53 protein-coding genes and 1 riboswitch (2 of these 54 running past the window's edge) are annotated in these 56,496 nt (G+C 72.9%); of the genes, 25 read left to right on the forward strand and 28 right to left on the reverse strand.

The features are described from left to right. From fxsT to IF129_RS19325, 7 genes are all read right to left on the reverse strand, one after another. Window positions 1–1,576: the 5' portion of an FxSxx-COOH system tetratricopeptide repeat protein gene (fxsT, locus tag IF129_RS19295; protein WP_191210987.1), read on the reverse strand. 1,448 nt of this gene lie to the left of the window's left edge; only the first 1,576 of its 3,024 coding nucleotides appear in the window; its start codon is at window positions 1,574–1,576; its stop codon lies off the left edge, out of view. A 90-nt stretch (window positions 1,577–1,666) separates the two neighbouring features. After that, window positions 1,667–3,043 (reverse strand): aKG-HExxH-type peptide beta-hydroxylase, encoded by a 1,377-nt coding sequence (locus IF129_RS26990; protein WP_191210988.1) that lies wholly within the window; start codon window positions 3,041–3,043, stop codon window positions 1,667–1,669. Window positions 3,044–3,104: 61 nt separating this feature from the next. Continuing rightward, a complete protein-coding gene (locus IF129_RS19305; protein ID WP_191210989.1) occupies window positions 3,105–3,344 on the reverse strand; it encodes a hypothetical protein in 240 nt (79 codons plus the stop codon). A 102-nt stretch (window positions 3,345–3,446) separates the two neighbouring features. Beyond that, complete coding sequence (locus tag IF129_RS19310; RefSeq protein WP_191210990.1) at window positions 3,447–6,590, reverse strand: SAV_2336 N-terminal domain-related protein; 3,144 nt, start codon at window positions 6,588–6,590, stop codon at window positions 3,447–3,449. Between the two features lie 6 nt (window positions 6,591–6,596). Further along, window positions 6,597–7,703 (reverse strand): AAA family ATPase, encoded by a 1,107-nt coding sequence (locus IF129_RS19315; RefSeq protein ID WP_191210991.1) that lies wholly within the window; start codon window positions 7,701–7,703, stop codon window positions 6,597–6,599. A gap of 108 nt (window positions 7,704–7,811) precedes the next feature. Continuing rightward, window positions 7,812–9,848 (reverse strand): VMAP-C domain-containing protein, encoded by a 2,037-nt coding sequence (locus tag IF129_RS19320; protein WP_191210992.1) that lies wholly within the window; start codon window positions 9,846–9,848, stop codon window positions 7,812–7,814. Then, window positions 9,845–10,252 (reverse strand): CU044_2847 family protein, encoded by a 408-nt coding sequence (locus IF129_RS19325; protein ID WP_191210993.1) that lies wholly within the window; start codon window positions 10,250–10,252, stop codon window positions 9,845–9,847. Before IF129_RS19325 ends, IF129_RS19320 begins: the two co-directional genes overlap by 4 nt. A gap of 193 nt (window positions 10,253–10,445) precedes the next feature. Between IF129_RS19325 and IF129_RS19330 the strand changes: the two genes are divergently transcribed. From IF129_RS19330 to IF129_RS19340, 3 genes are all read left to right on the forward strand, one after another. Then, window positions 10,446–10,625: a DUF6104 family protein gene (locus IF129_RS19330; RefSeq protein ID WP_191210994.1), complete on the forward strand. Its 180-nt coding sequence runs from the start codon at window positions 10,446–10,448 to the stop codon at window positions 10,623–10,625. A 167-nt stretch (window positions 10,626–10,792) separates the two neighbouring features. Next, on the forward strand, window positions 10,793–11,713 hold the full coding sequence (locus IF129_RS19335) for a DUF4097 family beta strand repeat-containing protein (RefSeq protein WP_191210995.1): 921 nt from the start codon (window positions 10,793–10,795) through the stop codon (window positions 11,711–11,713). Between the two features lies 1 nt (window position 11,714). Beyond that, window positions 11,715–12,695 carry a PadR family transcriptional regulator gene (locus IF129_RS19340; RefSeq protein WP_191210996.1) on the forward strand — a complete coding sequence of 327 codons (981 nt, stop codon included), beginning with the start codon at window positions 11,715–11,717 and terminating at the stop codon, window positions 12,693–12,695. Between the two features lie 33 nt (window positions 12,696–12,728). Here the strand turns inward: IF129_RS19340 and IF129_RS19345 are convergent, their stop codons facing one another. The 5 genes from IF129_RS19345 to IF129_RS19365 form a co-directional block, all read right to left on the reverse strand. Next, window positions 12,729–13,220: a GNAT family N-acetyltransferase gene (locus IF129_RS19345; RefSeq protein WP_224755244.1), complete on the reverse strand. Its 492-nt coding sequence runs from the start codon at window positions 13,218–13,220 to the stop codon at window positions 12,729–12,731. Beyond that, window positions 13,217–14,179: a zinc-binding dehydrogenase gene (locus tag IF129_RS19350; RefSeq protein WP_191210997.1), complete on the reverse strand. Its 963-nt coding sequence runs from the start codon at window positions 14,177–14,179 to the stop codon at window positions 13,217–13,219. The genes IF129_RS19345 and IF129_RS19350 overlap by 4 nt, the downstream gene beginning before the upstream one ends. Window positions 14,180–14,301: 122 nt before the next feature. Continuing rightward, a complete protein-coding gene (locus IF129_RS19355; RefSeq protein ID WP_191211088.1) occupies window positions 14,302–15,054 on the reverse strand; it encodes an amino acid ABC transporter ATP-binding protein in 753 nt (250 codons plus the stop codon). A gap of 77 nt (window positions 15,055–15,131) precedes the next feature. Then, window positions 15,132–16,079 (reverse strand): amino acid ABC transporter permease, encoded by a 948-nt coding sequence (locus IF129_RS19360; RefSeq protein ID WP_191211089.1) that lies wholly within the window; start codon window positions 16,077–16,079, stop codon window positions 15,132–15,134. A 148-nt stretch (window positions 16,080–16,227) separates the two neighbouring features. Then, complete coding sequence (locus IF129_RS19365; protein ID WP_191210998.1) at window positions 16,228–17,178, reverse strand: ABC transporter substrate-binding protein; 951 nt, start codon at window positions 17,176–17,178, stop codon at window positions 16,228–16,230. Between the two features lie 556 nt (window positions 17,179–17,734). Between IF129_RS19365 and IF129_RS19370 the strand changes: the two genes are divergently transcribed. Then, a complete protein-coding gene (locus IF129_RS19370) occupies window positions 17,735–18,931 on the forward strand; it encodes an NAD(P)-dependent malic enzyme (protein WP_318153835.1) in 1,197 nt (398 codons plus the stop codon). Window positions 18,932–19,033: 102 nt separating this feature from the next. Here the strand turns inward: IF129_RS19370 and IF129_RS19375 are convergent, their stop codons facing one another. Then, window positions 19,034–19,807 (reverse strand): class I SAM-dependent methyltransferase, encoded by a 774-nt coding sequence (locus IF129_RS19375; RefSeq protein ID WP_191210999.1) that lies wholly within the window; start codon window positions 19,805–19,807, stop codon window positions 19,034–19,036. Between the two features lie 89 nt (window positions 19,808–19,896). Here IF129_RS19375 and IF129_RS19380 point away from each other — a divergent pair, with 89 nt between their 5' ends. Next, window positions 19,897–20,508, forward strand: coding sequence for a CGNR zinc finger domain-containing protein (locus tag IF129_RS19380; protein ID WP_191211000.1), 612 nt, complete (start codon window positions 19,897–19,899; stop codon window positions 20,506–20,508). Here IF129_RS19380 and sodX read toward each other — a convergent pair. Then, window positions 20,430–20,768, reverse strand: a complete 339-nt coding sequence (gene sodX, locus IF129_RS19385; RefSeq protein WP_191211091.1) for a nickel-type superoxide dismutase maturation protease — start codon at window positions 20,766–20,768, stop codon at window positions 20,430–20,432. The genes IF129_RS19380 and sodX overlap by 79 nt on opposite strands. Before the next feature lie 189 nt (window positions 20,769–20,957). On the opposite strand from sodX, the gene sodN reads away from it, so the two are divergent. Then, entirely contained in the window at window positions 20,958–21,353 is a 396-nt protein-coding gene (gene sodN, locus IF129_RS19390; protein ID WP_191211001.1) for a superoxide dismutase, Ni, read from the forward strand. Between the two features lie 521 nt (window positions 21,354–21,874). Here sodN and IF129_RS19395 read toward each other — a convergent pair. After that, a complete protein-coding gene (locus IF129_RS19395; protein ID WP_191211002.1) occupies window positions 21,875–22,045 on the reverse strand; it encodes a hypothetical protein in 171 nt (56 codons plus the stop codon). Window positions 22,046–22,161: 116 nt separating this feature from the next. On the opposite strand from IF129_RS19395, the gene IF129_RS19400 reads away from it, so the two are divergent. Further along, entirely contained in the window at window positions 22,162–23,715 is a 1,554-nt protein-coding gene (locus IF129_RS19400; protein ID WP_191211003.1) for an MFS transporter, read from the forward strand. A 5-nt stretch (window positions 23,716–23,720) separates the two neighbouring features. Then, window positions 23,721–24,290: a TetR/AcrR family transcriptional regulator gene (locus tag IF129_RS19405; RefSeq protein ID WP_191211004.1), complete on the forward strand. Its 570-nt coding sequence runs from the start codon at window positions 23,721–23,723 to the stop codon at window positions 24,288–24,290. A 33-nt stretch (window positions 24,291–24,323) separates the two neighbouring features. On the opposite strand, the gene IF129_RS19410 is transcribed toward IF129_RS19405, so the two are convergent. Beyond that, on the reverse strand, window positions 24,324–25,283 hold the full coding sequence (locus IF129_RS19410) for a bile acid:sodium symporter (RefSeq protein ID WP_191211092.1): 960 nt from the start codon (window positions 25,281–25,283) through the stop codon (window positions 24,324–24,326). Window positions 25,284–25,562: 279 nt separating this feature from the next. On the opposite strand from IF129_RS19410, the gene IF129_RS19415 reads away from it, so the two are divergent. Then, window positions 25,563–26,903 carry a TrkH family potassium uptake protein gene (locus tag IF129_RS19415; RefSeq protein WP_318153837.1) on the forward strand — a complete coding sequence of 447 codons (1,341 nt, stop codon included), beginning with the start codon at window positions 25,563–25,565 and terminating at the stop codon, window positions 26,901–26,903. After that, the gene (locus IF129_RS19420) at window positions 26,896–27,585 is read left to right on the forward strand and encodes a potassium channel family protein (protein WP_224755245.1); all 690 of its coding nucleotides are present in this window, start codon (window positions 26,896–26,898) and stop codon (window positions 27,583–27,585) included. The genes IF129_RS19415 and IF129_RS19420 overlap by 8 nt, the downstream gene beginning before the upstream one ends. A 173-nt stretch (window positions 27,586–27,758) precedes the next feature. Here the strand turns inward: IF129_RS19420 and IF129_RS19425 are convergent, their stop codons facing one another. Next, window positions 27,759–28,958, reverse strand: a complete 1,200-nt coding sequence (locus tag IF129_RS19425) for a S8 family peptidase (protein WP_191211005.1) — start codon at window positions 28,956–28,958, stop codon at window positions 27,759–27,761. Between the two features lie 134 nt (window positions 28,959–29,092). Further along, a complete protein-coding gene (locus IF129_RS19430) occupies window positions 29,093–30,100 on the reverse strand; it encodes a LysR family transcriptional regulator (protein ID WP_191211006.1) in 1,008 nt (335 codons plus the stop codon). 226 nt (window positions 30,101–30,326) lie between these two features. Here IF129_RS19430 and snpA point away from each other — a divergent pair, with 226 nt between their 5' ends. Together snpA and IF129_RS19440 are read left to right on the forward strand one after the other, a co-directional pair. Further along, window positions 30,327–31,022: a snapalysin gene (snpA, locus tag IF129_RS19435; protein WP_191211007.1), complete on the forward strand. Its 696-nt coding sequence runs from the start codon at window positions 30,327–30,329 to the stop codon at window positions 31,020–31,022. Window positions 31,023–31,207: 185 nt separating this feature from the next. Next, window positions 31,208–31,669, forward strand: coding sequence for an NUDIX domain-containing protein (locus IF129_RS19440; RefSeq protein ID WP_191211095.1), 462 nt, complete (start codon window positions 31,208–31,210; stop codon window positions 31,667–31,669). Here the strand turns inward: IF129_RS19440 and IF129_RS19445 are convergent. Then, window positions 31,635–32,783: a N5-glutamine methyltransferase family protein gene (locus IF129_RS19445; RefSeq protein WP_191211008.1), complete on the reverse strand. Its 1,149-nt coding sequence runs from the start codon at window positions 32,781–32,783 to the stop codon at window positions 31,635–31,637. The genes IF129_RS19440 and IF129_RS19445 overlap by 35 nt on opposite strands. Before the next feature lie 109 nt (window positions 32,784–32,892). Here IF129_RS19445 and IF129_RS19450 point away from each other — a divergent pair, with 109 nt between their 5' ends. The 5 genes from IF129_RS19450 (at window position 32,893) to IF129_RS19470 (ending at window position 36,740) form a co-directional block, all read left to right on the forward strand. Then, the gene (locus tag IF129_RS19450) at window positions 32,893–33,483 is read left to right on the forward strand and encodes a peptidoglycan recognition protein family protein (protein ID WP_191211009.1); all 591 of its coding nucleotides are present in this window, start codon (window positions 32,893–32,895) and stop codon (window positions 33,481–33,483) included. A 55-nt stretch (window positions 33,484–33,538) separates the two neighbouring features. Further along, window positions 33,539–34,447 carry a 1-aminocyclopropane-1-carboxylate deaminase/D-cysteine desulfhydrase gene (locus IF129_RS19455; RefSeq protein ID WP_191211096.1) on the forward strand — a complete coding sequence of 303 codons (909 nt, stop codon included), beginning with the start codon at window positions 33,539–33,541 and terminating at the stop codon, window positions 34,445–34,447. A 10-nt stretch (window positions 34,448–34,457) separates the two neighbouring features. After that, window positions 34,458–35,060, forward strand: a complete 603-nt coding sequence (locus tag IF129_RS19460; RefSeq protein WP_191211010.1) for a GNAT family N-acetyltransferase — start codon at window positions 34,458–34,460, stop codon at window positions 35,058–35,060. Window positions 35,061–35,295: 235 nt separating this feature from the next. Further along, window positions 35,296–35,703, forward strand: coding sequence for an ATP-binding protein (locus tag IF129_RS19465; RefSeq protein WP_191211011.1), 408 nt, complete (start codon window positions 35,296–35,298; stop codon window positions 35,701–35,703). A gap of 38 nt (window positions 35,704–35,741) precedes the next feature. Next, window positions 35,742–36,740 carry an RNA polymerase sigma factor SigF gene (locus IF129_RS19470; RefSeq protein WP_224755247.1) on the forward strand — a complete coding sequence of 333 codons (999 nt, stop codon included), beginning with the start codon at window positions 35,742–35,744 and terminating at the stop codon, window positions 36,738–36,740. A 34-nt stretch (window positions 36,741–36,774) separates the two neighbouring features. Here IF129_RS19470 and IF129_RS19475 read toward each other — a convergent pair whose 3' ends face one another. Continuing rightward, complete coding sequence (locus tag IF129_RS19475) at window positions 36,775–37,251, reverse strand: hypothetical protein (protein WP_191211012.1); 477 nt, start codon at window positions 37,249–37,251, stop codon at window positions 36,775–36,777. Between the two features lie 102 nt (window positions 37,252–37,353). Between IF129_RS19475 and IF129_RS19480 the strand changes: the two genes are divergently transcribed. Together IF129_RS19480 and IF129_RS19485 are read left to right on the forward strand one after the other, a co-directional pair. Then, window positions 37,354–38,325 (forward strand): diacylglycerol/lipid kinase family protein, encoded by a 972-nt coding sequence (locus IF129_RS19480; RefSeq protein WP_191211013.1) that lies wholly within the window; start codon window positions 37,354–37,356, stop codon window positions 38,323–38,325. A 315-nt stretch (window positions 38,326–38,640) separates the two neighbouring features. Further along, window positions 38,641–38,898 carry a WhiB family transcriptional regulator gene (locus IF129_RS19485; RefSeq protein WP_191211014.1) on the forward strand — a complete coding sequence of 86 codons (258 nt, stop codon included), beginning with the start codon at window positions 38,641–38,643 and terminating at the stop codon, window positions 38,896–38,898. A 170-nt stretch (window positions 38,899–39,068) separates the two neighbouring features. On the opposite strand, the gene IF129_RS19490 is transcribed toward IF129_RS19485, so the two are convergent. From IF129_RS19490 to IF129_RS19515, 6 genes are all read right to left on the reverse strand, one after another. Continuing rightward, window positions 39,069–40,556, reverse strand: coding sequence for a PAS domain-containing sensor histidine kinase (locus IF129_RS19490; RefSeq protein ID WP_191211098.1), 1,488 nt, complete (start codon window positions 40,554–40,556; stop codon window positions 39,069–39,071). A 276-nt stretch (window positions 40,557–40,832) separates the two neighbouring features. Beyond that, window positions 40,833–41,882 (reverse strand): SIS domain-containing protein, encoded by a 1,050-nt coding sequence (locus IF129_RS19495; protein WP_191211015.1) that lies wholly within the window; start codon window positions 41,880–41,882, stop codon window positions 40,833–40,835. Between the two features lie 40 nt (window positions 41,883–41,922). After that, entirely contained in the window at window positions 41,923–43,470 is a 1,548-nt protein-coding gene (locus IF129_RS19500; RefSeq protein WP_191211016.1) for a glycoside hydrolase family 3 protein, read from the reverse strand. 4 nt (window positions 43,471–43,474) lie between these two features. Continuing rightward, window positions 43,475–44,287 (reverse strand): carbohydrate ABC transporter permease, encoded by an 813-nt coding sequence (locus IF129_RS19505; protein ID WP_224755275.1) that lies wholly within the window; start codon window positions 44,285–44,287, stop codon window positions 43,475–43,477. Between the two features lie 107 nt (window positions 44,288–44,394). Then, a complete protein-coding gene (locus tag IF129_RS19510; protein ID WP_191211017.1) occupies window positions 44,395–45,384 on the reverse strand; it encodes a carbohydrate ABC transporter permease in 990 nt (329 codons plus the stop codon). Between the two features lie 89 nt (window positions 45,385–45,473). Then, window positions 45,474–46,757, reverse strand: coding sequence for an extracellular solute-binding protein (locus tag IF129_RS19515; protein WP_191211018.1), 1,284 nt, complete (start codon window positions 46,755–46,757; stop codon window positions 45,474–45,476). Window positions 46,758–47,075: 318 nt separating this feature from the next. Here IF129_RS19515 and IF129_RS19520 point away from each other — a divergent pair, with 318 nt between their 5' ends. The 6 genes from IF129_RS19520 to IF129_RS19545 all read left to right on the forward strand — a co-directional run bounded on the left by IF129_RS19520 (window position 47,076) and on the right by IF129_RS19545 (window position 54,840). Beyond that, on the forward strand, window positions 47,076–47,843 hold the full coding sequence (locus IF129_RS19520) for a GntR family transcriptional regulator (RefSeq protein ID WP_191211100.1): 768 nt from the start codon (window positions 47,076–47,078) through the stop codon (window positions 47,841–47,843). A gap of 180 nt (window positions 47,844–48,023) precedes the next feature. Then, window positions 48,024–50,240 carry a carbon starvation CstA family protein gene (locus IF129_RS19525; protein ID WP_191211019.1) on the forward strand — a complete coding sequence of 739 codons (2,217 nt, stop codon included), beginning with the start codon at window positions 48,024–48,026 and terminating at the stop codon, window positions 50,238–50,240. 2 nt (window positions 50,241–50,242) lie between these two features. Next, window positions 50,243–50,443: a CstA-like transporter-associated (seleno)protein gene (locus IF129_RS19530; protein WP_191211101.1), complete on the forward strand. Its 201-nt coding sequence runs from the start codon at window positions 50,243–50,245 to the stop codon at window positions 50,441–50,443. 156 nt (window positions 50,444–50,599) lie between these two features. Beyond that, the gene (locus IF129_RS19535; protein ID WP_191211020.1) at window positions 50,600–51,121 is read left to right on the forward strand and encodes a GNAT family N-acetyltransferase; all 522 of its coding nucleotides are present in this window, start codon (window positions 50,600–50,602) and stop codon (window positions 51,119–51,121) included. 49 nt (window positions 51,122–51,170) lie between these two features. Next, window positions 51,171–51,332: riboswitch (cobalamin riboswitch) on the forward strand. 122 nt (window positions 51,333–51,454) lie between these two features. Continuing rightward, on the forward strand, window positions 51,455–53,836 hold the full coding sequence (locus tag IF129_RS19540; protein WP_191211021.1) for a ribonucleoside-diphosphate reductase subunit alpha: 2,382 nt from the start codon (window positions 51,455–51,457) through the stop codon (window positions 53,834–53,836). Window positions 53,837–53,883: 47 nt separating this feature from the next. After that, window positions 53,884–54,840 (forward strand): ribonucleotide-diphosphate reductase subunit beta, encoded by a 957-nt coding sequence (locus tag IF129_RS19545; RefSeq protein ID WP_224755278.1) that lies wholly within the window; start codon window positions 53,884–53,886, stop codon window positions 54,838–54,840. Window positions 54,841–54,947: 107 nt separating this feature from the next. On the opposite strand, the gene IF129_RS19550 is transcribed toward IF129_RS19545, so the two are convergent. Beyond that, entirely contained in the window at window positions 54,948–55,685 is a 738-nt protein-coding gene (locus tag IF129_RS19550; protein WP_191211022.1) for a D-Ala-D-Ala carboxypeptidase family metallohydrolase, read from the reverse strand. Between the two features lie 179 nt (window positions 55,686–55,864). Beyond that, window positions 55,865–56,496, reverse strand: partial view of a peptide deformylase gene (gene def / locus IF129_RS19555; protein ID WP_191211023.1) — the 3' portion only. It continues 13 nt past the right edge of the window; 632 of the gene's 645 nt are visible here — the last part of the coding sequence; its start codon lies off the right edge, out of view; it ends in the stop codon at window positions 55,865–55,867.

The raw sequence follows: 56,496 nt of genomic DNA on the forward strand, positions 1-56,496 counted from the left end.
CACGGCGGTAGGTCTCGCGGTCCTCGGCGGTGGTGAGCCGGCCGGCGACGTCGTGGACGAGCCGGTGCATGTGGATCGTCTCGTGGCGCGGGCTCGGCTCGCCCGAGCTGGAGGCGTCGGCCGCGGTGCGGGTGTCGCGGGTGATGACGGAGTAGTTGACCAGCGCGTCCAGGGCCCGGGTCCAGCCGGCCGGGTCCCGGCCGATCCACGCCAGGTTCTCGGGCAGCTCCCCCGCCGGGATGCCGTGCACGAGGCCGATGGGGATGCGGCCGGGGGCGAAGCACGTGGCGAGGGTCAGCAGTTCGACGGACTGCGGCTGTGTGGCACGCAACCGGTTGATCATGATCGACCAGGAGGTGAGCGACGCGTCGGAGTAGCCCTCGAACTCCGCCCGGCCAGAGATCGGGTTGACGCTGTCCCGCACCAACCTCATGTACTCGGTGACCGGCATGTGCGACTCGCCGAGCAGAGCCGCCGCCTGCGCCAGCGGCAGCGGCACGTCGCGGTGCTCCACGGAGACGCGTTCGGCCTCGGCCGCGGTGATGTGCGGGGCCCGCCGCATCAGGTAGGAGATCGACTCGTACCGCCGGAAGCCGGGCACGTCGACCACGTCGACCACGCGGCCCCAGTCGCGGTTGCGCGAGGTGACCAGCACATGCCCCGTCTGGCCGGGCGGCAGCAGCACGTCGGCTCCGTCGAGGTCGTCCCATCCGTCGAAGACCAGGAGCCAGCGCCCGTACGGTTCGCCGCGACGCAGCGCCTCCCGCACCACGCGGATGCGCTCACCGGTCTCGGAGCCGGTGCGCAGGCCGAGCTCGGGGGCGAGCTCGCCGTACCGCTCGCGCAGCGTGCCGCGTTGGTCGGAGGGCACCCACCACACGACGTCGTAGTCCGGGGTGAAGCGGTGCGCGTACTCGGCGGCCAGCTGCGTCTTGCCGATGCCGGGCATGCCGACCAGCGCACAGGCCGACACGCCCTGGTCGACGTCCGTGAGCCGCTGCTGCAGCTCCATCAGCAGGTCGTCCCGGCCCGTGAAGCGCGGGTTGCGGAGCGGCACCTCGCCCCAGACGACGGGCGGATCGTTGGGATAGCGGGACTCCACGCCGCCGAGCGTGCGCTCCGGCGCGCTCGTGGACAGCCCGAGCCGGGTCAGCAGGCGCCACTCGGCCTCCTCGGCGCCGACGGCCCACAGGTCCACGGGCTGCAGGACGGTCGTGGCCGGCAGCAGCGTGCGGTTGGTGAGGTTGACGGCGGCGAACCGGTCGGCGTGCTCCCGCAGATAGCCCCGGAGGACGTCGTTCCACTCACCCTCCCGGCGAGGGCCCAGTTGAAAGAACCAGTCGCTCAGCACCAGGATCACCCGGCTGCCGGAGAGCAGCAGGTCGGCGAAGGCCGTCTCCAGCGGCTCCTCACGCGGCGGGTTCCAGCGGTACAGGGTGGTGGTGTGGCGGTACGCCTCCAGGCGCCGCGCGATCCACGTGGCCCAGGGCCGGTTGTAGCCGGGGAAGGCGATGACGAAGTGCTCGCTGCGGTACTCGTCCACACCGCTCCCTGCCGACTGCCGCTGTGCGGCCATGCGCACGTCTCCCTCGTTGCGTAGGACCGCGCCATCCACGTCGACTGACGCGAGAGGGCATCACTCTACGTCACGATCGCTGGCTCTCGGTCAACCGTGGGGGATGCCGGGCCGATTCCCCAGACTCCGGTGGTACTCGCTCATCCCTATCGCGAACTCACGTCCAGCGTATGTGAGTTCGGACGAATTGAGGAGGACGGGAAGGGCCTGGCCGACCTGTTCCCAGCAGCGTTCGTATCGCTCCCGCGCGGCCTCCCGGACGTGCGCGGGGGCGGTGGTACCACGGGCGAGCCGGGCCCACAGGTCGGCCAGCGCCAGGTGCGCGTACGTGCCGTGCAGGACGCCCCGCACGGGACGGGGGTCGGCGCGCCAGCCGACGGTGTGAAGGGCTCCTCCCGCACCCGTCGGGAGCCGGAGGGCCTCCGACGGGCCGGTCGCGTCGTGCAGCAGGGGGACGAGGTCGTCCACGAGGTCGAGTTCGGTGTGGTGCGTCTCGTGGACGATGACGGCCGCCAGCTCCGCCGGTGAGCCGGGCCGGGTGGTGAGCAGGGCGCCCGGTGCCGCCCGGGTCGTCGCGCTGAGCCGGCCTCCGGCGGCGGCCGGGCCGTCGTGCGGAGTCGCGCCGAGCGGTACGACGGCGCGCAGCAGCGACCTCGCCTCCAGCGCCCGGAGGGGATCGGCGGTCAGCAGGACGGCCAACGCCGCGCGCCAGCGGTCCGCCCACGGGTACGCCCCCACCTCGACCCGGTCCGCAGCGGTGTGGGGTGTGCCGGTGGGCAGTCCCACCCCGCCTGCCGGCACGCGGTAGGGGTCGACGTCCTCCAGCCACACGCCAGCGCCGGGAAGCCGCCGCGGCTGCCGCCACCCCGGCCCTCCCCCGGCCAGAATCGGCCCCGGGGCCCCACCGGACCGTGCGGGCAGGCGCAGCAGCACCGCGCCGCCCGGTCGGCGCGGCGGCGCCAACCAGGCGGCGCCACGCCGCGCGGTGAGCCGGACCCACGGAGCGGTCGTGTGGAACACGCCCACGCCGGGTAGCGCGAGCACTCCGCCTTCCGTGGCCAACTCGGCCGAGAAGGAGGTGCCCGTGCGCAGGGCGACCGCAGAGGCGGTGGCCCCGAAGGCCGTCAGCGCTCGTTCCAGCCCGATGCCGTCCGGCGCGCGCAGTGCGGCGACCAGCCGGGCGCCCACCGTCGGATAGCCGAGCGCCGCGCGGGCCGCCCGCGGGTGGCGGGACTCGGCACGGGCGAGCAGGGCCCAGTGGAACGCGAACGCGCGGCGCGCCTCGGGCCGGACGGCGTCCGGGTACCGGCGCAGCCGGGTGTGCAGGGCCTTGAGGAGCACGAGCCGACGGTCCTCGACCGCGCGGTGCAGCAGGGCCAGATCGCCCGGCACGGGGCGGGTGGTCGCCAGGCGGGCGAGAGCCGGGCCCGGCAGCCGGGTCGGCTCCGTCACGCCGGTCGCCGCCACGGACGCCTCCTCGGGGAGCGCCTCCGGCGGCCGTGCCGCCCCGGAGGAATCTGGCTGGAAATCACCTCTCCCTCGACGCCCGGCGCAGGCCGGCCGAGGGAGGGGACGCCTCCGAGTCCGTGCCTCCTCCGCACCACACCTCGGCCAGCACCTCCGGGTCGCGCAGAAGGGCGTCGACCCGGGCCGAGAGGTACGGATCGGTCAGATCGGCCAAGGCCGCGAGGGTGACGTCGGCGAGGTCGGGTAGGGGGCGGGCACCGGGCGCACGGCCGGGCCACGCCGTCTGCACGTCCTTGGTCACCCTGCGCTCTCCTCCCCGCTGCCACCCACCGAACGCGCCCCGAACGGCTGCACGGTTCTTCCCGCCGTGCCGGATACGGAAACCCGTTCGGTCGCGCTTCGGTCACCGGCCGTCGAGTCCGGCCAGGCGCTGCCGGGTGGCCTCCACCTCCTCCCACGGCACCGGGTCGAGGTGGGCGACGAGCCGCCGCCACTCGACCGACGCCTCGCGGTAGGACTCCAGCGCGGCTCCGGGCCGTCCCTCGGCCTCCCGCAGCTCCCCCCGGGCGTGCAGGGCGCGGGCGACGCCCACCGACGGGCGGTCCTTTGCCGCCGCGCGGGCCTCGGCGAGCGAAGCGTCGAGGGAGGCCGCCGCGTCCGCCCGGCCCCGCGTCGGGGCCGAACCGTCGTCCGCCCCCTGGACGCGGCCGAGCTCCAGCCAGGCGGCCGAGCGCAGTTCGGCGTCGGCACCACGGCGCGCGGCCTCGGTGAGCAGGTGCAGCGCCTCGTAGCGGTCCGGCGGGAAGCGGTCCCTGCGGTAGCGCACGAGCAGGGCGCGGGCGAGGAGCAGCTGGAGGCGGGAGAAGAGCGGGGAGCGGCCCGGCACGGTGGCGAACGCCTCGCGCAGGACGCCCTCGGCGCGCGCCACGGTCTCCGGGGACGCCGTGGGGGCGTCGGCGCGGGCGAGCAGGTCCGCGCCCCATTCGGCGAGCACCTCGCACCGGCGCACGCTGTCGCGCGGTGCGCGGTCCGCGATCAGGTCGTAGGCGGCGTCGGTCTCCTCGGGGCGCCCGGCGTCCGCCAGGGAGCGGGCCCGGATGAGCAGCAGTCGATCTCTGAGGGCCGGGTTCTCGTCGTGCCGGCCGGTCAGCTCGTCAGCGCGGCTCACGGTCTCCAGTGCCTCCTCGGTGCGGCCGTGCAGCCGCAGGGCCGCGGCGAAGTCCAGCAGGGCTCCGGCCCGCAGTTCGTCGGGCACCTCCGCGGCCTGTGACTGCTCGCAGGCCGCGCGCAGTTCGGCCACCGAGCCGGCGACCAGCCGCGCCCTGGCCCGGGGTACCGGTTCGGCCTCGGCGCGGGCCGACAGCGCCCGTCCCAGACGTAGGTGCCGCGTGCGGCGCTCTTCAGGAGGCAGCGTTTCCGGTTCCAGGCCACTCAACACCTCAACCGCCGAGTCGAGTTGCGGAAGGCTCCCGGTGGTCAGCCACGTGTCGTGGTGGACGGCTGCCAGCTCCAGGACGGCCCGCGCCCGCCAGGGGTGGCCCGGCCCCGACCGCAGCACGGCCTCACCCAGCCACGACGCCGCCTCCTCCAGCAGCGCCCGGCGCGCGCCGGTGTCCCGCCGGACGGCGGGCGTGCCCGCCAGTGCGAGCAGGGTCCGGCCGAGGGCGAGCCGCGCGCGCACCCCGTCGGCGTCCGCCGCGGCGTCGGCCTCGGCACCGTCCAGGGCCTGGGTGGCGTAGTGCCGGGCCTGGGCCAGCAGTGCCGGGTCACGCTGCCGCCGCCACTCGCGCAGCAGCGACTCCGCCTTGCCCAGGGAGCCCGCGCCGTCCTCCGTGGCGGGCGCGGGCTGGAACCAGCGCACCACGCGTGCGGGCACCTCGGCGAAGAGCGACGTCTGCGAGGTGACGCCGCCGTCGTCGTCCTCCTCCCCGGCCAACGCCCTCGCCTGACCGGCGGCGCCGCCCGCCGCACCCCCCGCCGGGCCGGAGGTGAGCCGGGCGACCGCCCAGGCGGGGAAGTTCCGGGCGCCCCTGCCGAAGTGCCGGGCGACGAGCTGCGAGCAGTGGTGCAGCACGTTGGCCGCCGCGTCCTGCCCCAAGGACTCCAACAGCATCTCGCGCACGCCCCGCGCGAAGCGGTAGTGCGGCCCGGCGCCGATGCCGTGCGCCGGGCCCTCGACGGGTCCCGGCACCTGCCACAGCAGCCCGCCGAGCAGCACCTCGGCCAGCTCCATCGGCCCGGTGCCCGGAAGCAGCGCCCGCTGCACCAGCTGCATGACCGGCAGCGTCGTGGGGGCGGCGGCCAGGTGCGCGGCGAGCCTGCGGGCGCCCGGTGAGGCGGTCGCCGTGAACGCCCGCAGCACCTCCTCCGGGCTCCGCGCCGCCTGTCGGTGGGGGCCGGGAGCCGCGGTGGGCGGGTGGTCGGGCCGCAGCCAGGCGGCGGCGCCGCGCACCGCGACGTCTCCCGTGCCGGACAGGAGCCGCGCCCAGGCCCCGAGGGCGACCGCCGTGGGCGAGAGCACCGGCACCGGCCGCGCGCCGGGCGCGGGGTGTGCGCCGGGCCCGTAGCCGTCGGGGCGGAAGCCGGGCGGGCCGCCGGCGGGCTCGCGCAGCAGCCGGCCGGGGACGGCGGAGAGGGTCGTGCGCGGCCACAGCCGCGGCGGCAGCGGTTGCACGACGGCGACCGGTGCCGTCCCCGCCCAGCCGTGCAGCATCCGCTGCGCCGCGCCGCTGCGCCACAGCGGTCCCACGCCGTCGCTGACGACGAGGGTCAGGCGGCGGCCCGTCGGATCGCGGAACTGGCCGGGGGCGCGCAGCCGGGGCGCGCCCCCGCCGGCCGAGGTGCCGATGGCGGCGCCGCCGTCGGGGGCGGTGTGCAGGTAGTGGGCCTGCACGTCCCGGAAGACGCCGATCTGTTCGCAGACCTGCCGCAACTCCTCGAACATGCGCTCCCACACGACCATGGAGGGCGACGTGTCGAGGAGGAGCTGCATGTCGGTTCCCCAGCGTTCGACCGGGCGGAAGACGGGCCGCAGGACGCCGGCCCGGGCGCTGAGGTCGGCCGTGGCGTCCTCGTCGAGACGATAGCGGCCGGAGCCGGTCGGCGGCCGGTAGCCGCGCAGGGGGTGCAGCGCGCGCTGCAGGTCCAGCAGGCCGGGCAGGGCGGCGGCGGCCGGGGCGCGGACGGGGAAGGCCGTCGGCGCGGACCCGCCGTCACCCGGGCTCGGGTCGGGCGTGTCCGCTCCGGGGCCGCCGTGGACGTCCGGTCCGGGGGTGAACAGGGGCACGGGCGGCGTCGCCGGGGAGTCGCCCGGCCCGTCGGGGTCGTCGGGCGGTTCCGGTCGGCCGGAGGGGGACGCGGGTGCGTCGGCGTCCGTCGGCGCGGGCCGGTCCGGTGCCGCGCCCCGGGCGTCGCCGGGTCGTCCGGCGCCCCCTCCGGAAGCCGCCCGGGCCAGCCAGAGGGCGTCGGCGAGGTCCTCGGCCGTCGGGTCGAGACCGGCCGCCCGCAGCCGGGCCAGCAGGTCGCGCAGCGGCCCCTGCGACGCCACCACCGCTCACCTCGGCCGGTCGAGCGGCTGCATGAGGATCTCGGCGAGGCGGTCGCGGGTGACCCGCTCGGCCTGCGGGGTGTGCTGGGTGAGGTAGAGGGCGTTGAGCAGCTGGTCCGCGGCGATGACCGAGCCGGGGTCGCGGCTGAGGAACCGCTCGATGAGGTCCTCCCCCGCCGTGACCGCGTCGGCGCCGAGGTGGGCGGTGACCATGGCGACGAGCTGCTCCTCGCCGGGCGGCGCGAGTTCGAGCCGGATGCAGCGGCGCAGCAGGGCGGGCGGGAAGTCCCGCTCCCCGTTGGAGGTCAGGACGATGAACGGGAACGTCGTGCAGCGCACCCGGCCGCCCGCGACCGGCACCCGTGCGCCGTCGTCGGTCAGGACCTCCGCCGTGGGCTCCCGGTCGGCGACGCGTTCCAGCTCGGGGATGGTGAACTCGCCCTCTTCCAGGGCGTTGAGCAGGTCGTTGGGGAGGTCGAGATCGCTCTTGTCCAGCTCGTCGACGAGCAGCACGCGGGGGCGGGCCGAGGGCAGCAGGGCCGTGCCGAGCGGGCCGAGGCGGATGTAGGTGCCGATGGACGGTGGTCCGTGACCGGCCGCACCACCCGCCGCGCGCTCCAACTGGACGTCCTGCAGCCGCCCGATGGCGTCGTAGCGGTACAGACCGTCCCGCAGGGTCGTGCGGCTGACGATCGGCCAGCGCAGCACCCGGCCCAGCCCCAGCTCGTGGGCGACGGCGTGCGCCAGCGTCGACTTCCCCGCGCCCGGGTTTCCGGTGACGATGAGGGGGCGGCGCAGGTAGAGCGCCGCGTTGACGGCCTCCACCTCCTCCGGCCGGGGGTGGTGGTTCTCCACCAGGCGACGCCGCACGCCGAGGCGGCGGGCCGCGCTCGGATCCGTCTCGGCGGGGGCGGGCCCGCCGGGCGGTGCCGCGTCCGGGCTGCCGGCGGCCGTCTCCTCCCCGGCGTCGTCCCCGGCCGGTTCCGCGGCGTCCTCCCCGGCGGGTTCATGCGGCCGTCCGGCGGCGAAGTCGCGCCACGGCGGCGGCGGGGGCAGTCGGCGGACCCCGTCGTGCGGAAGCCCCGCACCCCGGTAGATGCGCCAGTCATTCACGGACGGCCTCCTCACGGGCTCGGTGGTCGACGGTACTCCCCGCGGCCGGGGCTGCGGAGCCCTCCGGCCGTCCGGAGAGCGTCACTTGACGCGTGCTCGACCGGTGGTTCACCAGGGCACCTCCGGGGTCGGATACGGCTCGTGGACCGGGCCGGTGCCGCCCGTGTACGGGTCGGGCGGGTCGAAGAGCAGGGCGATCGACCGTCCCCACGCCGTCTCCGGTTCGAGCCGGTCGGGGTCGCCGGTGCGGATGCGCAGGCTGCGCAGCGGGCCGTGCAGCCGCTCGGCCGTACGGACCTCGGCCACGAACTCCTCCGCCTGCCGGTGGAAATCGGCGCAATCGCTGTGCCCGGTGGCCTGTGAGCGCCAGATGACGACGGGGTGGCCGGCCGCGAGCGCGGCGTCCAGCGCCTGTGCGCCGTCGCCGTGGCCGACCCCGCCGCAGAAGACCGGGACGCTCGCCGGGTCCGCGTTGGAGAGCCGGTCGTAGGCGGCGAGCCAGCTCTCGCCGCGCGGCCCGGCGTCGTGGCCGTCCCCCGGCACGCCCGCCCGGAGCGGTACCGCCGCCAACGGCCCGTCCTGGGCGGCCGTCCAGCGCCGCTGCCACTCCTGGGTGGGCGCGACGGTCGTGCGCAGCAGGTCCCGGACGGCGACGACCCGCCGCTGCCCGAGCGGCAGGCCGTGCGGGTTGGTCCCCTCCGGTGTGCGGCGCGGCGCGAGTTCCCAGGTGTCGAAGGGCGTGTCGAACAGGTCGCGCGGCACCACGAACTCCACGGCGGCGAGCTGCCCGCCGACGTCGCACTGGTTCAGCGCCGCTGCCAGCGGGGCGCGCAGAGCGGTGCGCAGCTCGCCCCGCCGGTGGCCGGTGTCGTCGCCGTCGAAGCCCCGCACACCCCCGGCGTCCTCCCCGCCCGGCGGGTCGAAGACGAGCTTGACCTCCCACGGGTAGCGGTCGCCGTAGCCGCACGGGTGGATGACCACCCGGACGGCGGCGCGCGGCCGGGGCCGCTTGACGGTGCCCGAGCCGTCGCCGTCGAGGATCTCCTGCACCTCCTGGCGGATGTCGATGAGCGGTTCGGCGGCCGTGCGCACCCAGGCGCCCAGCTCCCGCAGCGGGCCCGTGTCGTCCTCGTGGCCGCGCGCCCGGACGAGGCTCGCGACCTCCGCCGCGTACAGCACGACGCCCATCAGCTCCCGTGCCTCGTCCCGCCCGTAGAGCAGCCCGACGCCCTCCCGCCAGGTGCGCGGCGCCGGCTCGTCCACGCTCGGCCGGTAGCGGCCCTGGAGGGTGCGCCGGCGCACGCCGTCCACCAGCGAGGCCACCTCCCCGGACGTCGCCGGCGGCGTCAACGCGGCCAGTCTGCCCAGGAGGTGGGCGCGCAGCGCCGGGTCGAAGCGCCGCATCCGGTCGCCCAGCAGCTCCAACTGGGCGTCCGTCCACGAGGAGTCGGAGCCGAGGGTGCGCTGGCGGGCCAGGTGGTGGGCGTCGTGGGCGGCGAGGACCTGCGTCAGCAACGCGTCGCCGCCGGGCAGCTCGCGCAGCGCGTGCAACGCGGTGACGGGGACGGCGAGACCCGCCGTGGGGTCGCCCTCGTCCCGCGCCTTGCACACGCCGATGACCTCGCCCCTGACCCGGTCCACCAGCGGGCCACCGGAGGTGCCCGCGACGGGGCGTTCGCCGCGCAGCAGGAGCAGCGGCCCGTCCAGCCCGCTGACCTGGCCCACCGCCGGCCGGTAGGCGCGCGTGCCGGTCGTCAGGGACCAGCCGTGCAGGGAGATGCGGCTGCCCTCGAAGGACGACCGGTCGCTGAGCCACACGCACGTGACGTCGACCGCCTCCGGAACGTGGACGAGCGCGAGGTCGGGGGCGGGCCACCCCCGCAAGACCTCGCCGGGGCGCGGCACGGGGTGGGCGAGGCGTACGGTGCCGGTCGTCCGGCCGCCCGCCCAGGTGACGCCCACGGCGTCCGTCGTGCCCCACACCTCGCCACCTCCTTCGGCCAGGACATGTGCGCAGGTCAGAACCCAGGTGGGGGCGATGAAGAAGCCCGTTCCCCAGAACGCGTCGCCAGCGTCGTCATACCCCTCTCCGGGGGCGGCGATGCGCACGGCCGCCCTGCGTACCAGCGCGTCCAGGGGGCTCACGGAGCGGACGGCGCGGAGGCGGCGGCGTCCGCCGGCCCGGACGTCCCGCCGGAGCCGTCACCCTCGCCCCGGCGCGGGCCGCGCTCCGACCACCTGAGCGTCACGTTGATCGAGGCGGTGCCCTGGGCGTTGGCCAGCAGGCTGACCAGCCGCCCCTCCTGGGCCGCCAGTTCCAGGCCGAACTCGACGGTCACCTCGTCCGGCGCGGCGGCGGCCATCCCCATGCGCACGGACCGCACGACCCCCCGCACGGTGTCCGAGAGGCCCGAAGCGAGCTCCGCGACGCGGCCGGAGAGCGCGGAGTCCCGGTAGCCGCCCGGCGGACGCAGTTCCTGCGCCTCGCTGATCCGGGCCCACACGACGGTCCCGTCATCCAGCCGCAGCTGGCTGATGCCCTCACCCACGCGTCAACACCCCGTTCACACCTAGCCGTTGAACCCCCGGTCGGAGCAGCAGGCTAGCGGCGAGACGGGGCGGACGCGAGGGGCGGCGGTCGGCTGCGGCGGGGCGGGAACCGGCGGGCCGGACGGGCGCGCGGGACGCGTGCGGGCCCGGCATATCCTGCGGGGAGACACCCGACCGGCGACGGAGAGCACGTTGTACTTCACCGACCGAGGCATCGAGGAGCTGGAGAACCGGCGCGGCGAGGAGGAGGTGACCCTCGCGTGGCTGGCCGAGCAGCTGCGGACGTTCGTCGACCTCAACCCCGACTTCGAGGTCCCCGTGGAACGCCTCGCCACGTGGCTGGCCCGTCTCGACGACGAGGACGACGAGTGACGCCGGGCCGTCTCCGGACGCGATAGGTCGCGTTCCGTCCCCGGAGGCCGCGACCGGCGCGCGGCCTGCGCCATGCGCCCCTTGACGCGGGGTGAACGCGATGTATCGTGAAAAGCGCAAACGCGATATGTTGCGTGTCGTCCAGCCCGAATGGGGAGGGCCTTCCTGTGTCCAGCCGAAGCGAGCGGTGGGTCGAGAGCCCACAACGGCTCACCCTCACCGAGCCCGTCCACCGGGCGCAGATCCGTGTCGTCGGCGGCACCGTGAACGTCGTCGGTCTGGAGCCCGCCGCCCCGCCCCGGCTGGAGGTCTCGGCTCTGGACGGCCCACCGCTGCGCGTCGTCCAGGACGGCGGCAGCCTGACCGTCGCCTACGACGACGTGCCCTGGCAGGGTTTCCTCACACTGCTCGACAAGCTGCTCGACGGCACAGGTCGGCGGCGCAGCGCCGACGTCACGCTGGCCGTGCCCGCGTCCGCCGACGTACGGGTGGCCGTCGTCGGTGCCGACGCCGTGGTGTCCCGCATCGCCGGCCGGACCGAGATCCGCGGCGTCTCCGGGGGCACGACACTCGTCGGGCTGCGCGGCCCCGCCCACGCGCACACGGTCTCCGGGAGCGTCGAGGCCCAGGGGCTGGCGGGCGACCTCACGTTCCACTCGGCCTCCGGCACCCTCACGGTCGTCGACGGCGGAGCGGGGGCCCTCAGGGCGGACACGGTCACCGGTGACCTCATCGTGGACGTGAGCGACGCGCAGGGTGGGGCGTTCCCGGAGCCCGTCGGGGAGACCGGGGCCCGCGAGCCCGGGTCCGTTCCCGGCGCCCTGTGTCTCACCAGCGTCTCCGGGGAGGTCGCGATTCGCCTCCCCCGGCGTCCCGACGCCGTCGTCGAGGCCCACACGGGCGGCGGCTCCCTCTCCTGCGGGTTCGACGACCTCCGGGTCGGCGGCCACTGGGGCGCCAAACGCATCACCGGCACCCTGGGCTCGGGACGCCGCAGCGTGAAGGCCACGACCGTCTCCGGGAGCATCGCGCTCCTGCGCAGGAGCCCCTCCCCCACCGACACCCCCTCGTTCGTGAAGGACGCCTGACATGCCCCCCGTCTTCGCCCACGGCCGGCTCCGCCTGTACCTGCTGAAGCTCCTGGAGGAGGCCCCCCGGCACGGCTACGAGGTGATCAGGCTCCTGGAGGAGCGCTTCCGCGGTCTGTACGCCCCCTCCGCCGGCACCGTCTACCCCCGGCTGGCGAAGTTGGAGGCCGAGGGGCTGGTCAGCCACACCACCGAGGGCGGGCGCAAGGTGTACCGGCTCACCCAGGACGGCCGCGCCGAGCTGGCCGGCCGTCGCGGCGAGCTGACCGACCTGGAGCGGGAGCTCCACGACTCGCTGGCGGCCCTGGCCGGGGAGATCCGGGAGGACGTCCGCGGTTCGGCGGACGACCTGCGGCGCGAGATGAGGGAGGCCGCCGAGCGCACCCGAGCCACCGACGACGGCGAACCGGACGCCTGGTGGCAGACGGCCACCCGGGAGTGGAAGGAGGAGGCCCGGCGGGCCAAGGCTGAGAGCCGCAGGGCCCGCAAGGAGAGTCGTGCCGCCCAGGAGGAGGCCCGGCAGGCACGTCACGACGCCCAGCACGCGGCGCAGGAGGAAGTCCGCCGAATCGCTCGCGAGGTGCAGGACCGCGTCTCCTCGCACACCCAGACCGGGGACTGGCAGGGGGCGGTTCGGGAGGGCATGGCGCAGTTGGCCCGGGAGATGGGCCACCTCGGGCGCTTCACCGGAGACGCCTCGCCGTGGCCGTCGGCTTCCAGCGGGCCGAAGGAGGGCGAGGCGGACGAGCGCCCGGCGGACGGAGGCCCCGCAGCGTCCCCCGCACCGGAGTGGGCGACGGAGGGGGGCGAGCCGGGGGGCGATCCGGCACGCAGTCTGGAACGTCTGCTGGACCGCTTCCGGGACGACGTACGCGACGCCGCCCGCGACCACGGCGTCACCGAGGAGCAGCTCCGGGAGGCACGCCGTCATCTGTCCACCGCCGCCGCCCACATCGGGGTCATACTCCGGACCCCCCGCTGAGCCGAAGGACTCGGTGCGGGGCGGGCCGTCGGATCAGACCAGGGCCTTCTCGAAGAAGTGGTCCGCGTAGGGCCCGTCGTGGTAGGCCGGGATCTCCCGGTAGCCGCGCGCCGCGTACAGGGCCCGGGCCTCGACGAGGTCGGCGCGCGTGTCCAGGCGCAGGAGCACCGCGCCCAGTTCCCGCGCGGCCTCTTCCGCGGCGGCGAGCAGCAGGGCGCCGCCTCCGGTGCCCCGCCGCTCCGGCCGTACGAAGACGCGCGTCAGTTCCCCGGTACCGGGCTCCAGCAGCCGCACGCCCGCACAGCCGGCGACGTCCCCGGCGTACCGCCCGAGCAGGAAGCGTCCGTGGGGCGGCGCCAACCCGTCGCTGGGCTCCTCCTCCATCGCCGTGCGGATCTCGTCCGCCGTCGCGGGCCGGTCGTGGTACCGGCCCACGATGTCGGTGTAGTAGGCGAGCAGTGCTGCGCGGGCCTCGGCGCCGTCCACGGGCGCCGGGGCCACCGTCCAGAGCTCGGTGCCGCTCAAACCGTGAGCACGATCTTGCCGAAGAGATCGCCGGAGGCCATCTTCTCGAAGCCCTCACGCGCGCGGTCCAGCGGCAGCGTGGAGTCGATGACGGGACGCAGGCCCTTGGCGGCACAGAAGTCCAGCAGCCCCGCCAGCTCCTCCTTGGTGCCCATGGTCGAGCCCATGACCTTCAGCTCCAGGAAGAAGATGCGGTTCAGCTCGGCGGCCTTCGGGTGGTAGCCGCTGGTCGCCCCGGAGATGACCAGCGCGCCACCGGCCTTGAGGGACTTCACCGAGTGCGACCACGTCGCGGCACCGACGGTCTCCATCACGGCGTCCACCCGCTGCGGCAGGCGCGCCCCCGGCTCGAACACGGCCTCGGCGCCCAGCTCCAGCGCCTTCGCGCGCTTGGCCTCGTCCCGGCTGGTGGCGAAGACGCGCAGCCCCGCCGCCGCGCCCAGCGCGATGGCCGCGGTCGCCACACCGCCCCCGGCCCCCTGGACGAGGACGCTGTCCCCCGGCCGGACACCGGCCTTGGTGAACAGCATCCGGTAGGCCGTCAGCCACGCCGTCGGCAGGCACGCGGCCTCCTCGAAGGAGAGCTGTGCGGGCTTGGGCAGGACGTTCCACTGCGGCACGGCCACCCGCTCGGCGAACGTGCCCTGGTACTTCTCGGTGAGGATGGTGCGCGGTTCACGCGGGCCGACCCCGTGTCCCGTCAGCCCGATCACCGGGTAGACGACCACCTCGTTGCCGTCCGCGTCGATCCCGGCGGCGTCGCAGCCGAGAATCATCGGAAGCGCCTCCTCGCCCAGGCCGACGCCGCGCAGCGACCACAGGTCGTGGTGGTTGAGCGAGGCGGCCTTGACGTCGACGGTCGTCCAGCCGGGCGGCACGTCGGGCTCGGGGCGTTCCCCCAGCTCCAGGCCGGTCAGCGGCTGTTCCGGGTCCATGCGGGCGGCATACGCGGCAAACATGATCCTCAAGCTACGCGGCCAGGCGCCCGGGCGGAATGGGGTACCGCTGTGACACGCGCCGCGCACGGGTGACGGCGGTACGGACCCGGTCGGGTCCGTACCGCCCTCGGTGCGCCGTGGAGCTACAGGACCTTCGAGAGGAAGGCCTGCGTGCGCTCGTGCTGCGGGTTGGTGAGGACGTCCCGCGGGTTGCCGGACTCGACGACGACGCCGTCGTCCATGAACACGATGGAGTCCCCGACCTCTCGGGCGAAGCCCATCTCATGGGTCACGACGATCATCGTCATGCCGTCCTCGGCGAGGCCGCGCATGACGTCCAGCACCTCGCCGACCAGCTCAGGGTCGAGCGCCGAGGTGGGCTCGTCGAAGAGCATCAGCTTGGGCTCCATGGCCAGCGCCCGCGCGATGGCGACGCGCTGCTGCTGGCCGCCGGAGAGCTGGGCCGGGTAGTTCCGCATCCGGTCGGCGAGGCCCACCCGTTCCAGCAGCCGCTCCGCCCGTTCCCGGGCCACGGCCTTGGACTCGCCCTTGACCTGGACGGGCGCCTCCATGACGTTCTGCAGCGCCGTCATGTGCGGGAAGAGGTTGAAGCGCTGGAACACCATGCCGATGTCCTTGCGCTGCTCGGCGACCTCGCGTTCGCGCAGCTCGTAGAGCCGGTCGCCCTTCTGCCGGTAGCCGACGAGCCGTCCGTCGACGTACAGCCGGCCGGCGTTGATCTTCTCCAGGTGGTTGATGCACCGCAGGAAGGTCGACTTGCCCGAGCCGGACGGGCCGACGAGGCAGAACACCTCCTGGGCCGCCACCTCCAGGTCGATGCCTTTGAGCACCTCGGTGTGACCGAAGGACTTGTGGACCTGCTCGGCCTTCACCATGGGCAGGACCGGCTCCACGGTGTCCTCCTCGGTGCCGCTCGTCCCGGTCCCGGTGGTGCCGGTTGCTGCTGTCTCGCTCATACGGTGGTGCCTCCCACCTTGCTCGGCGTGCGGAAGGCGGTCAGCTGGCCCCGGATGCGCTGCAACGGGGTGGGCGGCAGGGAGCGGTTGGCGCCCTTGGAGTAGTGCCGCTCCAGGTAGTACTGGCCGACGTTGAAGATGGTCGTCAGGCCCAGGTACCAGACGGAGACGACGAGGTACATCTCCATGACGCTGTAGTCCGTGGTTCCCACGTTCTTGGCGACGTAGAACAGTTCCCCGTAGCCGATGGCGAACGCCAGCGACGAGGTCTTGAGCATGTTGATGTACTCGTTGCCCGTCGGCGGGATGATGACGCGCATCGCCTGGGGCAGCACGATGCGGCGCATCGTCTTGGAGCCGCTCATGCCGAGGGCGTGTGCGGCCTCCGTCTGACCGTGGTCGACGGACTGGATTCCCGCACGGCTGATCTCCGCCATGTAGGCGGCCTCGTTGAGCCCGAGGGCGAGCAGGGCGGCGACGAACGGCGTCATGACGTCGTTCATCTCGTTCCGGTAGATCGGTCCGAGGTCGACGTAGGTGAAGACCGCCGACAGGTTGAACCAGAGCAGCAGCTGGACGATCACCGGGGTGCCGCGGAAGAACCAGATGTAGGCGTAGGAGACCGCGGACAGCACCGGGTTGGAGGACAGCCGCATGACGGCCAGCAGCGTTCCCAGCACCACGCCGATGAGCATGGCGTAGACGCTGATCTTCAGGGTCTCCCACGCGGGCCAGAAGAACGTGCCGTCCGTCAGACGTTCGCCGACGACGGCCCAGGCGATGTCGCCGTTGACGAAGGCGAGGCCGATCGCGGCCAGGGCCGCGAGGACGAGGGCGGCGCCGATCCACCGGCCCCAGTGGCGCACGGGGATGGCCTTGATGGCGGCCGGGGGGAGGTCGGCGGTGGCCGTCTCCTCCGTCCGGAGCGTGTCGGTCTTGGTCAGCCGGGTCTCGCCGACCTGTGCGTCGCGCCCGGCGGCCGCGGAGGCCCGGTCGGCCTCCTGCGGCTCGCCCGGCGTGTCAGGTGCTTCGTTCACGGGAGTGTTGCCTCAATCAGGTGCAGGGGATGGCCCGGGGCGGTGCGGTCCGCCCTCACTTGCCCGCGTTGACGGTGGCCTTCTCCAGCGCGCCTTCCTCGGCGCCCCACTCCTTCAGCACCTCGGCGTACTCGCCGTTGTCCATGATCGCCTGGAGGGCCTTCTGTACGGCGTCGCGCAGTTCGGTGTTCTGCTTGTTGACGGCGATGCCGTAGGGGGCCGCGTCGATCTGCTCGCCGACGACCTCGAAGCGGTCGCCGCCACCGGCGGTCTTCTCGGTGTAGATGGCCACCGGGTAGTCGGTGATAACGGCCTGGACGCGGCCGTTCTGGAGCTGGGTGACGGAGTCGGTGTCCTTGTCGGCGATGAACGGCTCGATCTTGTCGTCACCGCACTTCTCGATCTGGGCCTCCAGCAGCGCTTCGTTGGCGGTGCCGCGCTGGGCGGCGACCCCGAGGCCGCAGAGGTCGTCGAGGGCCTCGATCTTCTCCGGGTTGCCCTTCTCGACGAGGAGCGCCGAGCCGGCCTGGAAGTAGTCGACGAAGTCGACCCCGCCCTCGGCGTCCTCGGCCGCGCCGTCCTGGCGCTCCTTGGTGTCGGTCATCGCCGACATGACGATGTCGTAGCGCTTGGAGTCGTTCAGACCGATGATCAGCTGGTCGAAGGCGGCGTCCTGGAACTTCAGCTCGACGCCGAGCTGCTTGCTCATCGCCTCGGCGAGATCGGGGTCGATGCCCTTGATCTCCTCGCCCTCGATGAACTCGATGGGCGGGTAGGCGATGTCGGAGCCGACGTTGATGACGCCGGCGTCCTGGATGTCCTTGGGCAGCTGGTCGAAGAGCGGGGCCTCGGAGGAGGTGGTCTCCTTCTTGCCCTCGTCGCCGCTGTCGGCGTCGTCCGTCTGGTCGCCGCAACCGGTCAGTATCAGGGCCCCCGTGACCGCGATGGCTCCGGCCGCGGCGAGACGACGGCGCGCGGACGGACGGCGGGTGATGCGTGCGGTCATGGTGAGGTCCTCCTGCGAGGGGTGAGGGGGCGTTCGGCAGGCAGCGGCTCACGCCTTCGTGGCACGCGACCCTGCGTAATGGGAGGAATCTTGCCATCCGGACACGCCCTGCAAGAGGGAAGCGATATCAAAATCGGATAACGGAGATCGGTGACCGAACACTGTTTGGTCGGTTTGAGCACTCCGGAGGACCCCTACCGACCGGATTGAGAGCTTCCTCACGCAACCGCGACCAGGTTGCGTGGAAAGTCCCCTTCACCTCCCGTGCTCCGCCCGATTGATCCGCATTCGCCGGATAAGTCCTCGATGATCGATCACCTTCCGTGGTCGCGACCCCCCGGGAACGAGAAACACGACTCGTGGCGCTCATCGTCATCCGGTACAAAGGGCTGCTACACCCCTCACCCGGGGACCAGGGCGCGTGTGCGGCGCGCCCGGCGTCCACAACCTCCCCCCTGAACGGTGGCGACCGCCCGACGGGAACGTGGACGCGGTTCCGCCCGCTCCTCAACCAGGCAGCGGTACCCTCGGCAATGAATTGGAATAAGGGGTCAAAGTGGCAGCGGAGATCGTGAATCCGCAGGAAGAGCTGGCCGAAGACGCGATCGACCCGGCCTTCGCACTGCACCGCGGCGGCAAGATGGCGGTGCAGGCGACGGTGCCCGTGCGGGACACGGCCGACCTGTCGCTGGCGTACACGCCCGGCGTCGCCAAGGTCTGCACGGCCATCGCGGAGCAGCCGGAGCTCGTGGACGACTACACCTGGAAGTCGCAGGTGGTCGCCGTCGTGACGGACGGCAGCGCCGTCCTCGGACTCGGCGACATCGGCCCTGAGGCGTCCCTGCCCGTCATGGAGGGCAAGGCCATCCTGTTCAAGCAGTTCGGCGGCGTGGACGCGGTGCCGATCGCGCTGGACACCAAGGACGCGGACGAGATCGTGGAGACGGTCGTCCGCCTGGCCCCCTCCTTCGGCGGCGTCAACCTGGAGGACATCTCCGCCCCGCGCTGCTTCGAGATCGAGGAGCGGCTCAAGGAGCGGCTGAACATCCCCGTCTTCCACGACGACCAGCACGGCACGGCCATCGTGACCCTGGCCGCCCTGCGCAACGCGGCCCGGCTCACCGGCCGCGCGCTGGGAGACCTGCGGGCCGTGATCTCGGGCGCGGGAGCGGCCGGCGTGGCCATCGCCAAGATCCTCGTCGAGGCGGGCATCGGCGACGTCACCGTCTGCGACCGCAAGGGCATCGTCTCGGCGACCCGCGACGACCTCAACGACGTCAAGCGGGAGCTGGCCGGCTTCACCAACAAGGCCGGGCGCTCCGGGTCGCTGGAGGACGCCATGGCGGGCGCGGACGTCTTCATCGGCGTCAGCGGCGGCACGGTCCCCGAGCCCGCCGTCGCGACCATGGCCGAGGGCGCGTTCGTCTTCGCCATGGCCAACCCCAACCCGGAGATCCACCCGGACGTCGCGCGCAAGTACGCGGCCGTCGTGGCCACCGGGCGCAGCGACTACCCGAACCAGATCAACAACGTGCTCGCCTTCCCCGGCGTCTTCGCCGGTGCGCTCCAGGTGCGGGCGACGAGCATCACCGAAGGCATGAAGCTGGCCGCGGCCGAGGCCCTGGCGGCCGTCGTGGCGGACGAGCTGAGTGCCGAGAAGGTCATCCCCTCGCCGTTCGACGAGCGGGTGGGCCCGGCGGTCACCGCCGCCGTGGCCGCCGCCGCCCGCGCCGAGGGCGTCGCCCGGCGGTAGGGCCGGGCCCGGGACGACGAGGGGCGGTGCGGGTTCCCACCCGCACCGCCCCTCATCCGTTCCCCGGCGCGGAGTGCGCCTCTCCGCCCGGGGAGGCTCGCCTCACCTCAGCCCGAGGACCATGGCGTCGCTCGGCGACGCCCACACCGTCCTGGCCTCGGCGAAGCCGCCGTCGAGGAGGGCACGTGCGTGCCACGCCGGGGACTGCAACTGCCCGTCCGCGTGGTCGTCCGCCGGGGCCCCGAAGATCCGGTCGCGCTCGGCGACGGCGGCGGCGAGCGCGGGGTCCGCGGCGGCGGCCCGCCACCACTCGGTCCAGTCCTGCGCTCCGGCCTCCTTCTCACGGGCCCGGCGAGCCTTGTCGTAGGCATGGGCGGCGGCGTTGATCCGGGGCGTGCGCTCGTCGGGCATGTGGTCGGCGTTGAGGAAGACGCCCCCGTCGCGGACGAGCCCGGCGATCCGGCCGTAGAGCGTGGCGAGTTCCTCCGTGCGCAGCCAGTGGAGCGCCGTGGCCGTCAGGACGGCGTCGAACCGCTGGTGGGGCAGGCGCGCCGGCCAGTCGGGGTCGCGCAGGTCCGCGCTGACGAAGCGCACCCGGCTCTCGTCGGCGAAGTGGCCCCGCGCGATGGTCAGCAGGGCGGGATCCAGGTCCACGCCGACGCTTCGGGCGTTCGGGAACCGCGTGAGCAGCCGATCGGAGATACTGCCCGTACCGCAGGCCAGGTCGAGCACGAGCGGCTCGGGCCCGACGAGCGCCTCCACGGTGTCGAGCATCGTCCGGAAGCGCTCCTCGCGGTCGGGGAGGTACCACTGCTGCTGCCGGTCCCAGGAGTGCTGCCAGGTCTGCCAGTCGGTGTGTGCGGCGGTGTCCGTCATCGCTTCCCCTCCACGGGTAATAGGCTGGATTGGGGGCCAGCCATTACTTCCCCGTCCGCAACGATAGACCTCGGCCGTAAGGACCACAAGTGGAACTGACCTATTACGCGGACTTCGCCGTGCGACTCGTCAACACCGAGCAGCCGCTCCGCGGCGAGGACACGCTCACCTCGGTCGAGGCGGTGCGGGAGCTGTTCGGGCCCAACCGGCAGACGGCCCGGCGCACCGCCGACGCCGACGTCACCCGCCTGCGCACCGTGCGGACGCGGCTGCGCGCCGTCTTCACCGCCGCCGCGGAGGACGACGAGGTCCGCGCGGTGAACCTGCTGAACGCGCTGCTCATGGAGTACCCCTGCAGCCCCCAGGTCGCCGGCCACGAGTACCGCGACGACGAGGGCAACCCCAAATGGCACATGCACCTCGCGGAGAACGCCGCCAGCGCGGGCGCCGGTTACACCGCCATGGCCGCCATCGGCCTCGCCTTCAGCCTCACCGACCTCGGCGTCGACCGCCTCGGCGTCTGCCAGGCCGACCCCTGCCGCAACGCCTACCTGGACACCTCCACCAACCGCTCCCGGCGCTACTGCTCCGACCGCTGCGCCACCCGGGCCAACGTCGCCGCCTACCGGGCCCGCAAGCGTCTGGAGAGCGGACGCACGGCCGACAGGGCCCAGCCGGTCACCGAGGCCACGGAGCGCTGAACCTCCCGCGGCGGCCGCAGCCGCACGAAGGCCCGGGCCACGACGAGTTCGTCGGGCACCGCCCCGAACTCGCGACTGTCGTTGCGCACGTAGGGATTGTCACCCCGTACCCACCAGCCGCCCTCCCGGCGGCCCACGATCCGCTTGACGACGAGCAGGTCGTGCTGGAACGGATGCCGCAGCACGACGACGTGCCCCGGCCGCACCGGGACGCCGTACCGCAGCACCAGCCGGTCCCCCGGCAGCAGGGTCGGCACCATCGACGGGTTGAACACCTCCGCCAGCCCGATCCGTCCCAGCACCAGCCGTCCTCCGTCCGGTCCATCCTCCGAAGGCCGCACGCCGCCCCTCGGACTTTCGCCCTAATCCAGCGGGCCCCCGCGCGAAAAGCCTTCCCTCAGGGAGTAATCTCGCACGTGAGAAGACGATCACGAGGAGGCCCAGCTCTTATGCTTTCCCGCCTGTTCGCGCCGAAGGTGGAGGTCAGCGCCCACTGCGACCTTCCTTGCGGTGTCTACGACCCGGCCCAGGCCCGCATCGAGGCCGAGTCGGTGAAGGCCGTCCAGGAGAAGTACCAGGCCAACGAGGACCCGCACTTCCGCGCCCGCGCCACCGACATCAAGGAACAGCGCGCGGAGCTCGCCAAGCACCACATCTCGGTGCTGTGGAGCGACTACTTCAAGCCGCCGCACTTCGAGAAGTACCCGGAGCTGCACCAGCTGGTGAACGACACCCTCAAGGCCCTCTCGGCCGCCAAGGGGTCGACCGACCCGGCCACCGGCCAGAAGGCCCTGGACTACATCGCCCAGATCGACAAGATCTTCTGGGAGACCAAGAAGGCCTGAGCCCGTCTCATGCCCTGTGGCCTGCGATGTCCCTGATCGCTTGGTCAACGTGTCCGCACCCGGTCCGTAGGCCGCCGAGAACGGCGTCCACGACGGACCGGGTGCGGTGTTTCTCCGGCCGGGCCCGGCAGATCCCGCACGCCCGAGCACGGACCCGCGAGCACCGACAGCGGCGTCGGACGCGAGACGGTCGGGTGAACAGCGGGGCCGGCTCCGCGAGGACGTCTCGACCCCGTTCTCTCGCATAGGCCAGGTCGCCGCTCCCGAAGCGGGCTTCGCCGTGGTCCGGTCCGAGGGCGGCGACCGCCGCGCCGACAGCTTCCTCGGAGTGGCTCTCGACTTCCAGGAAGGTCGGAAGGTCCGGCCGGGCGTCGAAGTCGTGGACGACGCCGTCGAGCCGCGCGGGACGACGCCGTCGAGCCGCGCACTCTCCGCGGTAGTTCTGCTGGTACGTGTGGCCGTGCCGCGCTGGTCGCGCAGCCGCGGCCGCTGCTCCCCCCGCACGGCGTCACTCTCGAAGATCAGACGCGCGAAGAGGCGTGCCCGAAGCCACGCTCGGCGTCGGCGGCCCGGAGCCGCGCGCGCGTCCCTTCCGCGTCGATCTCCAGGAACGTCGCCTCGTACGCGTTCTGCCCCTGGACGCCTCCGCTGCGGTCCGCACGTTCCCCGGTGCCGCCCGGCGGATGGCGCATTCGACGCGGTCCGGCCCGACCTCCACACATCCGGAAGCGACCCGGGGGCCGCCCTGTCCCTCATACTGAACGATGGTACAACTAGTACGTTCGTTCAACTGGATCGGAGGGGTGGAATGAGGGCGGAACCTTCGTCACGTGCCGGGTGGCGGGAGTGGGCCGGCCTGGCGGTGCTGGCGCTACCGACCGCGCTGTTGGGGCTCGATGTCACGGTGCTCTATCTCGTCATCCCGAGCCTGGCCGCGGACCTGCGTCCCACCGCGACGGAGACGTTGTGGATCATGGACACCTACGGATTCCTCATCGCGGGGTTCCTGATCACCATGGGAACGCTGGGCGACCGGATCGGGCGTCGGCGCCTGCTGATGATCGGCACCGCCGCGTTCGGCGCGGCCTCGGTCCTCGCGGCGTTCGCCCCCGGCGCCCACTGGCTGATCATGGCCCGGGCAATGCTGGGAGTGGCCGGGGCGACGCTGATGCCCTCCACGCTGTCCCTGATCAGCGACATGTTCACCGATGCCCGGCAACGGGCGTTGGCGATCGGCGCCTGGGCCACGATGTTCGCACTGGGCATGGCGGCCGGACCGGTCGTGGGCGGCGTCCTGGTCGCCGGCTTCTGGTGGGGTGCGGCCTTCCTGGTCGCGCTGCCCGTCAGCGTCTTCGTACTGGTCGCCGCACCGGCGCTGCTGCCGGAGTCCCGCACCGACGCCGGTCGGCCCGACCTGTGGAGCGTCGTCCTGTCCCTGACGGCGATGCTTCCGGCCGTCTACGCGATCAAGCATGTCGCCGCCCACGGCGTCGATGCCCGGGCGCTGACCGCCGTCCTGCTCGGCGGCGGCTCGGCCGTCGCGTTCGTCCGTCGCCAACTGCGCCTGAGGGAACCGCTGTTGGACATGAGGCTCTTCACCAACCGGGCCTTCCCCGCCGCCCTGACCGTCCTGCTGATCGGCCTGGTCGGTTTCGGCGGAATGATGTTCCTGATCACGCAGCACCTCCAGCTCGTCACGGGCCTCACGCCGATGGCCGCGGGCCTGTGGATGGGGCCGCCGGCACTGGCCATGCTGGTCGGGGGCATCGGTGCGCCCCTGGTCGCCACACGCGTCCCGCCGGGGAGCGTGATGGCCTCCGCCCTCGCGCTGTCCCTCGTCGGGTACGCCGTCCTCGCCTTGGCCGGGACCGACAGCAGGCTGAGTGTGGTCGTCGGGTTCGGGTTCCTCTACTTCGGCCTCGGGGTCATCGCCGCGCTCGGTACCGACATCGTCGTCGGGGCGGCACCGCCGGAGAGGTCCGGGTCGGCCGCCGCGCTGTCGGAGACCGTGCAGGAACTCGGGATCGCGGCCGGGGTCGCGCTCCTGGGCAGCCTCACCACGGCGATCTACCGGACGACGGTCGAGGCCCGGCCCGGACTGCCCCGTTCGGTGGTCGAGCCCTACGGCGACAGCCTCCCCGGCGCGACGTCCGTCGCGGACCAACTGCCGGCAGGGGCGCTCCGACACGCGCAGGACGCGTTCGTCGGCGGACTCAACACCGCCGCGCTCGTCGCGGGTCTGGCCATCGCCGGAGCAGCGGTCGTCTGCTTCGGGACGCTGCGCCACATCCGCCCCATCGGGGACGCGACCCCTGAGACGGAGCCGATAGCCTCGACTCCCGTGAACGGCGATGATCGGTGAGGTCAATGGCGGACGAGCAGGACACGGTCGATGGGCGCACGCTGCGCGGTCAACGCCGCCGAGCCCAGATCATCGAGGCAACGCTCGCGGTCGTCCGCCGCGACGGAGCCGCCGGTGTGACGCACCGGACCGTCGCCAAGGAGGCGGGCATCACCACCAGCCTGACCCTCTACTACTTCGCCACACTCGACGACTTGCTGGTCGCCGCCTTGACCAGCGTCACCAGCGAGTACACCCACCGCATCCGCCGACTCGTCGAAACCGAGGACGACCCTCTCGACGGGCTCGCCCGGCTCATCGCTGAATCCGCGGGGCCGGGCCGCGAGCGCGCCCTGGCCGAACGTGAGCTGTCCACCCTGGCCGCTCGCCGCCCCGTCCTGCGCCCCGCGGCCCGAGGCTGGCGCGACACCGTGGCCGAACTCGCCCGCACACAGACCGACGAGCCGGACGCCGTCGAGGCGTTCGTCGCCCTGTGCGACGGGCTGTGTGCGGCCATTCTGCTCGAATGCCACGATGCCGACCCGGACCACATCCGGGCGGTCCTGGGTAGGGCGCTACGAGGAACCACCCCCTAGCCTCCGGGCGGTTCGCGGACCGGTGCGGACGTCTCAGGTGACGCGGGCGGAGGGCTTCGCCGGGAGGAGCCGGGGCACGACGCGGACGTAGGCGACCATGCCGACCACTTCGACCAGCGTCTGGGTGACCACGACGACGGCCGCCACGGCGAGCTCGTCCGGCAGGGCGAGAGCCAGCGGCAGGACGACCAGGGAGTTGCGGGTGGCACCGGAGAAGACGATCGCGCGCCCGGCCGGGACGTCCAGGCGGAAGAGGCGGGCCACGGCCTTTCCGGCGAACGCCATGACGAGCAGGAAGGCGACGTAGAACGGGACGACGGCCGCGACATCGCCGAAGCCGTCGTCGAGCCCGGGGACCTGGGAGGCGACGACGACGAGCAGGGTCGCCGCCATCAGCGGCACCATCGTGGTGGTCGCCGCGTCGGCCACCGCCCGTCCGGCCGGTCGGCGCGCGGCCCACGCCTGGAGGGCCCACGCGAGGAGCAGCGGCAGGACGATCAGGGTCAGGAACGCCTCGACGAACGGCGCGGCCTCGACGACGTCGGCCAGCCCGGAGCCCATGAACAGGTACAGGAAGCCCGGCAGCAGGACCGTCTGCGCGACGAGGAGCAGCGGGGTGGCGGCCAGCAGCCTGCGGTGCGAGCCGCCGGCCAGCCCGCAGAAGACGATGACGTAGTCCACGCACGGGCACAGCAGCACCAGCAGGACACCGAGCCGAACGGCCTGGTCGGCGGGGAGGAACGGGAACAGGGCGGCGACCGCAAGCGGCACCACCGCGAAGTTCACGAGGAGCGCGGCGGACAGGAACCGGCCGTCGCGCAGTGAACGGACCAGGTCGGCGGCCGGGACCTGCAGGAAGGTGACGAGGAGCAGTGCGCCGAGCACCGGGTTGATCGCGTGCGCCAGGCCCGGGGCGAGGGTCGGCGCCGTCCGGCCGAGCAGGGCTCCCGCGGCGAGCGCGACCACGTAGACCGCGACCTGGTGACGTTCCATGCGGCCGACGAGCCCCCGCGACCCCTGCTGCGACACCCGCGCCGCTCCCTCCCGTGCGTTCGACGGCCGCCCGGTGGTGGCCCCGTCCCATCCTCACAGACGGCCCGGCGCGGGCCCACGCCTCGCGCACCGTGCGTACGGAAGTCCTGACGTGGAGTTATTGACGAACTTCTAGCTCGGCTGGAGGCGCTATGGGCGGTCGGCGGTCGAGATGGCTGGATATCGTCGTCCGGTGAGCACGTGTGGGGAGCCCACGGGCGACGGTGTGCCGTGGCCCTGGTGAAGAGGAACCGGCCGCTGCTGCGGCATCCGGCCCAGATGGTCGTGGCCGGATTCGCGACGGCCGTCGCGGCCGGGACCGGTCTGCTGATGCTGCCGGCCGCCAAGGCGGGCCCGGGTGGGGCCGACGCCGTGGAGGCGCTGTTCACGGCGGCCTCGGCCGTCTGCGTCACCGGGCTCGTCGTCGTCGACACCCCCTCGTACTGGTCGGGGTTCGGGCAGGCGGTCATCCTGGGGCTGATCCAGGTCGGCGGCTTCGGCATCATGACGTTCGCCTCCGTCCTGGTGATGCTGGTGTCCCACCGGCTCGGGCTGCGGGCCCGTCTCAGGGCCGCGTCGGAGACCAAGTCGCTCGGGCTGGGTGAGATCCGCTCGGTGGTCGTCGGTGTGGTGAAGGCATCGCTGCTCATCGAGGCGGTGATCGCGTTCGTCCTGACCCTCCGGTTCGGGCTGGGCTATGACACGCCCTGGCCGGAGGCACTGTGGCTGGGGGCCTTCCACTCCGTCTCGGCCTTCAACAACGCGGGGTTCGCCCTCTACTCGGACAGTCTGATGGGGTTCGTGGGCGACCCGTGGATCTGTCTGCCCATCGCCTCGGCCGTCATCGCGGGCGGCCTGGGCTTCCCCGTCCTGTTCGAGCTGCGGCGGCGCTGGCGCCGGCCACGCGGCTGGTCCCTGCACACGAAGATCGTGCTGGCCGCCAGCTCGGGGTTCCTCGTCGGGGGCACGCTGTTCGTCACCGCGCTCGAGTGGGGCAATCCCGGAACGCTGGGGCCCCTCGACGTCCCCGGCAAGCTCCTGGCGGGGTTCTTCCAGGGCGTCATGCCCCGCACGGCGGGGTTCAACAGCGTGGACACGGCGGAGATGAATCCGGCCACGTGGCTGGGCATGGACGTGCTCATGTTCGTGGGCGGCGCGAGCGCCGGGACGGCGGGCGGCATCAAGGTGACGACGTTCGCCGTGCTGTTCTTCGTCATCTACGCCGAGGTGCGCGGCGAGGCGTCGGTGAACATCTTCCACCGGCGGTTGCAGGGCGACGTCCAGCGGCAGGCGCTGACGGTCGTGCTGCTGTCCGTGGCGGCCGTGGTGGGCTCGACGGTGGTGTTCCTGGTCTTCACCGACTTCAGCCTCGACCGGTCCCTCTTCGAGGTGACGTCCGCCTTCGCGACGGTCGGCCTGTCCACGGGCATCACGGCTGACCTGCCCGCCCCCGAACAGCTCCTGCTCGTCGCGCTGATGTTCATCGGCCGGCTCGGCCCCATCACCGTGGCGTCCGCCCTGGCCCTGCGCCAGCGCGCCCGCCTCTACGACTTCCCCGAGGAGCGACCCGTCATTGGCTAGGAAACGCAGCGCCACGAGCCGCCGGAAGGTGGAGAGCGATTCCGTCGTCGTCATCGGTCTGGGCCGCTTCGGCCGCTCGCTCGCCCTGGAGCTGGTCGACGAGCAGACCGAGGTGCTCGGGATCGACGAGGACCTGGAAGTGGTGCAGTCCCTGTCCGGGGCGCTGACCCACGCGGTGCGCGCCGACTCCACCAAGGAGGACGTGCTGCGCCAACTCGGGGTGCACGAGTTCGACCGCGCCGTGGTGGCCATCGGGACCGACATCGAGGCGAGCATCCTCACCGCGTCGCTGCTGATCTCCTTCGGTGTCCGGGATGTCTGGGCGAAGGCCATCAGCGAGGCGCACGGACGCATCCTCGCCCAGCTCGGGGTCCACCACGTCGTCTACCCCGAGCACGACATGGGGCGGCGGGTCGCCCACCTCGTCCGTGGCCGGATGCTCGACTACATCGAGTTCGAGGACGACTTCGCGATGGTCAAGACGCGGCCCCCCGCCGAGATCGTCGGCCTCCGGCTGGCCGACAGCGGGGTCCGCTCGCGCTTCGGGGTGACCGTCGTCGCGGTCAAGCGTCCCGGCGAGGGGTTCACCTACGCGACGGCGGACACCGTGCTCGACGCGGAGGACACGATCATCGTCGCCGGACGCACCCGGCAGAGCGAGCGCTTCAGCGACCTGCGCTGAGCGGTGCCGCGTCCGGCGTCGACACCGGTGACCGGGGACGTTTCGGGGCGCCCTGAAAAGCTGGTCCGTGCCGCCGGACCGCTTCTACGCTGCGGGGTGTGCCGGGGGACGCCACGGCACGGCGCCCGGCCCGGGGGTGACGCGGGGGAACCCCTCGGGCCGGGCGCGCCGCGTCACAGGGAGCCGGTGAACAGCAGCCGGTTCGGGGAGCCGGGGCCGATGTTCCCGACCTGGTCCGGGGTCGCGGTCCGCGTCAGGAGGCGGGCGAGAGCGGCCGCGGAGACGTCTCCGTTCTCCTGCTGGAGCAGGGCGGCCACCCCGGCGACGTGCGGGGCGGCCATCGACGTGCCGTTCAGCGCGACGCCGCCACCGCCGAGTCGGGCGGAGACGATGTCCACGCCGGGGGCGTAGAGGTCCACGCAGGGGCCGTGGTTGCTGAACTGCGCCTCCTCGTCGTCGCGCCGGGTGGCGCCCACGGTGAGGGCCGAGTCGGCGCCGGCCGGGGAGACGGAGCAGGCGTTCCGGTCGGAGTTCCCGGCCGCCACGACCGGCAGCACCCCGGCCCGGGCGAGGTTGTCGACGGCGGCGTTGGTGGCGTAGGAGTAGCCGCCGCCCAGGGAGGCGTTGAGGACGGCCGGCTTCGCGGCGTTGCGCGCCGTCCAGTCCAGCCCGGCGATGATGCCGCCGGTGCTGCCCCGGCCCTCGCAGTCCAGGACCCGGACGCTCACCAGCGACACCTCGCGGGCGACGCCGTAGGTGCCGCCGCCCACCGTCCCGGCGACGTGGGTGCCGTGGCCGTTGCAGTCGGCGCCGTCGCGGCCGTCGCCGACGGCGTCGAATCCGGCCCCGGCGCGCCCGCCGAACTCGCTGTGGTCGTAGTCGATGCCGGTGTCCATGACGTAGGCGGTGACGCCCGAGCCGTCGCCGCCGACGCTGTAGTCGCCGTCGAGGGGGAGTTCACGCTGGTCGATCCGGTCCAGCCCCCAGGTGGCCGCGGGGGCCGCGGGGCGGGGCAGCGCGAGCGGGTCGTTCAGCCGCACGCGGGCGTCCTGCTCCACGGCGGCGACCCCCGGCGCCCGGCGAACGGCCGCCACCTGCGCGTCGGTGAGCGGGGCGGCGAATCCGAGGACGGCGGCCCGGTAGACGAAGCTCGGCTCCGCTCCGACGCCCCGAGCGACCCCGGCGGGGTCGAATCCGGCGTCGAGGGTGACGAGGTACCGGCCGGGGATCGGGTCGGCGCTGTGGATGAGCGGTGCGAGCACCGTGCGTTCGGGCTCGGGCGCGCCGCCGTCGGGTGCGGCGGCGACGAGGGGGGCGGGCAGGAGGGCCGCGGCGGTCGCCAGGGCCAGACGACGCGTCAGGGAACGGAACATCAGCGGTGCCTCTCGGACGGGGTCGGCGCGCGGCCCCCGGCACGCCCGCGGTCCGCATGACGTGTGCGACGGCCGTCGCCAGGACCATCGTCAGCGCCACGCCGTGGGCTTGAGCCCCTTCACCCGTCCGGTGGTCACCCGGCCGGTGGTGGCCCGGCCGGGGATTCGGCCCCCGGGTCCCCCGCCAGGAGCGGGCTCCCGTGGCGCAGCAGCCACCGGCGGTAGGCGTCGCAGCCCCGCGCGATCTCCGTGTACGCCTCGCGCAGGGCGGAGAAGACCTCGTCCGCGTCGGTCCCGGGAGCCGGGGAGGGGCGGGAGACGAGCAGGAGGCGGACGGTGAGCGGGTCGCCGGCGAGCGGGCGGACCACCAGCCCGGGTCGGCTGGCCGAGGTGGGCTGGCACGGCATGACGACCTCGCCTGCCGCTGTGAGGATGCCGGCGGTGTTGTAGTCGCCGAGGACGACTTTGGGGTTGAGCCCGGCGGCCGCGAAGACGCGGCGCAGACCGTCCCATTCGCCGTCGGCGGCCGGGTCGACCATCCAGCTGTCCTGGGCGACGTCCGCGAGGTCGATCTCCGCACGGTGGGCGGCGGGGTGGGAGGCGGACACGGCCACGAACTGCGGCTCCCGTTCGACGAGGACGCGCTGCTCCAGGCCGGGTGGCGGCTGCAACGGGCAGCCGGCGACCTCGTGGACGAAGGCCGCGTCGAGCTGTCCGGCGGCGACCATCCGCAGGAGGAGGTTGGCCGAGACCTCGAAGTGCACGGTGGTGTCGACACCGGGGTAGCGGGCGTGCAGTCGGCGCAGCCAGCCGACGACGGTGCTGCTGCCCGTTCCGCCGGTGCTGCCGACCCGCAGTCGTGCCTCGTCGGTCCGCAGCACGGCCTCACGGGCCTCGGTGATGAGCGCCGCCATCTCGGCGACGATGGGCCGGGCGCGGCTGAGGACGGTGCGTCCTAAGGGAGTGGGACGGCTGCCGGTGCGCTCCCGGACGAACAGCCGACCGCCCAGCGCGTTCTCGATGCGCCGCAGCTGTGTCGTCAACGAGGGTTGGGTCATGCTGAGTCGGCGTGCGGCGGCGCGGACGCTGCCCGCGTCGGCGATCGCACACAGGGCTCGCAGGTGCCTGACTTCCAACTCCACGCCCGGAGAATAGCCGCGGGCTCCGCAGCGTCACCAGAGGTGTGACCACGCTGGTCGGGCGGGCGCGGCGCGGGTGATAGCCCCGTCCTATCGCCTGGTGGCATCCTTCCCGCGCCCCGCCCGTGGCCCGGACACTCGCCTGGACCGCGATTCATCCGGCTCCGACCGGCCGCAACCCCCCACTCCACGGCGGCCGGTCGGTGCCCGGACGAGGAAGGGACCCCCCATGAAGTACCCGAAGCATGTCTTCTCCGCTGCCGTGGGCCTGGCCATGGCGGCGGGCCTCGCCGCCGTTCCGGCCACGACCACGGCGGCGGCCCCCGCCGCCCCGGACGGCCCGGCCCAGGCCGAACGGGCCTTCACCACCGCCGCCTTCACCGGCCCCAGGACCCCGAGCGCGGCCGTCTCCGACCAGGAGGCCACGCGGGCGTTCTTCGAGGCCGTGCGGGCCTCGGCGATGGAGAAGTACGCGGAGAACCCCGGCGCCCAGGCCGTGACGGTGACCTACGACGCCAGCCGCGCGCCGAGCTTCCGCACGCAGATCGCCCGCTCCACCCAGATATGGAACGCCTCCGTGAGCAGCGTGCAGCTGCGGGAGGGGTCGGGCGCGGACTTCCGCTACTACGAGGGCAACAGCTCGCGCGGCTCGTACGCCTACACCGACGGGCGGGGCAACGGCTACATCTTCCTCGACTACCGGCAGAACCAGGTCTACGACTCCACCCGCGTGACCACGCACGAGACCGGTCACGTGCTCGGCCTTCCGGACAACTACTCCGGGCCGTGCAGCGAGTTGATGTCCGGCGGCGGGCCCGGGCCGTCGTGCACCAACGCGTACCCGAACCGCAACGAGATCAACCGGGTGAACTCCCTGTGGAGCTACGGCCTCTCCGCCTTCGACAAGGAGCTCTCGGCCAAGTGAGCCCGGCGGCCGGGGCGCGTGCTCTCCCCCGGCCGCCGAGGGGCCGGCCCGAACGGCCCCGGTCCGCGGTGCCCGTCCGACCGAGGGGGTCGGGCGGGCACCGCGCTGTCGGTGCCGCCTGCCATGCTGGGTGTCCGGAACCGAGGAACGAGGGGGACACCGTGCTGCCGCCCGCCACCGACTCCATGTGCCTGCTGGCCGCCGCCGTGATCGTGCACGACGCGCGGCACGACCGGGTGCTGCTTCTACGGCGCGGGCCACGGGCCAAGTTCGCGCGCGGACGGCTGGACCTGCCGGTGGGGAAGGCCGAGCCGGGCGAGCCCGTCACCGTCTCGGCCGCCCGCGAGCTGCGCGAGGAGACGGGGCTGGTGGTCGCCCCCGAGGAGCTGGAACTCGTCCACGTCGTGCACGGCGCGCACGGGGCGGAGGCGCCCGGCGGCTACCTGACGGTGGTCTTCGGAGCGCGGTCGTGGTCCGGGGAGCTGGTCAACGCCGAGCCCGAGAAGCACTCCTGGGTCGGCTGGGTCCCCGTGGACGAGATCCCCGCGGACGCCGTGGCGCCCACCCCGGAGGCCGTGGCCCGCTACCGGGCCGGGCAGCGCCGGGTGCTGCTCACCGGCTGGGAGCCAGCCGCCACAGCGAGGTGATCTCGGCGGAGCGCGCGGCGTGCAGGGGGTCGTCGGGATCGGCCGACCGGGGGTGCGTGGGGCGCGCGTCCAGCCGGTCGACGACGGTGAGTCCGGCGGCGTCGATCAGGTCGAGGAGCGCGTCGCGGGTGCGCAGCCCGAGGCGCTCGGCGAGGTCGGAGAGGATCAGCCAGCCCTCTCCGCCGGGGGCCAGGGCGTGCGGCAGCCCGGCGAGGAAGCCGCGCAGCATCCGGCTGCCGGGGTCGTAGACGGCGCGCTCGACGGCCGAAGTGGGCTTCGCGGGCAACCACGGCGGGTTGCACACCACGAGCGGCGCCCGGCCGGGTGGGAAGAGATCGGCCTCGACGACGTCGATCCGCTCGGCCAGGCCGAGTCGTTCGGCGTTGTCCCGGGCGCAGGCGAGGGCGCGCGGGTCCTGGTCGGTGCCGACGACCCGGGCCACGCCGCGCCGGGCCAGTACCGCGGCGAGCACTCCGGTGCCGGTGCCGATGTCGTGGGCGACCGCGCGGTCGGTGGGCAGCGGGGCGCGGGCCACCAGGTCGACGTACTCACCGCGCACCGGGGAGAAGACGCCGTAGTGGGGGTGGACGCGGTCGCCGCCGAGCGCGGGCACCGGTACGCCCCTGCGCCGCCACTCGTGGGCGCCGATCACTCCGAGCAGTTCCCGCAGCGAGACGGCGAAGGGCGCGTCCCCGCCGGCCTGCGGCGGGCCGTACGCCTCGGCGCAGGCGGCCCGGACGTCGGGTGCGCGGCGCAGCGGCACCACGTAGCCCGGGTCGACCGGGACGAGCAGCATGCCGAGGACGCGGGCCCGTCGGCCCTGCTCCTGCCGGTGGCGGTGGAAGGCGTCGTACGGGTCCCGCGACGCCGCCACCGGTGCTGCGCGGTTGCGGCGCGGGCCGCGGTCGACGCGCCGGGCGAGGGCGGTCAGGAGCTGCCGGGCGCCCTGGTAGTCGCCCCGCCACAGCACGGCCGTGCCCTCGCAGGCCATCCGGTAGGCGTCGGCTGCGCGCAGCGCGTCGTCACCCTCCACCACGCGCCGGGGCGCCGGTGCCGCGGACTCGGAACGCCAGCGCAGCGCCGGGCGCGCGGAATCGAGGGGGAGGACGTCCATGGGGCGACTCTAGCCGGGGGGCGTGCGGCGTGTGCGTCTGCACCGTTTCTCCACGCGTGCGCGGTATGACAAAAGGTAAGGGATCAACTACCAGGGGTAAAAACCCCTCATGGCGACTCCCATCACAGCGAACGCCATGCTCGCCGCGCTGCGCCGGGAAGGGTGCGACGTCGTCGAGGTGGGCAACTGGCGTACTCACAACCGCAACCACGTCGGTGCGTGGGGGCCGGTGAACGGCGTGATGATCCATCACACCGTCACCAACGGCACCAGGCGCACCGTCAACCTCTGCCGTTACGGCTACTCGGGCCTCCCCGGTCCGCTGTGCCACGGCGTGATCACCAAGGACGGCCGGGTCCACCTCGTCGGCCACGGCCGGTCGAACCACGCGGGACTCGGCGACGACGACGTGCTGCGCGCGGTCATCGCCGAGCGCCGCACCCCCGCCCCGAACGAGCGCAACACCGACGGGAACACCCGCTTCTACGGCTTCGAGTGCGAGAACTGGGGCAACGGGCGCGATCCCTGGCCCGCCGCGCAGCTCGACGCCATCGCCCGCGCCTCGGCCGCCGTGTGTCGGCACCACCGGTGGAACGAGTGGTCGGTCATCGGGCACCTGGAGTGGACGAACCAGAAGATCGACCCACGAGGCTTCTCCATGGACTGGATGCGCGATCGCATCCGCGAGCGGCTGCGATGACAATCGTGGGGTGACCGCCCCCGAGCCCCGCACGCCCCCGCCGCCCCCGCCCGCCGTGTACCCGGCCGCTGGGGGCCCGCCGGACGTCCCGGGGCCGCTGCGCGTCGCGTTGCCGTCGCCGCTGACGGAGGTCCCGGACGACCGCTTCACCCGGCGCGGGCTCCGGCTGCTGCTCAAGCGGGACGACCTGCTGCACCCGGACCTTCCGGGCAACAAGTGGCGCAAACTCGTCCCCAATCTGATGGCCGCCCGGCAGGACGGGCACAGCACCCTGCTGACGTTCGGCGGCGCCTACTCCGGGCACCTGCGCGCCACGGCGGCGGCCGGACGGCTGCTGGGCCTGGCCACCGTCGGCGTCGTGCGGGGCGAGGAACTGGCGGACCGGCCCCTCAACACCTCCCTGGCCCGCTGCGTCGCGGACGGCATGCGCCTCCACTTCGTCGCCCGCGCCCACTACCGGCGTCGCGCCGATCCGGCGTACGCGGCCGAGCTGTGCGCCCGGCTCGGCCTGCCCGGCGGCGTGCACGTCGTGCCGGAGGGCGGGAGCAACGCGCACGCCGTGCGGGGCTGCGCCGCGCTGGGCCGGGAGCTGGCCGGGCACGCGGACGTCGCCGCCGTCGCCTGCGGCACGGGGGGCACCCTCGCGGGCCTGGCGGCGGACGGCCCCCCGGCGATCGGCGTGCCGGTCCTGCGGGGCGGGTTCCTGGGCGCGGAGGTCGCGCGGCTGCAGTGCGAGGCGTTCGGCGGCCCCCGGGGCACGTGGCGGCTGGAGGAGCGCTTCCACTGCGGCGGCTACGCGCGCGGCACCCCCGGGCTGGAGCGGTTCGCCACCGACTTCGAGGATCGCCACGGGATGCCGCTGGAGCGCGTGTACGTCGCGAAGCTCCTGCTCGGGATCACCACCCTCGCCGAGGAGGGGGCCTTCGCACCGGGCACGCGGGTCGCCGTCGTCGTCACCGGCTAAGGTCTGCCTCATGATCCGTGCCGCGACGCCCGCCGACGTGCCCGTCATCCTGGAGATGATCCGGGAGCTCGCCGCGTACGAGCGCGCGGCCGAGCACGCCCACGCGACCGAGGAGCAGCTGCACGAGGCACTCTTCGGAGCGCGTCCCGCGGTGTACGCCCTCATCGCGGAGACGGCCGGGACGGACGGAACACCGGGGGCCGACGGGGGCACCGGCACCGCCGGGGGCGAGCCGGTCGGCTTCGCCCTGTGGTTCCGCAACTTCTCGACCTGGACGGGCACCCACGGCGTCTACCTGGAGGACCTGTACGTGCGCCCGGCCGCCCGGGGCGCCGGACACGGAAGGGCGCTGCTCGCGGAGCTGGCGCGGATCTGCGTGGAGCGGGGCTACCGGCGCTTCGAGTGGTGGGTGCTCGACTGGAACCGCCCCTCGATCGACTTCTACCGGTCGCTCGGCGCCGAGCCGATGGACGAATGGACGGTGTTCCGCATGAGCGGCGAGCCCCTGCGAGCTCTGGCGGCCGACGCGGCACGGGCCGAGGAGCCCGACCCCCGCGCGGGGAGCGGGCCGGTAACGGGGGGCCGTGCGGAGGCACGGAGCAACGCAGCGTAATCTTCTTGGAATTGATACCGCCACACCTCTAGCCACGGACAGTGCCCATGTGTTTACGATGGGTGACGTCCATGGTGTGGGGCGGCGCGCGGCCGTCCGTGGGACAGCATGCCACGGATCGCGATAGCGTCGCAGGCGGACCATCTGCTTCGCGCCGGCCCGGCCCCCTGGTCGCCCGGGAGGCCGGCGGAAGTTCGGGGCAGGCCAACCAGTTTGTGCCACCTTGGAGGTGAGGGTGTCCCAGATCGTAGGTGCGGACAAGGACTTCGTCGAGGTCCGGCTGCCCGCGGCGGGTGCCTATCTGTCGGTGCTGCGCACGGCCACCGCCGGTCTCGCGGCCCGCTTGGACTTCACCCTCGACGAGATCGAGGACCTGCGCATCGCCGTGGACGAGGCGTGCGCGATCCTCCTCCAACAAGCGGTCCCGGGGTCCGTCCTCAGCTGCGTCTTCACTCTGGTGGGAGACTCACTGAGAGTGACGGTCTCGGCGCCCACGACGGACGGTCGCGCCCCGGAGCGCGACACCTTCGCCTGGACGGTGCTCTCGGCACTGGCCGGTGAAGTGGACTCGGCCGTGGCCGAGGACCGCACGGTCAGCATCAGCCTGCACAAGAAGCGCGGCGCCGGCCCCGGGGCATCGTGACCGATGCCGAGGGGCCGGCCCGGGACGAGGGGGCCGGTATGAACGACCTGGAGCACAATGCGCCGGTCGGCCGCCACGACATGGCGGCGGATACGGCGATCCCGGAGCAACAGGCCCGGCCGCACCCGGCCGACCTCGGCCGGCTTCCGGAGCGGGCGCAGCGGACGGAGGCCATGGACGAGCAGCCGCAGGAGCACGCCGCGGACGCCCGGCCGGGCGGCGGCCACGGTGCCACCGGGCACAGTGCCACCGGGCACGGCGGCCCGGCCCGGCAGCAGGCCGCGCAGGACCGCTACGGGGCCCGGGAGCTCTTCGTCCGGCTGCGCGATCTGCCGGAGGACTCCCCCGAGCGGGCGGAACTGCGCAACCGCCTCGTCCGCATGCACCTGCCGCTGGTCGAGCACCTGGCGCGCCGCTTCCGCAACCGGGGCGAGCCGCTGGACGACCTGACCCAGGTCGCGACGATCGGCCTGATCAAGTCCGTGGACCGGTTCGACCCGGAGCGGGGCGTGGAGTTCTCCACCTACGCCACCCCCACCGTCGTCGGCGAGATCAAGCGGCACTTCCGGGACAAGGGCTGGGCCGTGCGCGTCCCGAGGCGGCTGCAGGAGCTCCGGCTCTCGCTGTCCTCGGCGACGGCCGAGCTGTCCCAGCTGCACGGCCGGGCGCCGACGGTGCACGAACTCGCGCAGCGCCTGTCGATCTCCGAGGAGGACGTGCTGGAGGGGCTGGAGTCGGCCAACGCCTACAGCACGCTCTCCCTCGACGTGCCGGACACCGACGACGAGTCCCCGGCCGTGGCGGACACCCTGGGCGCGGAGGACGACGCGCTGGAGGGCGTGGAGTACCGGGAGTCGCTCAAACCCCTGCTGGAACAGCTCCCGCCCCGGGAGAAGAAGATCCTTCTGCTGCGGTTCTTCGGCAACATGACGCAGTCGCAGATCGCCCAGGAGGTCGGCATCTCGCAGATGCACGTGTCCCGCCTGCTGGCCCGGACACTGGCCCAGCTGCGGGACAAACTGCTCGTGGAGGAGTGAGGCACACGCCCCGCGCCGCCCGCCTCGTGACGGGTCAGCCGCCCGGCGCGGCCCCGACGCCGAGGGCGGCGGCCGCCCGGGAGTGGAACAGGCACACCAGCCCGGCCACGGCCGTGGCCGCGACGGCGAGCCCGGCCGGCACCCACAGCCCCGAGGAGGAGGCCATCTGCCAGCCGACGGGCAGGGCGATCAGCTGGGTGAAGACGGCCGGCCCCCGGCTCCAGCGGCGCAGCAGCCAGAGCCCTCGCGCGGTGGCCAGCGGCAGCACGGCGAGGGCGAGCACGGTGACGGCTCCGGTGAGCGCCTGCAGGAGGCCGTCCGTACGGTCCCCGATCAGGGGGAGAACGAGCATCGCGATGCCCACGCCGAGGACGGCGAGCCCCTCCAGCGCGACCAGTGCGGCGGCGACGGAGAGGCGTGTGGGCCGCTCGGCGGCCTCCTGCCCGCTCGCCCCGCCACGTCCCGGCGCCGGGCCCCCGGCGGGCGTCTGACGCTTGTCTGCTGTGCTCACACCCGCCAGCGTAGCCGCCTCGCCGTTCCGGGACGCGGGGAGCGCGGAAGGGAGCCGAAGGGCGGGTGGGGGCACGTCCTCCCACTCGGTAACCTGCACCCCATGCGCGCACTTCTCGTGGTCAACCCCAAGGCAACCACCACCAGTGCGCGGACGCGGGACGTACTCGTGCACGCGCTGGCGAGCGACCTCAAGCTGGAGGTGGCGACCACCGAGCACCGGGGGCACGCCCGCGAGCTGGCCCGGCGTGCGGTCGAGGGCGGGGAGACCGAGCTGGTGATCGCCCTCGGCGGCGACGGCACGGTGAACGAGGTCGTGAACGGACTCCTCGGCCACCACGGCCCGGACCCGGAGGGACTGCCCCGGCTGGCCGTCGTGCCCGGTGGGTCGACGAACGTCTTCGCCCGGGCCCTGGGGCTGCCGAACGACCCCGTGGAGGCGACGGGGGCCCTGCTGGGCGCCCTGGAGAGCGGCGGCGGCAGGACGGTGGGGCTGGGTCTCGCGGCCGGGACCCCGGACACGGACGACGCCGGGGTGCCGCCGCGCTGGTTCACGTTCTGCGCGGGCTTCGGCTTCGACGCCGGCGTCGTCGGCCGCGTCGAGCAGCAGCGGGAGCGGGGCAGGCGCTCGACGCACGCCCTCTACATGCGGCAGGTGCTGCGGCAGTTCGTCGGTGATCCGCATCGCCGCAGCGGCACGATCACCCTGGAGCGGCCGGACGGGGAACCGGTGGGAGGTTTGGTGGCGTCCATAGTGTGCAACACGGCTCCTTGGACGTACTTGGGGAACCGGCCGGTGTACGCGGCCCCCGAGGCGTCGTTCGACACGGCACTTGACGTGCTCGGACTCACCCGGCTGTCGCCGGTGGCGGTGACCCGTTACGGCACCCAGCTGCTGACGTCCTCGCCGGAGCGGGGCCCGCGCGGCAAGCACGCTGTGTCACTGCACGACGTGTCGGCCTTCACCTTGCATTCGCAGGTGCCGCTGCCGTTTCAGATGGACGGTGACCACCTGGGACTGCGAACGAGCATCAGCTTCACAGGTGTTCGGCGTGCACTGCGTGTGATTGCATAAGTCGAAGGGCCGAAAGTCCTTCCACTCGAACGTTTAGGCCAGCCTCCACCCACTAGAAGTACGGCTGTGAGGCAAGCGACACCAAGGAATCAAAAAAAACTTGCCGGAAGGGGTTGTATCCACCGCCGAGGTTTGCGAATCTCTTCATGGCGATCGGGACAGCGCCTTCGGCAGCCCCCGAGTCAGCCCGAACCCCCTCTTCAAAGCCGATGCGACCAGCGTCACATCTACTGGTCGGCCCTTCCTTTGTCGGGGGATTCGTGAAAGCGTTCACATTCACAAGCCACGTACCAACGCGTAGGAGATGGAGCAGCCATGGACTGGCGTCACAACGCCGTTTGCCGCGAGGAAGACCCCGAGCTCTTCTTCCCCATCGGCAACACCGGTCCTGCGCTGCTGCAGATCGAGGAAGCCAAGGCCGTCTGCCGCCGCTGCCCCGTTCAGGAGCAGTGCCTGCAGTGGGCCCTGGAGTCCGGTCAGGACTCCGGCGTCTGGGGTGGCCTCAGCGAGGACGAGCGTCGCGCGATGAAGCGCCGCGCCGCCCGCAACCGCGCGCGTAAGGCGACCGCCTGACGACGCCCGGCCTGGCCACCCGCTGCCCCGAGCCGCAGCACGCAGTGCCGGCGAGACACCGCTAGCACCCGCACGTCAGCCCGAGCCCCGGCTCCGACCCCACGGTCGGAGCCGGGGCTCGGTGCCGTGTCGGGCCCGCCGCCGCGGGCCGCTCGCGTCCGTGCGCCGGGTCAGCGCTGGTCGGTCGTGACCGGGAGGTCGAAGACCACGCGGGTGCCGCGCCCGGCGGCCGGCACCATCTCGAACGTGCCGCCCAGCTCGCCCTCCACGAGGGTGCGGACGATCTGCAGGCCGAGGTTTCCCGAGGTGCGGACGTCGAACCCGTCCGGGAGCCCCCGGCCGTCGTCCAGCACCGTCACCAGGAGCCGCGCGTCCTCGCCGCCAGACGGCCCGGGGCCGCGCACCGCACCGACCTCCAGTGTCCCCTGCTCGGCGGGGCCGTAGCCGTGCTCCAGGGCGTTCTGGAGCACCTCGGTGAGCACCATGGACAGCGGGGTGGCGACCTCGGCGGGAAGGATGCCGAACCGGCCCGTGCGGCGTCCCGTGACCTTGCCGGGTGCGATCTCCGCCACCATCGCGAGGACGCGGTCGGCGATCTCGTCGAAGTCGACGCGCTCGTCCAGGTTCTGCGAGAGCGTCTCGTGGACGATGGCGATGGAGCCCACCCGGCGCACGGCCTCCTCCAGGGCCTCCCGCGCGCTGCTGTCCCCGGTGGCGCCGATCCGGCGCGCCTGGAGGCGCAGGAGCGCGGCCACCGTCTGGAGGTTGTTCTTGACCCGGTGGTGGATCTCGCGGATCGTGGCGTCCTTGGTGATCAGCTCGCGCTCCCGGCGGCGCAGCTCCGTGACGTCGCGCAGGAGGACGAGGGAGCCGATCCGGGTGCCCTTCGGCTTGAGCGGGATCGCGCGCAGCTGCACCACGCACTCGTCGCCCTCGATCTCGGCCTCCCGGGGCGCCCAGCCGCTGGCCAGCTTCACCAGGGACTCGTCCACCGGGCCCTTGGCCGGGGCCAGCTCGGCCGTCGTCTCGCCGAGTTGGAGGCCGACGAGGTCGGCGGCGAGGCCGAGCCGGTGGTAGGCGGAGAGGGCGTTGGGGCTGGCGTACTGGACGAACCCGTCGGCGTCCAGCCGGATCAGGCCGTCCCCCACCCGGGGGGAGGCGTCCATGTCGACCTGCTGGCCGGGGAAGGGGAACTCCCCCGCCGCGATCATCTGCGCCAGGTCCGAGGCGCTCTGCAGGTAGGTCAGCTCCAGCCGGCTCGGGGTCCGGACGGTCAGCAGATTGGTGTTGCGGGCGATGACGCCGAGGACCCGGCCGTCGCGGCGTACGGGGATGGACTCGACCCGGACCGGCACCTCCTCGCGCCACTCCGGGTCGCCCTCCCGGACGATGCGGCCCTCGTCGAGCGCGGAGTCCAGCAGCGGTCGGCGTCCGCGCGGCACGAGGTGGCCGACCATGTCGTCCTGGTAGGAGGTGGGCCCGGTGTTGGGCCGCATCTGCGCGACGGACACGTACCGGGTGCCGTCGCGGGTGGGCACCCACAGGACGAGGTCCGCGAAGGAGAGGTCGGACAGCAGCTGCCACTCGGAGACGAGCAGGTGCAGCCATTCGAGGTCGGACTCACCGAGCGCGGTGTGCTGGCGTACGAGGTCATTCATGGAGGGCACGCCGCCGAGCCTAGAGGGTGCCCGGAAGCACTTCGGGCCGCGGCGCCTGGGTGAGACCCTCAACTCACCCGGCACCGCAGCCCGGAGCGACCTGAGACCCGGGCGCGGTCAGGGCAGAGAGCGCCGCGGATCTCGTTCCACCCTCCTGTGCGGGGAGGGCGGAGGCTTTCGCCGTTATCACCATTGTGGACTAGACCACTGGGCCTGTCCATGGTCTGGAGCGGTCGCGCGGGAACCGGCGAGCGGGTTCCCGCGCACGCCGCGGCCTCAGTGGGTCTCGGTGACCTTCGCCAGGGCCCTGGGGGCGTCCGGGTCCTGGCCGCGCGCGATGGTCACCTCGTAGGCCAGCATCTGGAGGGGGAGGATCTCCAGAACCGGCTGCAGCTCCTCGCGCACCCCGTCCACCGGCAGGACGAAGCCCGCCGAGGCGGCGTCCACCTGCGGCTTGGGTCCGACGACGACCAGGTCCGCGCCACGGTCGCGCAGCCGGTCCAGGACGGGCTGCAGCGCCTCCCCGCCCTTGCCGTCGGTCACGATGGCGATGACGGGCGAGACGTTGTCGACCATGGCCAGCGGCCCGTGCAGCAGGTCCGCACCGGAGTAGGACAGGGCGGGGATGTAGCTGGTCTCCATCAGCTTCAGCGCCGCCTCCTTCGCCGTCGGGTACCCGAACCCGCGTGAGGTCAGCACCATGCGCTCGGCGAAGCGGTACCGGCCCGCCAGGTCCTTGACCTCCTCGCGGCGGTCGAGGATCTGCTCGGCCAGCTCCGGCAGCGCGGCGGCGGCCCCGGCGCCGTCACCGCCGCGCAGGCCCTCGACGAACAGGTACAGCGCCAGCAGCTCGGCGGTGTAGGTCTTGGTCGCGGGGAGCGCCTTCTCCTCCCCGGCCAGCACGTCGATGTGGAACTCGCTGATCTCCGCCAGCGGCGACGCGGCGTTGTTCGTGACGGCCAGGGTGATCGCCCCGGCCTCCCGGGCCGCCCGGGTGGAGGCGACGAGGTCGGGGGAGCCGCCGGACTGGCTGACGGTGATGACCAGGCAGTCCGTGAGGTCCTGCCGGGCGCCGTACGCCGTCGTCGTGGACATGGAGGTGAGCCCGCAGGGCTTGCCCAGCAGGACCTCCAGGAGGTACTTGGCGTAGAGCGCCGCGTTGTCCGACGTGCCGCGTGCGGTGAGGAGCACGAAGCGCGGCTCGCGCGCGGCGATCCGCTCGGCGACCTCACGGATCCTCGGCGCGCCTTCGGTCAGGATGCGGCGCAGGACGGCGGGCTGTTCGGCCATTTCACCGGCCATGATCCGACCGGTCGTGGCGGTCATGCGGGGTGCCTCCAGTTGGCGTGGTGCGGTTGTTCCGGATTCAGCCGTCGGCCCGGCGGCCGGCGACGACCTCGGCGGCGGCGCGGGCGCAGACGCGGGCCGCGCCGTGTGTCGCGATGTGCGGGGCGCCCACGGGCGAAGCCTGCGGGAGTCCCATCTCGACCACGACGGTGTCCGGACGGGCGGCGAGCAGGGCGTCGAGCGCGGCGGCCATCCAGGAGTGCCGGTGGGCGTCGCGGACCACGGCGACGATCCTACGGTCCCCCGCCTCGGCCAGCACCTGTCCCGCCAGCGCCGGAACGCCCAGCGCATCGGCCTCCGTCTGGCTCCAGGAGCCGGTCCCGGTGCCCGGCAGCAGCCGGGTCAGCTCGGCGGCCAGCCCCCAGGGCGTCTCGTCGCCCACCGCGATGTTCGCGACGGGGGTGCACGCGGCGACGTAGACGGCCTCCTCGCACGGGACGAACGGCGTCGGCCCCTGCGTCACCCGAACCGCGCGCCGAGCCGCGGTGAGGCCGACCTCGGCGCCTTCGGGGGCGGGCTCCGGGAGCGGACGGGCGGCGGCGCGGCGCGTCCAGTCGGCCAGGTCGCGCACGCGGGCGGCGGCGTCGGCGAGGCGTTCCGCGGGCAGCTCGCCCTCCTGCACGGCCCGCACGACGGCGTCGCGCAGGCGCAGCACGATGTCCTCGTCGGCCAGGTTGCCGCCGACGCAGATGGCGTCGGCCCCGGCGGCGAGCGCGAGGACGGTGCCCCGCTCGATGCCGTGCGTGTCGGCGATGGCGCTCATCTCGACCGCGTCGGTGACGATCAGCCCGTCGAAGCCGAGCCCGCCGCGTTCGGCGGACGCGCGCAGCAGCCCGGTGAGGGCGGCGTGGCTGAGGGTCGCGGGCCGGTCGGCGTCGAGCGCGGGGAGCAGGATGTGGGCGCTCATGACGACCTTGCTCCCGGCGGCGACGGCGGCGCGGAAGGGGACGAGCTCCCGGACGCCGAGCGTCGCGAGCCCGACGTCGATGCGCGGCAGCGCGTGGTGGGAGTCGACGTTGGTGTCACCGTGCCCGGGGAAGTGCTTCGTGCAGGCCGCGACCCCGGCGGCCTGCATGCCCTCGACGTAGGCGGCGGTGTGCCGGGCCACCAGCTCGGGGTCGGCGCCGAAGGACCGCACACCGATGACGGGGTTGTGCGGGTTGGAGTTGACGTCGGCGGAGGGGGCCCAGTTGAGGTTCACGCCGCAGGCGGCGAGCCGGCGGCCGAGCTCCTGGGCGACCGTCCGGGTGAGCTCCGGGTCGTCGACGGCGCCGAGGGCGAGGTTGCCGGGGAAGGAGGAGCCGTTGCGGACCTCCAGCCGGGTGACGTCGCCGCCCTCCTCGTCGATGGCGACCAGGACGTCCGGGCGCACGGCGCGCAGCTGGGCCGTGAGGGCGGTGAGCTGCTCGGGCGACTCGATGTTGCGGCCGAAGAGTCCGACGGAGGTCAGGCCGTCGTCCAGTCGGCGCAGCAGCCAGTCGGGGGCCGTGGTGCCGACGAAGCCGGGTTGCAGGACGGCGAGGGCGTCCCGGAGGAGGGTGGTGGAGGCGGGGGCGAGAGTGGTCATGTCGCTATCCCTTCACCGCGCCGGCGCTGAGCCCACCGACGGCACGACGCTGGAGGAAGATGAAGAGGAGGAGCACGGGCAGGGCGAAGAGCGAGGACGCGGCCATGGTCGCGCCCCAGTCGTTGCCGAACGCCGACTGGAACTGGGTGAGCCACAAGGGCAGGGTGTACGCCTCGGGGTCCTTGTTGAGGACCAGCACCATGGCGAACTCGTTCCAGGCGGTGATGAAGCCGAAGAGCGAGGTGGACATCAGGCCGGGGGCGAGCAGCGGGAAGATCACCTTCATGAACGCCTGGGTGCGGCTGCACCCGTCGATCATCGCGGCCTCCTCCAGCTCCTTCGGCACGGCGGCGATGAAGCCGCGCAGCGTCCAGATGGTGAAGGGCAGGACCATGACGAAGTAGATGAGCGTCAGGAAGCCGATGCTGTTGAGGACCTCGGCGTCCCGGGCGATGAGGTACATCACGATGACCATGACTTCCCAGGGCGCCATCTGCGCCATCATCACCGCGAGGACGAGCCCCTTACGGCCCTTGAACCTCATCCGGACGATGGCGAAGCTCGCCGCGAGGGCGACGACGAGCGCGAGGGCCACGGCGCCCACGGTGACCAGGACGCTGTTGCGGACGAACGTCCAGAAGAGGTCGACCTCGGTGGCGGTGCCGTAGTGCTCGAACGTGGGCGAGAAGAAGAAGGTCGGGGTCTTGGTGAGGACCTCGGTCGCCGGCTTGAAGGACGTCGAGAACATCCAGTAGACGGGGAAGATGAAGAGGGCCGCCAGGACGAGCGCGAGGACGTTGGGCCAGATGCCGCGCAGGGTCTTGCGCCGCTTGGCGCGGGCCGCGTCGCGGCCCGGAGTGCCGCCGTTCTTCGGCGTGACGGCGTCGGGGGCCCCCGCCGGGCCGGCGAGGGTGGTGGGGTGGCTCACTGCTCGTCCTCCTGCTTGAGGATCAGGCGGAAGTAGAACGACATCGCGATCATGAGCAGCAGGATCGTCAGCACGGACGCCGCGGCGGCCACACCGAACTGCATCTGGCTCATGCCCTCGACGTAGGCGAAGACCGGCAGCGTCTCGGACTCGCGGTTCGGACCGCCCGCGTTGAGCGCGTAGATCTGCGCGAACGCCTTGAAGACCCAGATGATCTCCAGGAACGTGGTGATCAGGAAGAACGGCTTCAGCATCGGGAAGACCACCGAGCGGAAGATCCGCGCGTTCGAGGCACCGTCCATGCGGGCGGCCTCGTACAGCTCGCCGCTGATCGTCGTCAGTCCCGCGTACATGTTGAGCGCCACGAAGGGGACGGACGCCCACACGATGAGCAGGGTGACGATCGCGAGCGTCGAGAAGCCGGTGTCGAACCAGTTGTGCTGGTCGTAGCCCTCGAAGCCGAGGCTGCGCATCACCCAGTTCATGACGCCGAACTGGGTGTCGAACAGCCACCGGAAGACGGTGGCGGAGGCGACGATCGGCATGGCCCAGGCGAGCACCAGGGAGATCGAGAGGACCATCCGCATCTTCTTGCCGAGGCGGTTCAGCAGCAGGCCGATCAGGGTGCCGAACACCATGATCAGCACCACGTTGACCGCCATGAAGACGAACGTGCGCGCCACGACGGTCCAGAACATGTCGTCCTGGAGGAGCTCCGTGTAGTTGCCGAGGCCGGTCCACACCGTGGTGCGCGAGATCATCTCGATCCGGCCGAGCTGCTGGAGCGAGACGATCACGTTGCGGATGAGCGGGTAGCCCAGGAAGACGGCGAGGGCGACGACGGCCGGCCCGATCAGCACATAGGGCAGCCACCCGCTGGGCAGCGAGCGCCTGGGGCGTGGTGATGGTTCGGCCGGCCCCGGCGCCGGGTCACGCGGAGGCGGCTCCTCGGCTACGGGGGTGACGCCCTCGGTCTGCACGGTCATGGTCTTCTTCCTCGGCTACGGGCTGCGGAGGGGGAACGGGGTCCGGCGTGTCCCGGCCGGCGAGCGGCCGGGACACGCCGCGGCGGGCGTCAGCCCTGGTTGATGCGCTCGGTGATCGTCGTGTCGGCGTCCTTACCGGCCTTCTCCGGGTCCGAACCGTTGAGCACATTGGTCATGTACTGCTTGATCGGGTTCGGGTCGGTCTCCACGTTCGCCCAGCCCGGGGTGACGGGGGTGATGCGGCCGACGTCCGCGGCCTTGACCATGGCCTCGGCGAAGGAGCCCGGCTCGGGGGTGACCTGGGCGGCCTCGGAGTTCGGCAGCAGGGCGCCGCCGGTGGCCTCGGCGTACTTCTTCATCCACTTCTCGGAGGTCGCGAGCTTCAGCCACTCCTGGGCCAGCTCCTTGTTCTGCGAGCGCTCGGAGACGGCGAGGTTGGAACCGCCGAAGAAGACGTGGCCCGGCTGGTCGGCGCTCTTGCCCGGGATCGGGAAGTAGCCGAAGTCGGCCTCGCCGCCGGCCTCCTCGATGGCGGCCTGCGCGCCGCCGGCCTCCCAGCCCAGACCGATCCAGGACGCGACGTCACCCTTGGGGATGATGTCCGTGGACTGCTGCGGGGTGGACTCGTCGATGTCGGTCGGAGCGTTCGTGTAGGCGGCGAGCTCCTTGTAGAAGTTCATGGCCGCCTCGCCCTCGGGGGTGGCCAGCGAGCCCTTCCACTGGTCGCCGTCCTGGACGGCGAGGTCGCCGCCCTCGTCCCACAGGAAACCGGCGTAGATGTACCAGCTCTGACCCGGAAGGTAGAGGGGCTGGGCGTCCGTCTCCTTCTCGATCTTCTTCAGCCCGTCGAGCCACTCCTCACGGGTGGTGGGCGGCTCGACGCCGGCCTCCTCGAAGATGCTCTTGTCGTAGATCACGGCGCGGTTGGCGGCGTACCACGGCGCCGCGAAGAGCTTGCCGTCGATCTCGGTGGAGGAGACCATCCCCTCGATCCAGCTGTCGTAGCCCAGATCGGCCTTCATGTCGGTGAGGTCGGCGAGACCGCCGGTGACCGCGTATCCGGCGGTCTGGGTGTTGCCGAGCTCGATCACGTCCGGCGGGGTGTCCTCGGAGAGGGAGGTCGTGATCTTCTCCTGGATGCCGTTCCACTGCTGTTCCTGGATCTTGACGGTCACCCCCTCGTTGGCCGACTCGAACTCCTTGTTCAGTTCGGTGACCCACTCATCGGGCGCGGACCCGTCCATGACCCAGACGGTCAGCGTCTTGTCGCCTCCGCCGGAGCCGTTGTCGCCGCTGTCGTCGCTGTCCGAGCCGCAGGCGGACACGCCGAGCATCGCCGCGACGCCGATGGCTGCTATGAGCTTGCGCTTCACGTCACCCTCCCAGGGATGGAAACTTCCCGCCCACCGAGAAGACATACGACGAGGTAGTGCCTGTGGGGCTGGGATTGGTCTTTAATGGTTTAGACCAGTTCCCGCAGCTTGGCCTAGACCTATAGGGGTGTCAAGAGTGGACAGGAAGGGCCGTCCGGTCCGTTACCGGAACGACATCTGTGCCGGAGGATTCCCCTGGGAAACCGCCGTGCCAGGATGTGAGGCCGTTACGCACGGAGTCGGAGGAAGCCGGTGACGGCAGCAGGAGGACAGCAGACAGGGCGTCCGCCCCTCGGGGCGGGGGGCACCGCCGCGGCGGTGGGCGTCGACGAGCAGGGCACCGATCCGGGGACACCGCCGCAGGGCGCCACCCGGGTCGCGCGCGTCCCCAAGTACTACCGGCTCAAACGGCACCTGCTGGAGATGACCGAAACCCTTCCCCCGGGAACGCCCGTGCCCCCCGAGCGTACGCTGGCGACCGAGTTCGACACCTCGCGCACCACGGTGCGCCAGGCCCTCCAGGAGCTCGTCGTCGAGGGACGCCTGGAGCGTATCCAGGGCAAGGGCACGTTCGTCGCCAAGCCCAAGGTCTCCCAGGCGCTCCAGCTCACCTCCTACACCGAGGACATGCGGGCCCAGGGTTTGGAGCCCACCTCCCAGCTCCTCGACCTCGGCTACGTCACCGCGGACGACCGTCTGGCGTCCCTGCTCGACATCCCGCCCGGCGGTCGCGTCCTGCGGATCGAGCGACTGCGGCTGGCGAGCGGCGAGCCGATGGCCATCGAGACGACGCACCTGTCCCAGCGGCGCTTCCCCGCCCTGCGGCGCAGCCTCATGAAGTACACCTCGCTCTACACCGCCCTCTCCGAGGTCTACGACGTCCAGCTCGCCGAGGCCGAGGAGACGATCGAGACCTCCCTGGCCTCGCCCCGGGAGGCCGGGCTGCTGGGCTCGGACGTCGGGCTGCCGATGCTGATGCTCTCAAGGCACTCCTACGACCGCGACGGAGAGCCGGTGGAGTGGGTGCGCTCGGTCTACCGGGGCGACCGCTACAAGTTCGTGGCCCGCCTCAAGCGTCCGCAGTAGGCCGGGCACCCCTCCACCGCCCCGGCCGCACGAGGCGCACACCGGCCGGACACCGGCCGCTCGGCGCGCAACTCGACCGTTCGTCGTCCCACCCTCGTGTGACCCTAGTGACGGCTCCATAGGCCCTCACCTAGGGTTCCCCCGCACCTCAAGGATGATCACAGGGCGGAGGGCCGGAAGATGACCGAACCCGCAGCACCATCCGACCGGGGGACGGTGGGGCGTGGCAGTCCGTCACCGGCCCAGATCGCGATCTGGACGGCGGTGGCGCTCGCCGGCGCCGTCGGCTGGGCCATGCTCGCGCTCTCCCGCGGCGAGGAGATCTCGGCCGCCTGGATGGTCGCCGCGGCGCTGGGCACGTACGCCATCGGCTACCGCTTCTACTCCCGCTTCATCGCCTACCGGGTGCTGCGGGTGGACAAGACCCGCGCGACGCCCGCCGAGCGGCTGGACAACGGCGTCGACTTCCACCCGACCGACCGCCGGGTGCTCTTCGGCCACCACTTCGCGGCGGTGGCCGGAGCCGGTCCGCTGGTGGGCCCGGTGCTCGCCGCGCAGATGGGCTACCTGCCCGGCACGATCTGGATCGTCGTCGGGGTGATCCTCGCGGGCGCCGTGCAGGACATGGTGACCCTCTTCTTCTCCACCCGTCGCGACGGCCGCTCGCTGGGCCAGATGGCCCGGGACGAGATCGGCCCGTTCGGCGGTGCGGCGGCACTCGTGGCCGTCTTCGCCATCATGATCATCCTGCTGGCGGTACTGGCCCTGGTCATCGTCAACGCGCTCGCGGAGTCGCCGTGGGGCGTCTTCTCCATCGCGATGACGATCCCCATCGCCCTGTTCATGGGCTTCTACCTGCGGGTGCTGCGTCCTGGACGCGTGACCGAGGTGTCCGTCGTCGGGGTCGCGCTGCTGCTGCTGGCGATCGTCGCGGGCGGCTGGGTCGCCGAGTCCTCCCTCGCCGAGACCTTCACCCTCTCCAAGGGCACCCTCGTCCTGTGGATGATCGCCTACGGCTTCCTCGCCTCGGTGCTCCCGGTGTGGATGCTGCTGGCCCCGCGCGACTACCTCTCCACGTTCATGAAGGTCGGCACGATCGCGCTGCTGGCCCTCGGCGTCTTCATCGCCCTGCCGACCCTGAAGATGCCGGCCGTCACCGACTTCGCCTCGCGGGGTGACGGGCCGATCTTCGCCGGGTCGATGTTCCCGTTCGTCTTCATCACCGTCGCGTGCGGCGCCCTCTCCGGCTTCCACGCGCTCGTCTCCTCGGGCACCACCCCGAAGATGATCCAGAAGGAGACGCAGGTCCGCATGGTCGGCTACGGCGCCATGCTGACCGAGTCGTTCGTCGCGATCATGGCGATGATCACCGCCTGCATCATCGATCCGGGGCTGTTCTTCGCCGTCAACGCGCCCGTCGGGGCCATCGGGGACTCCGTGCAGTCGGCGTCGGAGGCCGTCGCGGGCTTCGGGTTCAGCATCTCCCCCGAGGCGCTGACGGCGGCGGCCGAGTCCGTCGAGGAGGAGTCGCTGCTCTCCCGCACGGGCGGCGCGCCCACGTTCGCCCTCGGCATGTCGGAGATCTTCTCGGCCGTCATCGGCGGCGCCGCGATGAAGGCGTTCTGGTACCACTTCGCCATCATGTTCGAGGCCCTGTTCATCCTCACGACGGTGGACGCCGGCACCCGGGTCGGCCGCTTCATGCTCCAGGACACCCTGGGCAACCTGTACAAGCCGCTGCGGGACGTGAGCTGGAAGCCCGGCGTGTGGCTGACGAGCGCGATCGTGGTCGGCGGCTGGGGCTACTTCCTGTGGGTGGGCGTCCACGACCCCCTCGGCGGCATCAACCAGCTCTTCCCGCTCTTCGGCATCGCCAACCAGCTCCTGGCCGCCGTCGCCCTGGCGGTGTGCACCACGCTGCTGGTGAAGTCGGGCCGACTGAAGTGGGCGTGGGTGACCGGTGTCCCGCTCGCCTGGGACGTCGCCGTGACGCTCACCGCGAGCTGGCAGAAGATCTTCTCCGGCGATCCCCGGGTGGGCTTCTTCACCCAGCGGAGCATCTACCAGGAGGGCATCGACAACGGTGAGGTGATCGCTCCGGCCAAGGACATGGACGAGATGCACACCATCGTCACCAACTCGACGGTCGACGGCGTCCTGTGCGCGCTCTTCGCCCTCCTGATCATCGTCGTCATCGTGGACGCGGGCCGCGTCTGCTGGAAGGCGGTCCACGCGCCGGAGACGGTGAAGCTGCACGAGGCCCCCTACCAGCGCTCCACCGTGGTGGCACCGGCCGGGCTCTTCGCCACCAAGGAGGAGAAGGCGGAGATGGCGGCGGCAGCGGCCGGGGACGGCGGCGGAACGGGGCCGGAGCGCCCGGTGGGAACGCGCTCGTGAGCCTGCCGGCACGGGTGCGGGCGCTGGCCGCCCGCACCCGGTGGTACTGGCGTGAGGCGACGGGGGAGGCCGCCTACGACCGCTACGTCGCCCACGCGCGCGCCCACGACCCGAACGCCCCGGTGCTCAGCCGCCGGGCCTTCGAACGCCGCCGGACGGACGCCCGCGAGGCCGACCCCCGCGAGGGCTTCCGCTGCTGCTGACCCCGGCCCGCCGGTGGGCCGCCGATCCCCCACGGCGGCGGCCCACCGGCGTCCGGGGCGTGCCACACCGCCCCGCGCCGTGCGGCGCGGGGCCGTGGCCGGGAGCGTGTTCGAAAAGAGCCGCACGATGTCCCGGCCGTGGAGGAGACTGGTCCCATGGACGTCACCACGGATCTCACCGTCCGCCCCGCGCGCCCGGAGGAGCTGGACACCATCGGGGAGCTGACCGCCGAGGCCTACCTCGGCGACGGGCTGCTGGACTTCGGGGAGGAGGACCCGTACCTGGCGGAGCTGCGGGACGTCCGGCGGCGCTCGCTCCACGCCGAGGTGCTGGTCGCCGCCGACGAGCGCGACGGCGAGGTGCTGGGTGCCGTCGCCTTCGTCGGCGAGGGCGGTCCGTACGCCGATCTGGCCGGGCCGGGCGAGGGCGAGTTCCGGATGCTGGCGGTCCGTCGCGAGGGACGGGGGCGCGGCGCCGGCGAGGCGCTGGTCCGCGCCTGCGTGGACCGGGCGCGGGCGCGGGGGCTCGCCCGGCTGGTGCTCTCCAGCCAGGCCGGGATGGAGCCCGCGCACCGGCTCTACCGTCGCCTCGGCTTCGTCCGCACGCCCGAGCGGGACTGGGAGCCGCTGCCCGGCTTCGGCCCCCTGTGGACGTTCGCGCGGGAGCTGGGCGCGTGAGGCGCTGACGCCTCCTCACCGCCGCCTTCGGTGCGCGACGCCGAGAGACACAACATGTGGGGGTGCCGGCAGCCGGCACCCCCACATGTATGCTCGACCCGCTGTCGCAGCAGGGGAATCCGGTGGAAGTCCGGAGCTGTCCCGCAACGGTGTGCGCGGTGCCGCAGGGCGCCGCGCGAGCCCGAGTACCTGCCGACGGCGCAACGATTCGTCCGGGCCTCGTGGAATGGGCCGGGGGACGTTCCACGGTGTGCTCCGCCCGCAGCGGCGGTCGGCCCGTGTGCGCCTGCCCGCCTCCCGCGCGGCCCCGCACAGCGAGGGAGAGCACACCCCGTGACCATCGCACCCGCGGAACCCGCGTCGGCCGAGTTGTCGCGCACGCTGACGGAGCTGACGGCCGACCTGCCCGCCGTCTCACCCGCCGCGGTCGCCGAGGCGGCGCTGCGGGGGGCCCGTCGCGCCGCAGGGCAGGGCGAGCTGCACGCGCTGGCCGTGGAGGCGGCCGCCGGGCTCATCGGCGAGGAGCCGCAGCACTCCCGGCTGGCCGCCCGGCTGCTGACGCTGTCCATCCGCCGGGAGGCGGCCGAGGAGGGTGCGGTGTCCTTCTCGGCGTCCGTGGCCGCCGGACACGCGGCCGGGCTCCTCGCCGACGCCACGGCCGCCTTCGTCCGCGCCCACGCCGCCGCGCTCGACGCCCTGGTGGAGCGTGCCGTGGCCGAGGGCGCCGACGACCGGTTCGAGTACTTCGGACTGCGGACCGTCCACTCCCGCTACCTGCTGCGCCACCCCGTCAGCCGCCGCGTCCTGGAGACGCCGCAGCACTTCATGCTGCGCATCGCCTGCGGCCTGGCGGGCGAGAGCGCGCAGGCGCTCGACGAGGTCGCGGAGCTGTACCGGCTCATGAGCTCCCTGGCCTACCTGCCCTCCTCCCCCACCCTGTTCAACTCCGGCACGCGCCACCCGCAGATGTCGTCCTGCTACCTCCTGGACTCCCCCCGGGACGAGCTGGACTCGATCTACGAGCGCTACCACCAGGTCGCACGCCTCTCGAAGCACGCCGGCGGGATCGGGCTGTCGTACACGCGGGTGCGGGCCCGGGGTTCGCTGATCCGGGGCACCAACGGGCACTCGGGCGGGATCGTGCCGTTCCTGCGCACGCTGGACTCCTCGGTGGCGGCCGTCAACCAGGGCGGTCGGCGCAAGGGCGCGGCCTGCGTCTACCTGGAGACCTGGCACGCGGACGTCGAGGAGTTCCTCGAACTGCGGGACAACACCGGCGAGGAGGCCCGCCGCACCCACAACCTCAACCTGGCGCACTGGATCCCGGACGCGTTCATGCGCCGCGTGGAGGCCGACGAGGAGTGGTCGCTCTTCTCCCCGGTGGACGTGCCGCACCTGCCCGACCTGTGGGGCGAGGAGTTCGACGCCGCCTACCGCGCGGCCGAGGCCGCCGGGCTGGCGGTGCGCACCGTCCCCGCCCGGCAGCTGTACGCGCGGATGATGCGCACGCTGGCCCAGACCGGCAACGGCTGGATGACGTTCAAGGACGCCGCCAACCGGACGGCGAACCAGACCGCCCGGCCCGGCACCGTCATCCACTCCTCCAACCTCTGCACGGAGATCCTGGAGGTCACCGACGACGGCGAGACGGCCGTGTGCAACCTCGGCTCCGTCAACCTCGCCGCCCACCTGACGGCCGACGACCGCATGGACTGGGAGCGGCTGGACGCGACCGTCCGCACGGCCGTGACGTTCCTGGACCGCGTGGTCGACGTCAACTTCTACCCCACCGACGAGGCGGCCCGGTCCAACGCCCGCTGGCGTCCGGTCGGGCTCGGCCTGATGGGCCTGCAGGACGTGTTCTTCCGGATGCGGCTGCCCTTCGGCTCGCCGGAGGCCCGGGAGCTGTCCACCCGGATCTCCGAGCGCATCATGCTGGCCGCCTACGAGCGCTCCGCCGAACTGGCCGAGCGGCACGGCCCGCTGCCGGCCTGGGAGGACACCCGTGCCGCGCGCGGCGTGCTGCACCCCGACCACTACCCGGACGCCGAGCCCGCCTGGCCGCAGCGGTGGCGGGCGCTGCGCGAGCGCGTCGCCCGTACGGGTCTGCGCAACGCCCTGCTGCTGGCGATCGCGCCGACCGCCACCATCGCCTCCATCGCGGGCGTCTACGAGTGCGCGGAGCCGCAGGTGTCCAACCTGTTCAAGCGCGAGACGCTCAGCGGGGAGTTCCTCCAGGTCAACGCCTACCTGGTGGCGGACCTGAAGCGGCTGGGCCACTGGCACGAGGAGACCCGCAGGGCGCTGCGCGAGGCGAACGGCTCGGTGCGGGAGCTGCCCGGACTGCCGGAGGAACTGCGCGAGCTGTACCGCACGGCGTGGGAGATCCCCCAGCGCACGCTGATCGACATGGCGGCCGACCGCACCCCGTACCTGGACCAGAGCCAGTCCCTGAACCTGTTCCTTGCCGCCCCCACCATCGGCAAGCTCAGCTCGATGTACGCCTACGCGTGGAAGCGCGGCATCAAGACGACGTACTACCTGCGCTCCCGTCCGGCGACGCGCATCGCGCCGTCCGCCCGGGGCGCCGAGGCGACGGCCGCACCGGCCCCGGCCTCCGTCCCCACCCCCGTTCCCGTCCCCGCTCCCGCGCGGGCGTCCGACGCCGACGCCTGCTCGCTGGAGAACCCCGAGTCCTGCGAGGCCTGCCAGTGACCGCCCAGAACCTGCTCGACCCCGGCTTCGAGCTGACGCTGCGCCCCATGCGCTACCCGGACTTCTACGACCGCTACCGGGACGCGATCAAGAACACCTGGACCGTGGAGGAGGTCGATCTCCACTCCGACGTGGCCGACCTCGCGAAGCTCTCCGCCGAGGAGCAGCACCTCATCGGACGCCTGGTGGCGTTCTTCGCGACGGGTGACTCCATCGTCGCCAACAACCTCGTGCTGACCCTCTACCGGCACATCAACTCCCCCGAGGCGCGCCTCTACCTGTCGCGGCAGCTGTTCGAGGAGGCCGTGCACGTCCAGTTCTACCTGACGCTGCTGGACACCTACCTGCCCGATCCCGACGAGCGCGCCGAGGCGTTCGCGGCGGTCGAGCGCATCCCGTCGATCCGGGAGAAGGCGCGGTTCTGCTTCCGGTGGATGGAGTCGGTGGAGGACCTCGGGGAGCTGCGGACGCGGGCGGACCGCCGCCGCTTCCTGCTCAACCTGATCTGCTTCGCGGCCTGCATCGAGGGGCTGTTCTTCTACGGTGCCTTCGCCTACGTGTACTGGTTCCGCTCGCGCGGCCTGCTGCACGGCCTCGCGACCGGGACCAACTGGGTCTTCCGCGACGAGAGCTGCCACATGGACTTCGCCTTCCAGGTGGTGGACACCGTGCGGGAGGAGGAGCCCGACCTCTTCGACGAGGAGATGGCAGAACAGGTCACCGCGATGCTCCGGGAAGCCGTGGAGGCCGAGCTGCAGTTCGCCCGCGACCTGTGCGGCGACGGCCTGCCCGGCATGAACACCGAGGCGATGCGGGCGTACCTGGAGTGCGTCGCCGACCAGCGGCTCGTGCGGCTGGGGCTGCCGCCGGTGTACGGCTCCCGCAACCCGTTCTCGTTCATGGAGCTGCAGGACGTGCAGGAGCTGACGAACTTCTTCGAGCGGCGCCCCTCCGCGTACCAGGTGGCGGTGGAGGGCTCGGTGTCGTTCGACGACGACTTCTGAGCGGGCGCCGCCGCGGGCGCGTCTCATCCGTCGGTCGGTCACGTGAGCGTGCCGGGCGGGGGCTGCCTCCCCGCCCGGCACGGGCCGGTGCCGACGGTCCGCCGAGGTCAGATCCCGCAGCTGGAGGCCGACCAGAAGCGGCTGGAGCGGTGTGAGAGGTGGGTGTGGTCGTTGTGGCCGGGGTAGCCGGGGCCGAGGATGCCCCGGAAGCCGTGGTAGCGGGCCTGGCGGGCCAGCGTGCACAGGGAGTGCGAGCCGGAGCCGAGGTCGGCCGCGTCGCCGTAGAGGTGGCGGCTGTTCGACGACCCGCCGACGGCGCTGTTGCAGGCGTAGGAGCGGAAGCCGCTGGTGACGCGGATGGGCTGGTCGCCGAGCGCGTGCCGCATGGCCTCCAGTTTCCACATGGTGCGCTTGGCGTTCTCCCGCGCGGTGGACGCGCTGACGGCGCCACCGCTCCAGCTGGAGTTGCAGCGGTTCAGCTCCGCGAAGTCGAAGTGCGCGGGTGAGCAGTCGGCTTCCTGGAGGGCGTAGATCTTGCTGAACGTCTGCGAGCCGGCGACACCGTCGGCGGACAGCCCGTAGGCGGACTGGAAGCGTTTGACGGCGGCGGCCGTCGCGGGCCCGTAGGCGCCGTCGATGGCGAGCACGTTGCCGTAGCCGGGGTAGCCGGCCACGCGGATCTGGAGTTGGCGGACGTCGGAGCCCGAGTCACCCTGCCGGAGCGTGCGGTTCCACGTGTAGCAGGCGTCGGCGTGGGCCGTACCCGCCGTGGCGACGGTTCCGGTGATCGTAGCTGCTGCGAACATGACAAGTGCAAGAACGGTTCTGACCAGTCGTCTGCGCATGACTGAAGAGCGTGGCCGAGCCGGTTGTACCCGTCAACAACGACGGGGGAATGCCAATGGACGGCCCTCTGACGGCACGTCCACGCGATCCGCGGCCGGTGACCGTCGACACCGACGGTCACCGACGAGGTGGGTCGTCGCGGACCGGCCGACCCTGGACGGCCGGTCGCTCGGCCCGGCTACGGGTTCGGCACCGTCTCGTAGCGCGGAGTCGACTCGGCCATCTGCTTCAGCACGTCCTTGCGCTCCCGCTTGGAGAGCCGGTCGATGTACAGCCGCCCGTAGAGGTGGTCGGTCTCGTGCTGGAGGCACCGCGCGAAGTAGCCGGTGCCCCGCACGCGGATCGGCGCGCCGTGCACGTCCTGACCGGTCACCTCGGCGTAGTCGGGACGGGCCAGCTCGCTGTAGGCGCCCGGCACCGAAAGGCAGCCCTCCCCGCTGTCGTCGAGCCGGCGCCGCTCGGCGGGCAGCTCGACCGGCACCGGGTTGCACACCACGCCGACGTGGCGCACGCCGTCGTCATCCGGACAGTCGTAGACGAAGACCTTCAGGTCCACACCGATCTGGTTGGCGGCCAGGCCCACGCCCTCGGCGGCCCGCTGGGACGCGAACATGTCGTCCACCAGCGCGGCGAGCTCCTCGCCGAACTCCGTCACGTCCCGGCACTCACGGTGCAGCACCGGGTTGCCCACCACGGTGATCGGCCGGGCCGTGCCACGCTCGCGGTGCGCCTGCTCCCGGGCCTCGCAGTCCTCGGTGTCGACCACGAACTCCGCGTCCTCGGCGCCCGCCGGCTCCGGCCGGGTGTCCT

This window comes from Streptomyces chumphonensis, assembly GCF_014779715.1.
GTDB classification, from domain to species: domain Bacteria; phylum Actinomycetota; class Actinomycetes; order Streptomycetales; family Streptomycetaceae; genus Streptomyces; species Streptomyces chumphonensis.

Coding starts and splice junctions, on each gene's coding strand:
- IF129_RS19545 (WP_224755278.1), top strand. CDS start 53,884: ATGCGCTACCCGGACTTCTACGACCGCTACCGGGACGCGATCAAGAAC.
- IF129_RS19500 (WP_191211016.1), bottom strand. CDS start 43,470: ATGACCACTCTCGCCCCCGCCTCCACCACCCTCCTCCGGGACGCCCTC.
- IF129_RS19510 (WP_191211017.1), bottom strand. CDS start 45,384: ATGACCGTGCAGACCGAGGGCGTCACCCCCGTAGCCGAGGAGCCGCCT.
- IF129_RS19440 (WP_191211095.1), top strand. CDS start 31,208: ATGTGCCTGCTGGCCGCCGCCGTGATCGTGCACGACGCGCGGCACGAC.
- IF129_RS19460 (WP_191211010.1), top strand. CDS start 34,458: ATGATCCGTGCCGCGACGCCCGCCGACGTGCCCGTCATCCTGGAGATG.
- IF129_RS19340 (WP_191210996.1), top strand. CDS start 11,715: ATGCCCCCCGTCTTCGCCCACGGCCGGCTCCGCCTGTACCTGCTGAAG.
- IF129_RS19350 (WP_191210997.1), bottom strand. CDS start 14,179: ATGTTTGCCGCGTATGCCGCCCGCATGGACCCGGAACAGCCGCTGACC.
- IF129_RS19485 (WP_191211014.1), top strand. CDS start 38,641: ATGGACTGGCGTCACAACGCCGTTTGCCGCGAGGAAGACCCCGAGCTC.
- IF129_RS19450 (WP_191211009.1), top strand. CDS start 32,893: ATGGCGACTCCCATCACAGCGAACGCCATGCTCGCCGCGCTGCGCCGG.
- IF129_RS19405 (WP_191211004.1), top strand. CDS start 23,721: ATGGCGGACGAGCAGGACACGGTCGATGGGCGCACGCTGCGCGGTCAA.
- IF129_RS19470 (WP_224755247.1), top strand. CDS start 35,742: ATGAACGACCTGGAGCACAATGCGCCGGTCGGCCGCCACGACATGGCG.
- IF129_RS19480 (WP_191211013.1), top strand. CDS start 37,354: ATGCGCGCACTTCTCGTGGTCAACCCCAAGGCAACCACCACCAGTGCG.
- sodX (WP_191211091.1), bottom strand. CDS start 20,768: ATGGTGCCGACCCTGCTGCCGGGGGACCGGCTGGTGCTGCGGTACGGC.
- IF129_RS19410 (WP_191211092.1), bottom strand. CDS start 25,283: ATGGAACGTCACCAGGTCGCGGTCTACGTGGTCGCGCTCGCCGCGGGA.
- IF129_RS19365 (WP_191210998.1), bottom strand. CDS start 17,178: ATGACCGCACGCATCACCCGCCGTCCGTCCGCGCGCCGTCGTCTCGCC.
- sodN (WP_191211001.1), top strand. CDS start 20,958: ATGCTTTCCCGCCTGTTCGCGCCGAAGGTGGAGGTCAGCGCCCACTGC.
- IF129_RS19375 (WP_191210999.1), bottom strand. CDS start 19,807: ATGACGGACACCGCCGCACACACCGACTGGCAGACCTGGCAGCACTCC.
- IF129_RS19525 (WP_191211019.1), top strand. CDS start 48,024: ATGACCGAACCCGCAGCACCATCCGACCGGGGGACGGTGGGGCGTGGC.
- IF129_RS19445 (WP_191211008.1), bottom strand. CDS start 32,783: ATGGACGTCCTCCCCCTCGATTCCGCGCGCCCGGCGCTGCGCTGGCGT.
- snpA (WP_191211007.1), top strand. CDS start 30,327: ATGAAGTACCCGAAGCATGTCTTCTCCGCTGCCGTGGGCCTGGCCATG.
- IF129_RS19425 (WP_191211005.1), bottom strand. CDS start 28,958: ATGTTCCGTTCCCTGACGCGTCGTCTGGCCCTGGCGACCGCCGCGGCC.
- IF129_RS19535 (WP_191211020.1), top strand. CDS start 50,600: ATGGACGTCACCACGGATCTCACCGTCCGCCCCGCGCGCCCGGAGGAG.
- IF129_RS19355 (WP_191211088.1), bottom strand. CDS start 15,054: ATGGTGAAGGCCGAGCAGGTCCACAAGTCCTTCGGTCACACCGAGGTG.
- IF129_RS19395 (WP_191211002.1), bottom strand. CDS start 22,045: ATGCGCCATCCGCCGGGCGGCACCGGGGAACGTGCGGACCGCAGCGGA.
- IF129_RS19495 (WP_191211015.1), bottom strand. CDS start 41,882: ATGACCGCCACGACCGGTCGGATCATGGCCGGTGAAATGGCCGAACAG.
- IF129_RS19400 (WP_191211003.1), top strand. CDS start 22,162: ATGAGGGCGGAACCTTCGTCACGTGCCGGGTGGCGGGAGTGGGCCGGC.
- IF129_RS19550 (WP_191211022.1), bottom strand. CDS start 55,685: ATGCGCAGACGACTGGTCAGAACCGTTCTTGCACTTGTCATGTTCGCA.
- IF129_RS19490 (WP_191211098.1), bottom strand. CDS start 40,556: ATGAATGACCTCGTACGCCAGCACACCGCGCTCGGTGAGTCCGACCTC.